A 46059-nucleotide genomic window follows, 5' to 3' on the forward strand; every position below is an offset into this window, starting at 1 on the left:
CGCCGATGCCCCGCTCGTCGTCTTTCCGCGGCGTCTCGCGCCCGGTTTCTATGACATCATCATGGGTTGCTACGGCGCGGCTGGCCTGATGCCGCGGGTCGGGCAAGAGGCCATTCAGATGCAAACCATTGTCAGCCTGGTATCGGCTGGAATGGGTGTCGCGCTCGTGCCGCAGTCGCTGCGTCATCTGCGCAGGACCGGAGTGGTGTATCGTCCGTTGCTCGAATCCGGACCGGTGGTTGAGACCGGGCTCGTGTGGCGCGCGGCGGAGGTCAGCCCGGTGCTCGCCGGTTTTATCGATATAGTGCGCACTCATGCGGCTACCGTGCCAGCGTTGCCGTGACCCCAACACGTAAATAGAAACATGCTCATTCACCCCAATTTCGATCCCATCGCGCTTCATCTCGGTCCGCTCGCTGTGCGCTGGTATGGCCTCATGTACCTGCTGGCGTTTATCCAGTGCATCGTCATCGGCCGTTTGCGGCTGCGCTTACCGTACGTCGCAGCGCAAGGGTGGACCACGAAGGATATCGACGACATCCTGTTCTACGGTGTGCTCGGCACCATCCTGGGCGGCCGGCTTGGCTATGTGGTGTTCTACAAGTCGAGTTTCTACTTCGCGAATCCGCTCGATATCTTCAAGGTCTGGGAAGGTGGCATGTCCTTCCATGGCGGCATGATCGGCGTGACGATCGCGATGGTGGTGTTCGCGTGGCAAAGAAAGCGGACCTGGCTGCAAGTCACCGATTTCGTCGCGCCGCTGGTCCCGCTCGGGCTTGCGGCCGGCCGATTCGGCAACTTCATCAATGGCGAGTTGTGGGGCCGCGTGACCAATCCGAACGCGCCATGGGCCATGCTGTTCCAGAACGCATCACCCGATGACGCCATCTGGCTGCGCGCCCATCCGCAGCAAGCCGCACGGTGGCATTTGAACGAGATCTTCGAGCAATACCAGATGCTGCCGCGTCATCCGTCGCAGTTGTACGAGATCGCTCTTGAAGGGTTCGCGCTGTTTATCGTGATGTGGCTGATGTCGCGCAAGCAGAGGCCGGTGGGCGCCATTTCGGCAGTGTTTCTGATTGGTTATGGCCTTGCGCGCTTCACGGTCGAGTTCGCGCGTGAACCCGATGATTATCTGGGTCTGCTGGCGATGAACCTGTCGATGGGTCAGTGGCTTTCGCTGCCCATGATCATTGGCGGAATTGGCCTGCTGATCTGGACGTATCGACGTGGGCGCGCAGTGCCTTCAGAGTCCGCGAAGCTCTCCTGAACGAGAGATCAGTCTTTGCAAATGTCATGAAAAAGCCTCGCACGCAGCGAGGCTTTTTTGTATCGCGGGACTTGAACCGAATGAAGGCCTAGCGGTTCATCTGTACCGAACCCGACACATTCACGGTCACCGTCGAGGTGCCCCCTTCCAGCGCCATGGGTGCCGACATCTTTGCATCCGCGCTCATGTTGCGCGCGGCCATCATCATGACCGGGCGCGGCGACGACCCGTTATGGCCGATGTTCACCTCGCGGATCGCATAACCGCTATAGCCGAATGCCTGGGCCGAACTCTGTGCCTGCTGCTTGAACGAAGCAATAGCCTGCGTCGACAGTTTCTGTTCGGCCGCGCGCTGCGCTTCCGGCGAGAGCGAGAACGTCACGCTGCCCACTTGCATTGAATCGCTCATCTTGCCTGCCAGCTTGGACGCAGCGGCGAAGTCCTTGGACTCCAGCACGACTTCCGTGCGGCCGCGCCATGCGGAGATGCGGCCATCACGATCCGTGGACGGATAGACGGTGAACGAACCACTGTGCGCGGTGACGTTATCGACACCCTTCGCCTGGCGCAGCGCGGCATCCGCGCGTTGATTGAGCACCGACGTCAACGAGGCTGGGTCTTGCGCTTCCTGCTCATAGAACAGCGTGATGTCGACCACGTCCTGCGGCACGTCCGCGCTGGCCTGTGCCGCGAGCGACAACACGCCGGACGGCTGGGCCTGAACGACGCTTTGCGCAAAAGCGCCTTGTGCCATGGCAGCGCCTGCAAGCAGCACAACGGCTACCAGTGCGGAAGTGGTGTTTTTCTTTGTCATCGTCTAACTCCGTAAGCATGAGTGCGCGTCATGTGACGCGAAGCTTAGGCGCTTCTCGGGCACGCGAAGTTCCCTTCAACGAGGTTACAAGAGGTGTTCGGTGATAAAGCGCCATTGCGCTTGCGTGACCGGCGTGATTGAAAGCCGATTGCCTCTTGCAAGCACTTGCATGTCGGCAAGCTCGGCATGATCGCGAAGCGTGGCGAGGGGAATGAGCGGGGTCTTCTTCACGAGTTGGACATCGACAAGCAACCAGCGCGGCTTTTCCGGCGATGACTTGGGATCGTAGTAGTGGCTCGTGGAATCGAATTGAGTGGGATCGGGATAAGCGGCCGACGACACCTTCGCAATACCTGCGATGCCTGGCTGCGGACAACTCGAGTGATAGAACAGCACGCCGTCGCCAACCTGCATGCCGTCGCGCATGAAGTTGCGTGCCTGGTAATTACGCACGCCGGTCCAGGGCAAGGTTTTTTTAGGAGCGTGAGCGAGATGGTCGATGCTTGCTTCGTTCGGTTCCGACTTCATCAGCCAGTAGTGCATGAATGTCTTCCATGGAGAAAGGTGCCGTGCAAAGAAGCATGCACGATGCAGGATTCACAATGCAAAAGAAAACGGCGCCGGAGAAGCTCCAGCGCCGTTAGTCCATTCAGTCAGCTCAACCGCTTGCCAACATGCGTAAAACAACAATACGCATGCTGTTGGAAAGGGTCCCCGCCCAAGCCGCTAGGCCGGCATCCTGAACCTGGGTTCAAGATTGGTCGCAGTAAGCAGCACCTTGGGCTCATCAGACAGAGTGACGCGCTCGCCAGTGCTACAAGGTCCCACAACCGTGCACAATGGCATTGGTTCAAGGAATATATGACCTTGGCAAACCAGGCAGGGAGCAATCACTTTACACCAATCGACGAGACGATGCAGCAATGATCCAGGAAAACTTTATGGCGACCGATGATTTTGTTAAATGCTGCAAAACATGACATGAAAACGCAGAATCGTGTCAACACTCCGGCAACAAAATAACATCTCGACATTAGCTTGCGCGTCAAGCATTTAAAGCAAATTCCAGCCACGGCACAGACTTACCAGCGCGGCAACTACTTTGGCAACTACTGTGGCAACTACAGTGCTTCATATTGTGAAATGACGACACCCAGTTGCTCGTTCATTTGATGCATGGTGCGACGAATTTCTTCGGCCGGAAACGCTTCGCCGTGACGCACGCTGTTTTGCAGCTTCAGCAATTCCGACGCGAGCGACAATGCCGCCATCACCGCGATCCGATCCGTGCCGCGCACGCTGCTTGCGCTTCGCACTTTCGACATTTCCGCATCTACGCGCGCTACCGCTTCGCGCAGAGCGCCTTCGGTTTCAGGCGAGCACGCGAGCCGGTACGGCGCACCGAGAATGGATACCTCGATCTGTTTCGTCGTCATGCCTTTTCTCCGTGATGGTGTGATTCTTCATGCAACGCACCGTGCGCCGAGTCGGCGGTATCCGGTTCGATGCCGCCATCAGGTGGCAAGAGGGCAAGCTGGTTATCCGGCTCCGGTGCAGCTTTCGCACGCGGCAATTTTTCGAGAATCGCGTTGAGGCGAATCTGCGCGTCGTCGATCTTGGCCGACAGCGAGTCGCGCTCCGCCACCAGTGCGTCGCGTTCTTCGCGCATGGCCGCAAGTTCGCCTTGCGTGTTGGCATAGTCGGCGCGCAACTGTTCGAGTTGCTGGGCCAACGCATTGTGAGCTTGATGATGGCGTTCGCTGATCTTGATCAGCCGGCCGATATTCTGTGACAGTGATTCGAGTTCGTTGAGCATGTGCTGCGTCCTCTTAAGACCTCGCATTTTAGCGCGCTTCTCCGGCGCTTCAGAAATTTGGTTCGTTTCCAGACGTAACAGCAGTCGGTCTTCAAAGCATGGGCGCGGCCCTTCATTTGTAGGGGGAAACGTTTTATAGGGATTCATTCACCCATTCATTCAGGCGTGCGAGCGTTTGTCCGAATATCGCGCGGGAGCCTTTAAAACAGGGGTAAAACGAATGACAGAACCACAGCAAAGGCAATCTGTACGCCTGCATTGTCCTGCTTTCTTGACGGGTCATTGCGCCGCTCTTAAACTGCCGCCACCTCGGCGCTCACGCGTGCCTGCCAGCGCGGAGTCTGATGGCAAGCCGCAAGCGAAGTCAGCCTGGATGGGCCAACCAGCGCTGCCCCGCAACGGTAAGCGACTACATCGCAAGTTGCAAGTCGGGCCTGGGGTGCATTGCCAGCGCAGTGTCCGGCAGATTTCACCACTCGAAAAACGCGTCCTGCAGCAAGTGTTGGCCGTTGCGCGTCCTCGCGCGGGAAGGCGGGCCGATGCGTCGCCAGCCCGGTGCTTGTGCGGATCGTCGAGGCAAGGGTGAAATCGGCGGGATGTGGTGCAGCGCAATGCTCGCACCGGTCGCTCGATCATATAGAAGCGGTTAACGGCAATGTGTCCGTGCTGTATGAATTGAATGCCGTTGGCGCTCTTGTGCAGGTCTTCACCAGGAACGGCGGCGATCATCCGCCGTGCTTCAACCTTCGACGATCTGTACTATCCGTTCAGCGGCGATTCGTCGATCGCCCCATGCGCTGCCATTCCCCGGAGCGGCACGCTTATCGGTAACCTCGCCCCCTCTTCAAAGGACTAGCAGCTTGTGCACCTGTACAACACGCCGCGTCGCGGTGCCTCTGACGCGCTCAACTGAGCGCAGCAGTGAACGTTAAGCGCATGAACGCCCAGCGCGCTTTCATGGTCTGGACCGTGCTTGGCCTGGCCGCGCTCGCGGTGTTCGTGGCGTCGCTGGCGCTCGGGAGTATCGCCGTCTCGCCGCTGCGGGTGATGCAAGCGCTCGCGTCCCGGTCAACTGATGTGATCGATGAAATCGTGCTCAGCCTGCGCTTGCCGCGCGCGCTCGGCGGCTTTGCGGCGGGTGCCTTGCTTGGCATGGCCGGCGCGCTGCTGCAGGTTTTGCTGCGCAATCCGCTGGCCGAACCGTATGTGCTTGGCGTATCCGGCGGCGCGGCCGCGTTCGCGCTCGCCGCGATGTTGTTCTCCCTGTCGTGGTGGAGCGTCGACGTTGCCGCGTTCGCGGGCGCATTCTTATCGATACTCCTTGTGCTCGGCTTGGCCCGGCGCGAGTTGTGGCGTGGGGAACCGCAGGACACATCGCCGAGATTGCTGCTCACCGGCGCGGTGATCGCGGCGGGGTGGGGCGCGTTGATCACGCTCATGCTCGCTGTCGCGCCTGAGAGTCGCCTGCGCGGCATGGTGTTCTGGCTGACCGGCGACCTGAACGGCGTCTCGATGCCATGGACCGCCTTGATCGCGCTGGTGATCGCGTTGATCGCTATCGTACCGGCCGCGCCCCAGCTCAACATACTGCTGCGTGGCGACGTAGCGGCCGAGGCGCTCGGCGTGCGCGTCGTGCAGTTGAGAGTGCGCGTGTATCTCGTCGCGTCGCTGGCGGCCGCCGCTGCCGTGACGACGGCCGGGACCATTGGTTTTATCGGGCTCGTGGTGCCGCATGTATTGCGGCTCGCGTTCGGCAACGATCAGCGCATGCTGCTGCCTGCATCGGCGCTGGCTGGCGGGCTGGCTGTGATGGGAGCGGACCTGATCGCGCGTACGGTGATCGCGCCGGCGCAGTTGCCGGTGGGCGTGATCACCGCGCTGATCGGCGTGCCGGTGTTCTTGTGGATGCTCCTCAGGCGCGCACCATGATCGGACTTCAGATCACTCAACTCACGTTGCGCGCGGGAACTCGTGCAGCAACGCGCGTGTTGGTCGCGGATCTCACGCAGAGCTTCGCGCCCGGCGAAATGTGGTGCGTCGCCGGGCCGAACGGTGCAGGCAAGACGACGCTGATTGCGGCGATGGCGGGGGTATCGAAGACGGCATCGAATGCGATTTCACTCGATGGAAGAGCGTTGAGCGCCTGGGGCGCCAGCGAACTTGCCCGCCGCCGCGCGTTGATGCCGCAAGCTACGCACGATGCATTCAGCGCCACCGTACTGGACACCGTCATGCTCAATCGCTTTCCGCATCTCACCGGCTGGGGCTGGGAAAGCAACGCGGACCGCGCGGCTGCACACGCGGCGCTGGATATGCTCGGTCTCGCTGAATTCGCTTCACGCGATGTCCTGTCGTTATCAGGTGGCGAACGTCAACGCGTGGCGCTGGCCGCGACCTTGTGCCAGAACGCACCGCTATTGCTGCTTGATGAACCGCTCGCGCATCTCGACGTGCATCATCAGATCGATTGCCTTGAAGCGTTGCGCGGATGGGTTGGATCGAAACAACGCAGCGTGATTTTCTCGTGTCACGATCTGAACCTTGCCCGGCGTTTCGCCACACACGCTTTACTGCTCGATGGCGCGGGCCACACGCATGCAGGCCCCGTCCGCGATGTCCTCACGCCCGAGCGTGCCGGCGCCGCGTTCGGATATCCGCTTACCTTGATCCAGCAGGATGGTCACGAGGCGCTCGTGCCCGTGATGCGTTCAACCTCACCGTGAACAACACTATGAACGACATACTTCCCCGTCCTGAACCGCTCGATCGATCGATGGCGGCCGAGCTGCAACAGGTGATCGATACGAAGACAAAACCGCCCGGCAGTCTCGGGCGGCTCGAATCGCTGGGGCTTCAAATCGGGCTGATTCAACGGACTTTGCGGCCACGTATCGAGCGGCCGGCGATCCTTGTTTTTGCCGGCGATCACGGCATCGCGGCCGAAGGCGTGAGTCCGTTCCCGCAGGAAGTCACCGTGCAGATGGTCGCGAATTTCATCGCGGGCGGGGCAGCGATCAATGCGTTGTCGAAGGCGGCGGGCATGACGCTCGAAGTGGTGGACGCGGGTGTGGCGAGTGCGTCGCCGGGAGCGGCTGGGTTCGTCGATGCAGCGATCCGGCGCGGCGGTACGCGCAACTTTGCGCACGAACCGGCGATGACGCGCGACGAAGTATTGCAAGCGATCGAGCGTGGGGCTGCACGCGTGCGTTTTCACGCGGCGCTCGGGACCAACGTGATCGGCTTCGGCGAGATGGGGATCGCGAACACATCGGCGGCGGCGTGCCTGATGAGCCGGATTTGCTGCGTTGAAATTGATGCGTGCGTCGGACGTGGCACGGGTCTCGACGACGCCGGCTTGAACCACAAGCGCGGTGTGCTTGCCGCGGCGTTGGCGAAACACGCGGCATCCACCGATCCAATCGAGACGCTGGCCACTTTCGGCGGCTTTGAGATCGCGATGATCGTAGGCGCTTTCCTTGCGGCGGCGGAAGCCCGGATGACGATTCTCGTCGACGGTTTTATCGTTACGTCGGCATTGCTTGTGGCTCACGCGCTTAACCCGGCGGTCCTTGACTACTGCGTGTTCGCTCATGCATCGGATGAAACGGGGCATCGGCGCATGCTGGAGCATCTCAACGCGGCGCCGTTGCTGCAACTTGGATTGCGTCTCGGCGAAGGCACTGGTGCCGCGCTCGCTTTGCCGTTGTTGCGCGCGGCCGTGGCGTTCATCAATGAAATGGCGAGCTTCGAATCCGCCGGTGTGTCCGACAAGGCGGTGTGATCCTGTCATGAACCGGCCCTCGCAGGAACTGCGTTACTTCTTCACCGCGCTCGGGTACTTCACCCGCGTGCCGGTGCCGCGTTGGGTCGGTTTCGAAGCGCATTATCTGAATGCGGCAGCGCGCTATTTTCCGTTGATCGGCGCGCTGGTCGGCGGGCTCGGCGCGGTTGTCTATCTCGCCGCGCTGCAGGTGTTTCCGTCGGGGGTGGCCGTGTTGTTGTCGATGGCGGCAACCTTGCTTGTCACCGGTGCGTTCCACGAAGATGGCCTCGCCGATTGCGCCGATGCCTTCGGCGGCGCATACAACCGCGAGGACGTGTTGCGCATCATGCACGACTCGCGGATCGGCGCATTCGGGGCTATTGCGCTGATCGTCGTGCTTGCGCTGAAGTGGCAGACTCTTGCCACGATGCTGCCGTTGCGCACCGCATGGATGATCGTCGCGGCGCATGCGGCAAGCCGCACGTTCGCTATCAGCTACCTCTGCACGCTCGACTATGTACGGGCTGTTGGCAAGGCAAAACCGGTCGCGCAGAAGATGAGCGCGGGTGCGTTCGGTTTAGCCGCGCTGTTCGGATTGCCCTGGCTTTTCTGGCCCGACTGGCGGCTGGGATGCGTGATGGTCGTGGCCCTCGGCGTATTGCGTTTTGCGATGGGGCGCTACTTCGTCAAGCGTATCGGCGGTTATACCGGCGATTGCCTTGGCTTCGCGCAGCAAATTTTTGAACTTGCTATCTACCTGATTGGACTCGGATGGATCTCGTCCTGATTCGCCATCCGGCTGTTGGTATCGACACCGGGATTTGCTATGGCCGCACTGATGTCCCGCTTCTAGGCGATGCGGCCGATTCGGCGCGTGTGCTGGAGGAGCGTTTGCGGCTGCTGAAGGTGCCGGCGTTTGACGGTGTCTGGCACACGAGTCCGTTAAGCCGATGCCGTTTGCTAGCCGAAGCACTGGGCACCGTTCAGGCCGATCCACGATTGCAGGAACTCGATTTCGGCGCGTGGGAAGGGCAGCGATGGGATGGCCTTGATCGCGTGATGCTCGATGCCTGGGCAAAGAATCTTGAACACGCACGCGAGCACGGCGGCGAGAGTGTCGCGCAGTTCGCCGAGCGAGTGGTGGGTTGGACCGATTCCATGCGTATCGCCACTGCCACCGGCCCGATTCATGCCGTGACGCACGCCGGCGTCATACGTGTATTGACGGCTCATTTACTTGGCGTTTCGCGCGCGAACGCGATTCAATGGCCGCTGGATTTCGGCGCGATCGTCTGGTTGAAACGTGTGCGCGATGAGTGGCTTCTGGTGCGCTGGAACGCCTGAAGCTTTACTTCGGACGTCGTGTTCTCGCTACTTCAAGGTTTTCACACAACGTAGCCGCCCCGAGTGCAAGACGCGGTGTTGGCCGGTTGATCAGATCACCGTCGATACCGAACAGATTGCCGCGCGCGACGGCTTTGATCGTTGGCCATTTGCGCCACGCATCCAGCGAGGGCAACGCATGCTCCGAACTCGTCGCGCCGGGCGTGGCCGTCACGATCGCTTCGGGATCGGCGGCGAGTACCGCTTCAGTCGAGATGGTGGGCACCAGCGGTTTCAGGTCGGTGAAGACGTTGTGGCCGCCGCATAGATCGATCACTTCGCTGATGATGTGCGTCCCGTTGAGCGTCATCAGCGGGTCGTCCCAGACTTGATAAAACACGCTCACCGGCGGCTGGCTCGAATAACGCGTCCGCAAGCCGGCGATGTCATGACGGAATGCGTCCGACGCCTTATTCGCCTGAGCTGATGTCCCGAGCAGAACGCCGAGTTTATCGATGGTGACAGGGATATCGTCCAACCTGTGCGGCTCGCTGAAAAACAGCGGCACATGCAGTTCGCGCAGCCTGTCGATCTGACGCATCGCGTTGCCATGCCGCCAGACGACGATCAGGTCGGGTTTCATCGCGACGATGCGTTCAAGGTCCAGCGATTTGTTATCGCCAACACGCGGGATGGCTTTGGCTTGCGGCGGGTAGTCGCTATAGCTGACCGCACCGACAACGCGCGCACCGCCGCCCGCCGCGAACAGCAGTTCGGTGACGTGCGGCGCAAGGCTGACGATGCGCTGTGCGGGGGCGGCGAGGGTGACGGTGGCGCCGGTGTCGTCGGTGACGGTGAGGGCATCGGCCCGGGCTTTGACCGATGCAAAAATCGCAGCAGCGATAAACGTCAGCGTGAGGAAGCGGCGCAAAATCATGAGGTGTGTTGGTTCGGGTGCGTCATGCATGGCGAGCGCTGTATAGGAAGCGCGTTTTGTGATCGAAGTTGTTTGGAAACGCGGTGGATAAACCGCCTTGAGAGAAGCGAGTAATCGTTCAGCGGACCGCATTCACGGCGGCGTTAAACGCTTCGTCAAAGCGCGCCCATTCCTCTTCCGATCCCGTTAAACCAATCCGCAAACTTGGCAACTCGCCGTGTTCGAAGAGCCGTGTCCAGATTCCGCGCGTGGCCAAGGCATGCTGCAGCGCCACCGCTTTGTCCGTCTCGAACCATACAAAAAGCGGCGTTGCATGGGGATCGAAACCTTGACTGCGGATCAACGCTGCCAGCCTTGCGCTGTCACGAGCCAGCGTGGCGCGAGTGTCGGCTTGCCACGAAAGATCATTGAACGCGGCCTGCACCGCGTGTCGCGCTGGACCGCTTACGGTCCATGCTCCGAGCGTTTGCGAAAGCTCATCGAGCAGGGGCTCCGACGCGAGCACAAACCCCGCGCGAATCCCAGCCAGCCCATAAAACTTGCCGACCGAGCGCAGCACGACCAACCCTTTCCGTCCACTTTCCGATGCCAACGAGATGGCCGAATCACCGTAGGCATCGGCGAAGGCTTCATCGACGATCAACGTGCCGCCGCGAGCGGCCAATTGCTCATGCCACCGCAGCAGGACATCACGCGTGATACGTTCGGTCGTCGGATTATTAGGATTCGCAACGATCACATGATCGATGTCATCCTTCAAATCGGCCGATGCAACATCGAGGCCGACTATCCGATGCCCCGCCCGTTCAAACGCCGGTCCGTACTCACCGTAGGTCAACGGCGCAATAGCCGCAACGCCGCGCTTCAACAAGCCCGGTAACGCGCGAATCGCCGCTTGGCTGCCCGCGACAGGCAGCGCCCCCGGCGCGTCATAGTGACGCGCTGCAAGCTCAGCCAGGCCATCGGCGTCTTCGGGCAAGCGGCGCCAGGCGTCCACTGGCACGGGCGGGACCGGATACGCTCGCGGACTGATCCCCGTCGATAAATCCAGCCATTCGCCCAGCGCAATTCCGTATTGACGCGCGGCTTCCCGCAGATTCCCGCCATGCCGGATGGGATCAGCCATGGAACCCCACGCCCGTGAACGCCAGAACAAGCAGCACCGCGAGCCAGAGCATCGTCGTGCGTTCGACCAGCCGGAGCGCTGCCACCACGTGCCGAGGCGAGGCGGTCATTCCAAATCCGAGCACGGGCCGCGTTTCCAGCGCGCCGTTATAGATCGCCGGGCCGCCGAGCAAGACGTTCAGGCTTCCGGCGCCCGACGCCATCACCGGCCCCGCATTCGGACTGTCCCACAGCGGTGCCTGCGTGCGCCAGCAGCGCCACGCCGTCCGGGTGTCGCCCATCAGGGCGTAGCTTGCGGCCGTGAGCCGGGCGGGCACGAAGTTCAGGACATCGTCTAAACGGGCGGCGGCCCAGCCGAAACGAAGGTAACGCGGCGTCCGGTAACCCCACATCGCATCGAGCGTGTTGGCAAGGCGGAACATCAGCGCACCCGGGCCGCCCGCGATGACGAACCAGAACAAAGCACCGAAAATAGCGTCGTTGCCGTTCTCCAGCGCGGATTCCACTGCCGCGCGGGACAGCGCGGCTTCATCGGCGTGGGTGGTGTCGCGCGATACGATCCGCGCCGTCAGTTTTCGTGCCGCGGGCAGATCGCCGAGCCCGAGCGCGCGGGCGATCGGCGCGATGTGATCGCGCAGGCTTTTGGCGCCGAGCGAGAACCACAGCAACGCGACATGCACGGCGCACGCGGCGGCGAACGGCAGCACGCTCACGAGAATCCAGCTCACTGCCACCGGCGGCACAACGGCCAGCAGCCACGCGAGAATGCCCGCCGGCCGCGCCCGGAAACCCGTATTCATTTTTGCTTCGATACGTGTGGCGAGGCGCCCGAACGCGACCAGCGGATGCCGCGTGGCCGGTTCGCCGAAGATCCGGTCGATCACGACGCCGGCAATGGCGAGCATCGCCGTGACGTAGAAGGAGAGCAGCAGCATGTCAGCCTTTGAGTGCGAGCGGCAGGCCGGCGACCATCATGGTCACATGCGTGCTCGCGGCGGCGACGCGCTGGTTGAGCCGGCCGAGTTCATCGACGTAAAGGCGCGTCACCGATCCCATTGGCACCACGCCCAGGCCGATCTCGTTGCTCACCACGATCACCTTGCCGCGCACGGTTGAAAGCGCGGCGTCGAAGTCGCCGAAGGCTTGCAGCGGCGGGCCGTCGGGTGGGCCGTTAGACCCGTAGCCATCGGCGGGGAACAGCAGGTTGGCGAGCCATAAGGTCAGGCAGTCGATCAGCACCACATGACCCTCGCGATCCAGTTCACGCAGCACGCCGCCAAGGTCCAGCGGCGCTTCGACCAGCGCCCAGTGCGCCGGCCGGCGTTCACGATGCTGCTCCACGCGCGCGGCAAATTCGGCATCGCCAATACGCGCCGTCGCCACGTAAGTGACGGGCAAGCCGCTGTCGGCAGCCAGCCGTTCGGCATACGCGCTCTTGCCCGAGCGCGCGCCGCCGAGAATGAAGGTGAGGTCGGGTGAAGTCATCGCAATATTGTACCGGCGGGCGCTACCATAGCGGCTTCCCAGAGAACGATGGCAACGCAAACCCTCATGCAATTTGCACCGCGCGGCACGCTGATGATCCAGGGCACGACCTCCGATGCCGGCAAGAGCACGCTGGTCGCAGGCTTGTGCCGGCTCGCGCGGCGCGGTGGCGTGCGGGTCGCGCCGTTCAAGCCGCAGAACATGGCGCTGAACAGCGCGGTGACCGTGGACGGCGGGGAGATCGGCCGCGCTCAGGCGCTGCAGGCAATTGCGGCGGGCGTGGACGCGGAAATCGACTTCAATCCCGTGCTGCTCAAGCCGACGAGCGATCGCGGCGCGCAGGTGATCATCCATGGTCACGCGCATGCCAATCTCGATGCCCGCGCGTATCACGCGTACAAAACCGTCGCCTTCGAAGCCGTTCTCGCCTCGTACGCCCGCCTTCAGCAGCGTTTTGACGCGATTATCGTGGAAGGGGCGGGAAGCCCGGCCGAGGTGAACCTGCGGGACCGTGATATCGCCAACATGGGGTTCGCCGAGCGGGTGGATTGTCCGGTGGTGCTGGTGGCGGATATCGACCGCGGCGGGGTGTTTGCGCATTTGCTGGGGACGCTCGCGTGTTTATCGGAGACCGAAAGGGCGCGGATTCGCGGTTTCGTCATCAACCGTTTTCGTGGCGATATCAGCCTGTTGCAGCCCGGTCTCGACTGGCTCGAAGCGCAGACCGGCAAGCCGGTGCTTGGCGTGGTGCCTTATCTGCACGGCCTGACGCTGGATGCCGAGGACATGCTGCCGAGCCAGTTGCACACGCGTGGCGAGGCCGGCGGCGAGCTGCTGAAGGTGATCGTGCCGGCGTTGCCGCGCATCAGCAATCACACGGATTTCGATGCGCTGCGTGCGCACCCGCAGGTCGATTTCTCCTACGTGCGTGCGGGGACCGCGCCGCCACCGGCCGACCTGATCGTGCTGCCGGGGTCGAAAAGCGTGCAGCGAGACCTGGCGTGGCTGCGTGAAAACGGCTGGGATCGCGCGATCGAGCGGCATCTCCGGTATGGCGGCAAGGTGCTGGGCATTTGCGGCGGCATGCAGATGCTGGGCCGCACGGTGGATGACCCGCAGGGGTTCGAAGGGCCAGCGGGCTGTGTGAACGGCCTGGGCCTGCTGGATCTCGACACCACGCTGACGGCGGACAAGCTGCTCGACAACGTGACTGGGCGGTTGACCTTAAGCGCTGGCCCGAACCCAGCGCCCGTGCGGGGCTACGAGATCCACATGGGCCGCACGACGGGCGCGGCGCTGGGCCGCCCGGCCGTGATGCTTGACGGCGAGCGTCCTGACGGCGCGATTTCCGCCGATAACCAGATCGCCGCGACCTATCTGCACGGCATTTTCGACACGCCGCAAGCCTGTGCGGCGCTGCTCGAATGGGCGGGACTTCGCGGTGCCGCAGCGCTCGATTACCCGGCGCTGCGGGAGGCCTCGCTGGACCGTCTCGCCGATACGCTGGGTCAAGCGCTGGATCTGGATGCCCTCGGCGCGATGTTCGCCTGAAGACGGCCGGGTCCAGGTGACATCAACAATAGGGACACGACACGTACTCCTAGGAGCGCCGGGCGCACGCTTGTCCGACGCTAAAGCGCCTGATTGGCCGGCACAGCTTCAATACAAGATCATCTGGGTGCATCGAAACAAGGCGATTGTTTTACCCTCGCTGTTCGTCACGATCGCGTCCCATACATGTGTGCTGCGGCCAAGATGAACGGCGGTCGCCCTGGCCGTGATGACCCCCTCGCGCGCCGTGCCCACGTGGTTGCTCTTCAGTTCGACGGTCGTAAAATTCTTCGCGCCTTCGGGCAGATGGGCGATGCAAGCGTAGCCGCAGCAGGTATCGGCGAGACCGACCACCGTCGCCGCGTGCAGGAAGCCGTTCGGTGCGAGCACCTCTGGCCGAACGGTCAGTTGGCCGGTCAGCGTGCCGCTTTCAAGCGATACGAGTTCCACGCCAAGCAGCTCCGGCAGACGGCCGCGCTGGCGTTCGCGCAGGTGGTCGAGGGTGATTTCGGGGCGGAGTGTGGCCATGTTGCGGAGTCCTTGAAGTTGGGCGGCGTTGTCGACGCGCATGGATTGAAATAGGCAAATCCGATAGTATCAACGGCTCGAACTTTTCACTTAATGCAGCGCTTACAGCACGCCGGGTTGTCGGGCGTCGAAGCGCGGCCGACAACGCGTGGATTGAACCTATGACGGTGATCGTGGTGGCGAATCCGAAGGGCGGCGTGGGCAAGAGCACGCTGTCCACGAATCTGGCCGGTTATTTTGCGGCGAACGGCGAATGGGTCGCGCTCGCGGACCTGGACAAGCAGCAGTCTGCTCACGGCTGGCTGGGCTTGCGCCCGGACACGCTGCCGAAGATAGAAGAGTGGAATACCGATGTCGACGCGCCGTCGAAGCCGCCGAAAGGCCTGGAGAAGGCGGTTATCGATACGCCTGCCGGGATTCACGGCACCCGTCTCGCGCTGGCGCTGGAGCTGGCAGACAAGGTGATCGTGCCGTTGCAGCCGTCCATGTTCGATATTCTCGCCACGCAGGAATTCCTCGTTCGGCTGCAGAAAGAGAAGGCAATACGCAAGGGCACCATCGAGGTCGGCGTGGTGGGTATGCGGGTGGATGCCCGGACGAAATCAGCGGATCAGCTGCATCGGTTCGTGGAAGGGCTTGATTTGCCGGTGCTGGGTTTTATCCGCGATACGCAGAACTACGTGCAGGTCGCGGCGCACGGGCTCACCATTTGGGACGTTGCCAAAAGCCGGGTGGAGAAGGATATCGAGCAGTGGCAGCCGATTATTGAGTGGGTGTCGAAGAAGTAGACGCAAGTAGACGCGCGCGATCCTCCGGTTTTTACGTCTTGGCACGAGACCAGACCAGACTCAGGTCCAGTTTTGCGTCGGCACGTGGTCGCGGTTTCCCTTGATGCGGTTCTTTTCATCGACGAACACGAGATCCGGCTTCCAGCCCGCCTTCAGTTCCGCTTCATCGACCAGCGCGAACGCCGCGATGATCACCAGATCGCCCAGTTGCGCCCGGCGCGCCGCTGATCCGTTCAGCGAAATCATGCCGCTGCCGCGCTCGCCCTTGATGGCATAGGTCGTCAAGCGCTCGCCGTTGTTCACGTTCCAAATGTCGATCTGCTCGTTTTCAACCAGATTCGCGGCTTCCAGTAAGTCCTCGTCGATGGCGCACGAGCCTTCGTAATGCAATTCGCAATGCGTCACCGTGGCGCGGTGAATCTTCGATTTCAAAAGCGTTCGCTGCATGCGTTTCTCGTTCAAATTTCCAGGTTATCAATCAAGCGCGTGTTGCCCAGCTTGGCGGCGGCCAGCACGACGAGCGGGGTCGCCGTATCGGCCGGGCCGGGTGGCAGCAGGTCCACGCGCCTTCTCACCGCGATGTAATCGGGCTGCCAGCCGCGCTGCGCAAGCGATTCCACGGCTTCTTTTTCTATCGATCCAAAGTCGCGATTGCCCGCCAGCACCGCATCTCGTACGCGATTCAGCGTTTTTGCCAGGATCGGCGCCTCGGCGCGCTCGGCCGCCTGCAGGAAGCGATTGCGCGAGCTGAGCGCCAGGCCGTCGGCATCGCGCACGGTTTCAGCAGCGATTATTTCCGTGGGCAGCGCAAACTGGTGGCACATCTGCCGCACGATCATCAACTGTTGATAATCCTTCTTGCCGAAGACGGCCACGCGCGGCTGCACGCACGACATCAGCTTCATCACGACCGTACACACGCCCTGGAAAAAACCCGGCCGGAATTCGCCTTCCAGGATGTCGCCCAGGTTAGTTGGCGGATGAACCCGGTATTGCTGCGGCTCCGGGTAAAGATCGGCTTCGGTCGGCGCGAACAGCACGTACACGTTCTCGGACTGCAGCTTTTCGATATCGTCTTGCAGCGTGCGCGGGTATTTATCGAAATCTTCGTTCGGTCCGAACTGCAGCCGGTTCACGAAAATGCTGGCAACCACCGGGTCCCCATGTTGGCGCGCCAGCCGCATGAGCGACAGGTGGCCTTCGTGCAGGTTACCCATGGTCGGCACAAAGGCGGTTCGGTTCTGGCCGCGCAACTGGTCGCGCAGTTCATGGATCGAGCTGATGACTTTCATCTAGCGGGTGTCTCCTGGCGGGCAGCTTTGAAAACACTGCTCCAAGGGGAAAGAAAGGGGAAGGGCGCTGCGCTGCTTATGCGCCACCAACGGGCCACAAAAGGCTCAAGCCGGCGAATACGCGAGTCTCACGTAGATAGGGGCATACGGCTCGGCCTGAGTAATTTCAATCAGCGCTTCACGTGACAGTTCCAGCATCGCGATGAAATTCACCACCACGACGGGCACGCCGCGTGAGGGCTCGAAGAGATCGCCGAATTCCATGAAACGGGCATTCTGCAGGCGCCGCAGGATGGTACTCATATGTTCCCGCACTGATAATTCCTCGCGCGAGATCTTGTGATGTTCGACCAGCCGGGCACGCTTGATGACGTCGGCCCAAGCGGCGCGCAGGTCGTTTGCATCGACGTCGGGAAAGCGTTGCGCGGAACTCTGCTCGACGTACACCTCTGCCCGGAGGAAGTCGCGACCCAGTTGCGGCAGGTGGTCCAGGCGCTGCGCCGCGAGCTTCATCTGCTCATATTCCAGCAAGCGCCGCACGAGTTCGGCGCGCGGATCTTCCGCTTCCTCGCCGGTATCCGCCTTTTTCACCGGCAGCAGCATGCGCGACTTGATCTCGATCAGCATGGCTGCCATCAGCAGATATTCCGCCGCGAGTTCCAGGTTGGATTCGCGAATCTGATCGACGTAGCCCAGGTACTGGCGCGTGACGTCGGCCATCGGGATGTCGAGGACGTTGAAATTCTGCTTGCGGATCAGGTACAGCAGCAAGTCGAGCGGACCTTCGAACGCTTCGAGAAAAATCTCGAGGGCGTCCGGCGGAATATACAGGTCCGTTGGCAGCTTCCAGAGCGGCTCGCCGTACAGATGCGCAAACGCCACGCCGTCAATAGTGTTCGGCGTGGAGTCGGTCGCGGGCGCGGCAAGCGCCGCGGCGCGATCATCCTTGCCCGGGTGTCCTGGGTGTCCCGAAGGGTGTCCCGAACGGTGTTCCAAGCGCTCCGGAGCTTGCGGCGCCTCGCGGGCGGCACTCACGTTCAGAAATTCTGGTAATAGACGTAGGGCGTTTGTTCGACCCGCGATGTCTTGATTTCCGAGCGCTCGTCCATGTCGATAGGCTGCTTGTCCCACAGCAGCGCACGGCCTTGGCGCTGCTCGGCTTCGAGCGACGGTTTCTGCTCTTTCATCTGGTTGATGAACTGGGTGATGTCCGACAGGTACATGATTCGACTTCCGTTGGCTCAGAGCGATTCGAAAACGGGCGCGGCGGAGGCTCAAGCGCGTTGCTGCCATGACTTGCCGCCGTGATTCATCGCAATTTTACCGCAAGCGTCAGGCAGCGGAGCGGTTAACCCGCTGGAAGGTCGCGGATAACCGGAGACATCAGCCATTCGGACTACCGGGACGGTCGCAAGCGTTCACGAAACGCGATCGTAAAACGATGTCAATTATTGATGCAAGCGTGGAACAAGCACGGTAGAGAGCCGTCCAAGGCGCACCTCCAGCATTTTTAGGAGCGGGTGAAGAGAAGCGGGCGACGGTTGGATTGAACGTTGTCCGATCGGCCAACCCGGTGGTTTTTGGGACAGCCGGCCGCGCCAGTGTGGTGAAATAGCGCCTGCTGGACCGGCGCTCGGCGTCTAACAAGCAATCGCAGGCAATGCGCCGGCACCGAGCGCCTGCCGTCCCGTGTCACGCACGCAATCCCATTAATTCAACCCCGGAGGTCACGTTTGGCGGGGCGCCTGTTTGATCCGCTGCGCTTCAAGCGCGGGCAAGCCGATAACCGGCGGCTGACGCCGCCGGTTATCGCGTCGTCGAAGGCGCCTTCCCGCGCGTGGTGGTGGACATCCGTGCGCCGCGTCGTCTGGTCGCTCCACGCGCTGGCGTTGTTTGTCGTGGCCCAGCCGGCGCATGCGAAATACGACGTGGATATCGACGCGCCGCGCAGCGTCCGGTCGCTGCTGAAAGACCATCTCGATCTGTCGCGTTTCAAGAAGCGCGACGACATCAGCGACGAACAGTTCGACTTTCTGGTCACGGCCACGCCGCAGGAAGTCCGCGATCTCGTTGCGACTGACGGTTATTTCACGCCAATCGTGCGCACCGACGTGAAACATGACGGCGATAAAAAATCGGTCACCATCAGCGTTGATCCCGGTCCGCAGACCAAGGTCGCCTCGGTTTCGCTGACGTTCAAGGGTGCAATCACGACCGAAGACCCCGCGCAGGAAAACACCGCGCGTCTCGCGTTTTCAGTCAAGGAAGGCGATCCGTTCTCGCAAAGTGCCTGGGATGACGCGAAGAACGCCGCGCTTAAAGCCTTGCAGGCTCGCCGGTATCTCGGCGCGAAAATCTCGCAGTCGAAGGCGCGCGTGAATCCGCGCACGCATATCGCCGATTTGTCGGTGACTTTCGATAGCGGCCCGACCTTCACGTTCGGCGAGCTCGACATCAGCGGCGTGCGGCGTTATCCGGAAAAGATCATTCACAATGTGAACCGGATCAACCCCGGCGACACCTACGATGTCGCGCGCGTGAACGAGTTGCAGCGCCAGTTGCAGAACACGCCGTATTACGCGTCGGTTGCTATCGACGCGGACAACGACGTCAACAAGCCGAATGAAACGCCGATGCACCTGAAGGTCAGTGAGTATCCGTACAACAGCGTGCGTTACGGCGTGGGTTACGCAACAGATACCGGTCCTCACATCCAGGGCGCTTACAGTTACCTCGATACCTTCGGCAAGGCTTATCCGTTCACCATATCCGGTCGCCTGGACCAGACCCAGCAATACGGCCAGGTGCAGCTCGCGATGCCACCGGACGGCCGCACGTGGGTGAACAGCGTGCTGGCTTCGTACACGAACACGAACGTATCCGACACGCGCATCTACAGCGCGCGCGTGGGCGTGCAGCGCACGCGTTCGCTGCAGAACATCGACACCACGTTTTCGCTGCTGCTCTATGCCGACCGGTTGACACAGAATCTCGGCCCGCCGACCTCCAGCCGAGCGCTCGTGCCGTCGTGGCAATGGGTGCGCCGTAATGTGGACGACCCGCTGTTTCCTCGTTCGGGCAACCTGATTCGGGCGGAAGCGGACGTCGCGGTGAAGGGCATCCTTACCGATCAGACCTTTGGCCGCGTGTACACGAACCTGCTGCAATACCTGCCGCTGGGCAAGAGCGACTTGTTCGTGTTCCGCGCGGAGTTCGGCGGGGTCTTCACGGCGGGCAGTTCGAACGGCATTCCCGCGTCGCTGCTGTTCCGGGCGGGCGGTGCGAATTCGGTGCGCGGTTACGGTTATCAGGCTATTGGTAACGACGTCGATGGTTCCGTATTGCCGACCAAGTACCTGATGACCGGCAGCTCGGAGTACCAGCACTGGTTTTCGCACGATTGGGGCGGCGCGGTGTTCTTCGACATTGGCACCGCCACTGATACCTGGAAAGAGCGCGTATTCGAGCCGGGAACGGGCGTGGGCGTGCGTTGGCGCAGTCCGGTCGGACCGGTGAACGTGGATATTGCGTATGGCTTCAAGAACCGGGACATCCGCCCGTACCTGACGCTCGGGATCGCCTTTTGATGAATATGCCTAGAGTATTTCGATTGTTCCTTCAAGCATGACGGACCAGAACGCCCCATCTCCCGCAGACCAGCCGGACTCTTCCGAGGACCGGGGGAACGGTGCGTCTGAAAACGGAACGCGTGATCCAAAGCCACGGAAGGGTGGCTGGAAGCGCCTGGCCAAATGGCTGGGCGGTTTCGTGCTGGTGCTTGTCTTGTGCTTCGCGCTCGGCGTCGCAATGATCCTGTACGGGCTCAACAGTGAGCGCGGAACGCGCTACGTGTGGCAGGCGGCGACGTCGCTGCTCGGCGGCCGGCTGAGCGGTACGCTCGACGGCGGCGCGATCGCGACCGGCCTGCGGCTGCGCCACGTGCACTGGAAAAGTCTCGACGGCAACGGAACGGATATTGCCGTGGATAGCGTTTCCGGCCGATGGGAACTGACGCGTGCGCCGTTGCGTTTCACCATCGATTATTTGCATGTCGGCACGGTCGATGCGCGCATTGCGCCGTCGCCGAAAGACACCAGCAAAACCGAGTTGCCGCAGGATCTGCGCTTGCCAATCCAGCTTGCCGTCAGCGACGTCACGCTCGACAAGCTGCGCCTCCATGAAGGCGCGACAACCACCGAATTTTCGCGGCTCGCGCTGGACGGACATAGCGATGGCCGTCATCACGAGGCGCGCATCCAGCGTCTCGATACGCCCTTCGGCGCGATCACGGCCGCATTGAAACTCGATGGCGCCGCGCGCCCGTTCCCGTTGACTGGCGATGCCGGTTATTCGGGCGAGGTCAGCGGCGAGGCCGTGCAGGTGGCTGCCCATCTGACGGGAACGCTTGAGAATCTGGCCGCCGATATCAACGCCAGCGGTTTGAAGCTCAAAGGCCAGGCGCATGTTGAGGCAGCGCCCTTCGGCGATGTGCCGCTCAAGCGCGCGCGGGTGACCATCGATCACGTCAATCCGCAGGCGTTCAACCCGAGCGCGCCGTTCGCGGATCTCGCGGTGCGGGCCGAACTTACGCCCGATCCGGCTACGCCGAACGCGCTTGTGGTGACCGGGCCCGTATCCATCGTGAACGCGAAGCCCGGTTCAGTCGACAAGCAACTGCTTCCCTTGATCGATGCCGAGGCGAACGTAAAGCTCGATGCATCGGCGCAAATTATCTCCGACCTGAACGTGCGGCTGTTGAAGGATGCCACCGTCACCGGCGGTGGATCGCTCAAGGGCGGGACAGGCCAGTTCGACCTGAAGGTCGCGAAACTTGATTTAAACGCGATCCAATCGACCATCCGGCCTACGCAGTTTGCTGGTCCGATCGGCATCCATCTCGCCGGTGATAAGCAGACCATCACGCTCGATCTCAACGACCCCAAAGCGGCGTTGCACGCACAGGGCAAGGTCACGCTCGACGCCAAGCAAACCGCGTTCGACGGCGTGAAACTGAGCGTAGGGAAAGGCCGTGTCGAGCTGAGCGGCGCGCTTCAAAAGGACGTGCATTCGAGCTACGGCCTGAAGGCGAAGCTCATCGATTTCAATCCGTTGCTGCTGACTGACGAACTGGTTGCGAAGCCTCCACCGAAGGGAGCCAAAGCAAAGCCGGTGGCGAAATCCCGGACCATCGAAGCGCGCGTGAACGGCACGCTTTCCGCCGCGGGCGTGCTCGCGCCTGCTTTGACGACCAAGGCGCAGTTCAAGCTCGGCGATAGCGTCTACGACAATCTCCCGCTCACCGGTGCAGGCACGATTCAGGTCGTGGGAACGCGCATCCTGCCGAGCACCGCGACACTTTCCATTGCGGGCAACAATGTGGATCTCAACGGCAGTTTCGGCGCCCCGGGCGATCGCTTGCGTTTTCGTATCGATGCACCGCAACTCGAGCGGCTGGGTTTCGGACTGGCAGGGCTCATCAAGGCCGACGGCGACGTCACCGGTTCGTTCGCGCATCCGAATCTGGCGGCTAACTATCAGGCCGACAGCGTGGTGTTCGGTGCAAACCGCGTTGGCCATGCAGAAGGGCGGGCGGAAGCCCGCGACGGTGCGAACGGCGCGCTGGTGTTCACGCTTCAGGCCCGCGATGTCAGCGCCGACGGCGTCGATCTCGCGAGCCTCGACGCGAATCTCAACGGTACGCGCGCCAACCATACGCTCAACGCGACCGCGCTCGGCAAGGTGCGCGGTAACGCGGTCAACCTGACGCTGGCCGCAAACGGCCGCCTGACCGATGCGCGCGACGGCGCGCATTGGGACGGTACCGTCACGCGCTTGTCGAACAAGGGCACGCCGAGCGTCAATCTCGACTCGCCGGTAACGGTGAGCTACGCGCCGAATCACGTGGTACTGGGCGCGACGCGCTTATCGGCGGAAGGCGCCGTGCTCGACTTGAAATCGTTCGCACTCGATGGCGGGCGCATCAGTTCAGCCGGCCAGTTGACGAACCTCTCGGTGGCGCGGCTGCTCGAAATCCGGCAGGAACTGGAGGGGGGGCCGCCGCCCGCCAAGACCGATCTGGTTTTCGATGGCGACTGGAATTTCGCGCTCGGCGCCACCGCGACGGGCTACGTGCAACTGAAGCGGCGCTCGGGCGATGTCTCCATCGACGCCGCCCGCGGCGTCGCGGCGCTCGGCATCACGGACATCACCGCCCGCGCGGACTTTACCGGCGGCAATCGGCTCAACGCGACGGTGCACGCGCAGGCAACCCGGATTGGCGTGATCGATGCCAATGTCCACACGAACCTGGTGGCGCGCGACGGCGTGCTCACGGTTGCCGACGAAGCGCCGCTGAGCGGAGCGATCGACGCGAACGTTCCGACGCTGCGCACGACCGGCGGGCTGTTCGGCCCGGCTTATCTGCTCGATGGCCGTCTTGGGTTGAAGCTGACCATCGCGGGGATCGTTGCGAAACCGACGTTGTCCGGCATGCTCACTGGTGATGCGCTGTCGGTCACGGTCATCGATCAAGGCGTGCAGCTGAAGGACGGCGTGATCCGGATTGCGTTGTCGGAGAATCTGGTCGATCTGCAGCAGGTCGAGTTTCACGGCGCAAGCGGCACGTTGCGCGCGACCGGCAAGGTGCGCCTGGATCAGCAGCAGCCGGACCTGACGGCCAGCATCATTGCTGACAAGCTCGAGCTGTTTGCGTCGCCTGACCGGCAGTTGCAGTTGTCGGGCAGTGCATCGGTGGCGAACGCGGGTCTGAAGGGCGGCATGGCAATCGATGGCAAGTTCACCGTCGATAAAGCGCTCTTCGATTTACCAGAGAAATCGGCGCCGTCGCTTGGCGACGACGTCGTGATCGAGCGTCCCGACGGTACGGTGAAGGGCGAGGACCAACACGTCGTGGAGACCGGCGAGAAACCCGCGGGCGCGTTTGCGCCGCGTGCGAATATCGATATCGATCTCGGACAGAAATTCCGCTTCCGTGGCGCGGGTGCGGACCTTGGTCTGGCCGGGACCATCACGGCAATGAGCGCGCCGAGCATGCCGCTGCGGGCAGTCGGCAACGTGCGCGTGACACCGGGTTCCACCTATACGGCGTTCGGGCGGAAGCTGGGTATCGAGAACGGCTTTTTCACGTTCAACGGACCGGTCACGAATCCCGGCATCAATATTCTGGCGATGCGGCGCAATCAGGAGATCGAGGCCGGCGTGCAGGTGACGGGAACCGTGCAGTCGCCTGTCGCCAAGCTGGTTTCCGAGCCGAACGTGCCGGATAACGAGAAGTTGTCGTGGCTGCTGTTCGGGCATGGCACGGATCAGGGCAACAACATCGGTCAGCAGAGCGCGATGACGAATGCGCTCGCCTTGCTGGGGAGTTCGCAGGGCAAGCGGATTGCTCAGACGTTCGGGCTCGATGAGTTTTCTATCGGGACGAGTGAGGTTGGGCTGACCGATCCGCAAGTCGTGATGTTGTCGAAGGCGATTAATGAACGGCTCGTGCTTGGCTATGAGCAGGGTCTGCAGTCGGCAAGCAACGCGATCAAGGCGACGCTGAGCCTGTCGCGGTTCTGGTCGATATCGGCGTACGGGGGCACGTTCCAGGGCATGGATCTGCTTTACACGCGGCGATTCGATTCGTGGTCGCGAAGGAACGGGCCGACGGACTCGAAGTAGGTTGCGGACCGCATGAACGTTAAAAGGCCGTTCCCAAGGTGAGTTGGGAACGGCCTTTTGTCTTCAGTCCGGGCGCGGCGATCAATCAGCAACCGCTCGCCCAATACTTTTACGCTACGTCTTACTTCACGCGCATGCCCGGCTTCGCGCCGCTGTGCGGTTCGAGAATGTACAAGCCCGGTTCGGCTTTCTCGTCGTCGGCGGAGGCGGCCAGCACCATGCCTTCCGACAGCCCGAACTTCATCTTGCGCGGCGCCAGGTTTGCGACCATCACAGTGAACTTTCCGATCAGGTCCTGCGGCTGATACGCCGACTTGATACCGGAGAACACGTTGCGGGTTTTTTCCTCGCCAACATCCAGTGTCAGTTGCAGCAGCTTGTCCGAGCCTTCGACCGCCGTGCAATTCACGATCTTTGCAATTCGCAGGTCGACCTTGGCGAAGTCATCGATGGAAATCACGCCTTCCGCTTCCGGCTCTTTCACCTTCGCGGCCTTCTTCGACGAGGACGTGGAAGCAGCCGCGGGCGCGGCAGCAACCGCTTGCCCCGGCGCGACCGATTCCCGGTTTGCGGCGATCAGCGCTTCAATCTGTTTCGGATCGACGCGCGTCATCAGGTGCTTGTAGGCGTTGATCGGCTGCGAAGAACGGAGCGGCGCCGAAACGTCCGCCCACACGAGCGGGGCGATGCCCAGGAACCCTTCCACCGATTCCGCCAGCACCGGCAGCACCGGCTTCAACGCCAGCGACAGCAAGCGGAATGCTTCCAGGCTCACGCTGCACGTCTCATGCAGCGCAGCGGAACTCGCTTCGTCCTTGGCCTGATCCCACGGCTTCGCGGTATCGACAAACGCGTTGACGGCATCGGCGAGATCCATGGTCGTGCGCAATGCCCGCCCGTATTCCCGTGCTTCGTACAGCGCCGAGATTTGCGGCACGGCGGCGCGCAATTGCAGCAGCAGCGGATGATCCATTGCGCTGTCCAGCACACGGCCTTCGAAACGCTTGATCAGGAAGCCTGCCGCCCGGCTCGCGATATTCACGTACTTGCCGACCAGATCGCTGTTCACGCGTGCCTGGAAATCTTCGAGATTCAGGTCGATGTCTTCCATCGTGTGGTTCAGCTTCGCGGCGAAGTAGTAGCGCAGCCACTCGGGGTTGATCCCGGTATCGATCACGCTTTTCGCCGTGATGAACGTGCCGCGCGACTTGGACATCTTTGTGCCGTCGACGGTGAGAAAACCGTGCGCGAACACGTTCGTCGGCGTGCGATGGCCGGAAAATTCCAGCATCGCAGGCCAGAACAACGTATGGAAGTACAGGATGTCCTTGCCGATAAAGTGGTACTGCTCCGTCTTCGATCCCGGCCGGATCCATTCCTCGAAATCAAGGCCGCGCGCATCCGCCAGATTTTTGAAGCTGGCGTAATAACCCACGGGCGCGTCAACCCAGACGTAGAAATACTTGCCTGGCGCACCGGGGATTTCGAAACCGAAATACGGCGAGTCGCGCGAGATGTCCCAGTCGGCGAGTTTGGCGTCGCCCTTGTCGCCGAGCCATTCGCGCATCTTGTTAGTGGCTTCGGGCTGGGCGAGTCCACTGACCCAGCCGCGCAGGAAATCTTCGCAACGCGGGTCCGAGAGGCGGAAGAAATAGTGCGTCGACGTTTTGCGCACAGGCGTCGCGCCCGATACCACCGAATACGGGTTGATCAGATCGAGCGGTTGATAAGTGGACCCGCAGACTTCGCAGTTATCGCCGTACTGGTCCTTCGCGCCGCATTTCGGGCACTCGCCCTTGATGAACCGGTCGGGCAGGAACATTTCCTTGACCGGATCGTAGGCTTGCTCAATATCGCGCGCTTCGATCAGCCCGGCCGCCTTCAGCGAGCCGTAGATGGATTCGCACAGCACGCGATTTTCTTCGGCGTCGGTGGAGTAGTAGTTGTCGAACGAGATGCTGAAGCTGTCGAAATCGCGTTTGTGTTCTTTCCCCACGCGCTCGATCAACTGCTTCGGCGTGATGCCTTCCTGCTCGGCGCGCAGCATGATGGGGGTGCCGTGGGTGTCGTCGGCGCCGACGTAGTAGACCTCGTGACCGTGCATTCGCAGCGAGCGCACCCAGATATCGGTCTGGATGTATTCGACCATATGGCCAATATGAATCTGACCGTTCGCGTACGGGAGCGCAGACGTGACGAGAATTCGGCGGTGGCCAGGCGTGGCGTGCGCCGCTGCGGAGACGGGTGTGGACGGGGTGGGTGCTGACATAAGGCGCTGGCCTGCAGTTGAAGAATTCAGTGATTGCGTGAAAAAGCGAATCACGATTCTAACAGCCAAGGGTCTCTCGTTCGCACACGGACCGGGGTGGGGACAGAGCGGCGGGAAGGGCGGCCGGAAGGGCGGTCGGAAGGGCGGTCGGGGTTGGCCGGGACTTTCCCCACCAAAATTCAGACGAAAAAAAACCGGGGCGATTAGCGGCCCCGGAGCAACAACGACAAGAGGAGAATGGCACGTGGCGGCAAAGCCAGCCACCTACCGTTAAGACAGACACGGACTGCTGGGGCAAAGTTTCAACTATTTTTCGTATTCGCCTTTTTCTCGCGAAACGAACTGAATCTTTGACCTCACAACCGCGTCATTCCCCCTGGTCAATCAAACGTCTTACTGAACCTGACCCGGCTGCGCGGTCGCGCGCAGGTAGATTTCCACGCGGCGATTCTGCGCACGGCCCGCTTCAGTGCTGTTGTCAGCAATAGGCTGGGTCTGGCCCATGCCTTGTGCCGACAGACGCTGACTTGCTACGCCGTGGCCAGCCAGATACGAAGCCACGCTTTGTGCGCGATTTTGCGACAGCGTCTGGTTGTAAGCCGGCTGGCCGGTGCTGTCCGTATGTCCAATCACTTGCGCGATCAACTCAGGATGCTGCGTGAGCGTTTGCGTGACCTGGTCGAGCACCGGTGCGAAACCAGGCTTGATAGCGTAGCTGTTGGTATCGAACGAAATTGCGTTCGGAATATTGACCTTCAGCGATCCGTCCGGCTGTTCCGTCACCTGCGTGCCCGTGCCCTTCGTTGCGCCGGTCAGCTTGCCCTTGATGGCCTGCCAGTTGTAGCCGGTGATGCCGCCCGCCGCCGCGCCTACGCCCGCGCCAATGGCCGCACCCTTGCCACCGCCGAAGATTGCGCCAAGCGCCGCGCCCGACGCCGCGCCAATGCCCGTGCCGACGGCGGCGTTATTGCCTTGCTGGGTTGCGCAGCCGGCGACAAGCGCGCCCGCGACGGCGATTACGGTCAAGCGGGTCATCATTTTCGAGTTCATTTGTTCATTCTCCAGAATACCAATTCAGACAAAGCCGGCACTGACAACCGGAAAGGACTCCCGTAGGGTCTTCCGGCGCGTCGTAGCGGCTGCCACTACAATACGGCCAAGGATTCAAGCGATTATAACGATGCGTCCCCGAATCATGGCAGCGTCGGATAGTGCATCGCACAGTGCTGCGACGCAACGTAATGCAACAATTCCTTTCAATTTCATACTTTGCGTGCGGAACATTCGATCCGCTAGAGCAAAAAGCGTTCCCTGGAGTTTCGATGAGTCTTGATCGCGCCCAGATCGATACCGCGCTCAGCGGTTTGATCGATCCGAATACCAGCCGCACTTTCGCGGACACGAAAAGCATCCGCAGCGTGGCCGTGGATGGGGCAAACGTCAGCGTGAACATCGTGCTGGGTTATCCGGCGAAAAGCCAGTTCGACACCCTCCGCGCGCTCGTGGCGAACGCCGTCGCCAGCGTGCCGGGCGTGGCCGGCGTACAGGTCACTGTGACCTCGCAGGTGGTCGCGCACGCGGTCCAGCGCGGCGTAAAGCTGCTGCCGAACGTGAAGAACATCATTGCGGTTGCGTCAGGCAAGGGCGGGGTCGGCAAGAGCACGACCGCCGTGAACCTGGCGCTTGCGCTGGCCGCCGAAGGCGCGTCGGTCGGCATGCTGGACGCGGATATCTACGGCCCGTCGCTGCCCATGATGCTTGGCATCACCGGCCGGCCGGAATCGCCCGACAACACGTCGATGAACCCCATGATCGGCCACGGCATCCAGGCCAACTCGATCGGGTTCCTGATCGAACAGGACAACCCCATGGTTTGGCGTGGCCCGATGGTGACGTCCGCGCTCGAACAATTGCTGCGCCAGACCAATTGGAAGGACCTCGATTACCTGGTCGTCGACATGCCGCCCGGCACCGGCGACATCCAGCTTACGCTCTCGCAGAAAGTGCCTGTCACGGGCGCGGTGATCGTCACCACGCCGCAGGACATCGCGTTGCTGGATGCCAAGAAGGGCCTGAAGATGTTCGAGAAAGTGGGCATCCCGATCCTCGGCATCGTGGAGAACATGAGCACGCATATCTGCTCGAATTGCGGCCACGAAGAACATATTTTCGGGGCGGGCGGGGGCGAGCGGATGTCGAAGGAATACGGCGTACCGGTGCTCGGTCACTTACCGCTCGATATCGCGATCCGCGAGAAAACCGATGCGGGCCAGCCGACGGTGATCTCGGAACCGGACAGCAAGATTGCCGAGGCTTACCGGTCGATCGCGCGCAAGGTGGCCATTTCGATTGCTGAACGCCAGCGCGACATGACGTCGATGTTCCCCAGCATCGTAGTGCAAAACACTTAGAGAGCGGCGGGGCACGGGCGATTTTAGCTGCGCGTGTCGCGGTATCATGTCGCCTTGATTGGCGCGGCCAGGCGAACACACGGGGTGGTCGCGGGTCGCCATGAGGATCGCATGAAACAAAGATTCGACGGGCCTGAATCGCGCAGGCTGCCTGCCGCGAGACACCCGGTCCCGGGCCTGATACTGAGTTTGAGCGCGGCTGCAAGCACGACTGTCACCGTGTTGGCCAGTGTCATGCTGCTCGGCGGCTGCGGCCTTCTGTTCCAGAACCACGAAAAACGTGCCGACGCCACGTTGCAGCCCACCGGCGGCAATACGGTGACCGGCACGGTCACGTTCATCGAACGCGCAGACGGCGTCCAGGTGTCTTACAACCTGTCGGGCATGCCGCCCAACAGCGAGCACGCGCTGCAGATCCATGAACGCGGCGACTGCATCATCCCGGCGTCGTCCGACGTCGGCCCCATATTCGCGCCCGCGTCCGAGCGCAGCGACTCCGGTTCCAAGGTGGAAGGCGACCTGGCCAGCATTCGCGCCGACGCGAACGGCACGGCGACGGGTTTCATTGTCGCGCCGGACGTGTCGCTCGACGGCGTGCGTTCGGTGTTGTCGCGGGCCATCGTGCTTCATCGCGACGCCGCCGACAGCTACGCCATCGTGCCGCACGGCGCGGGTCCCGCTCTCGCGTGCGGTGTGATCCGGCAGTGATCTTTCAATGAAATCAGGCTGTTGGGGCGCGCGACCCGGCCGGTTGGCATAGCCGCCTCGTGCAGCCGGCCGTGCAGCCGGCGCATCAAGTAAAATACCCGCTTCTCGTCCGGTCTGGCTGGCTTCGGCGTGCTTCTGCATTCATCCCGAGTCTCCGGCCACGCCCTGTTTCAAGCCCGGCGGCCCTCTCCAAGCCGCCTCTTTCGTTGGGTAGCGTTCCCTATGAGCATCAAGTCCGACAAGTGGATCCGGCGCATGGCCGAAGCGCACAACATGATCGAGCCGTTCGTGCGCGACCAGGTGCGAGTGTCTGAAGATGGCCGCAAGATCGTGAGCTATGGCACGTCCAGCTACGGTTATGACATCCGTGTGGCAGACGAATTCAAGATCTTCACCAACATCAATTCGACGATTGTCGACCCGAAGAATTTCGACGAGAAATCGTTCGTCGACTTCAAGGGCGACGTCTGCATCATCCCGCCGAACTCCTTCGCGCTTGCGCGCACGGTCGAATATTTCCGGATTCCGCGCTCGTGCCTGACGGTTTGTCTAGGCAAATCCACGTACGCGCGCTGCGGCATCATTGTGAACGTGACGCCGTTCGAGCCCGAATGGGAAGGGTATGTGACGCTCGAATTCTCGAATACGACACCTTTGCCTGCCAAAATCTACGCGAACGAAGGCGTGGCGCAGGTTCTCTTCTTTGAGAGCGATGAGATCTGCGAGACCTCTTACGCTGATCGTGGGGGCAAGTATCAAGGGCAAATCGGCGTAACGCTGCCGAAAACCTGACGTTTCTTGATTATTAGAAACGTCATTGCAACGCTTTTTGAAAGACCGCTGGAGTCGAGCACGCGCAACTCGGCCAGCGGTCGTTCCATTTGGAGATTCACCGCATGAAGTTCCGTTTTCCCGTCGTCATCATCGACGAAGATTTTCGCTCCGAGAACATTTCGGGTTCCGGCATCCGCGCGCTCGCCGAGGCGATCCAGGGTGAAGGCGTCGAGGTGCTCGGGCTGACGAGTTACGGCGATTTGACGTCGTTCGCGCAGCAATCGAGCCGCGCATCGTGTTTCATCCTGTCGATCGATGACGACGAATTGCTGCCGTATGTGGATAACGTCGTGGTGGCCGAAGGCGATACGCCTGAGTTGGCCTCCGCGATCGTCGCGTTGCGCGCGTTCGTTCAGGCAGTGCGACGACGCAATGCGGATATCCCGATTTTTCTGTACGGCGAAACGCGCACGTCGCGGCACCTGCCCAACGACATCCTGCGCGAGCTGCACGGTTTCATTCACATGTTCGAGGACACGCCGGAGTTCGTCGCGCGCCACATTATCCGCGAGGCGAAGGTCTACCTGGACGCGCTGGCGCCGCCGTTCTTCAAGGAACTCGTGCAATACGCGGAGGAGGGTTCGTACTCGTGGCATTGCCCGGGGCATTCGGGTGGCGTCGCGTTCCTCAAGAACCCGCTCGGGCAGATGTTCCACCAGTTCTTCGGCGAGAACATGTTGCGGGCGGACGTCTGCAATGCCGTCGATGAACTCGGCCAGTTGCTCGACCACACCGGGCCGATCGCGGCGTCCGAGCGTAATGCGGCGCGCATTTTCAGCGCGGACCATTTGTTCTTCGTGACCAACGGCACGTCGACGTCGAACAAGATCGTCTGGCACGCGACCGTTGCACCTGGCGATATCGTCCTGGTCGACCGTAATTGCCACAAGTCGATCCTGCACGCGATCACGATGACCGGGTCCATTCCCGTGTTCCTGACGCCGACGCGCAATCATTTCGGCCTGATCGGACCCATTCCGCGCGACGAGTTCAAGCCGGAAAATATCCGCAGGAAGATTGAAGCAAATCCGTTTGCGCGTGAGGCGCTCGCTAAGAATCCCCACGTGAAGCCGCGTATTCTGACGATCACGCAAAGCACGTATGACGGCATCATCTACAACGTCGAGATGATCAAGGACCTCCTTGGCGACATGCTCGACACGCTTCACTTCGACGAAGCCTGGTTGCCGCACGCCGAGTTCCACGAGTTTTACCAGGACATGCATGCCATTGGCGCGGGCCGTCCGCGTACGGGCGCGCTGGTGTTCGCCACGCACTCCACGCACAAGCTGCTGGCGGGGATTTCGCAAGCATCGCAGATCGTGGTTCAGGACTCCGAGAACAGCACGTTCGACAAGCATCGCTTCAACGAGGCGTACCTGATGCATACGTCGACCAGCCCGCAATACGCAATCATCGCGTCCTGCGATGTGGCCGCGGCCATGATGGAGCCGCCGGGTGGCGCGGCGCTTGTGGAGGAGTCGATCGCGGAAGCGCTCGATTTCCGCCGCGCGATGCGCAAGGTCGATGACGAATACGGCGACGAATGGTTCTTCAAGGTGTGGGGACCGGAAGCGCTGGTCGACGAGGGTATTGGCGATCGTGAAGAATGGGTGTTGAAGCCGAACGATCGCTGGCATGGTTTCGGGCCGCTCGCCGAGGGCTTCAACATGCTCGATCCGATCAAGGCGACCATCATCACGCCCGGACTGAATGTGGACGGCGAGTTCGGCGAGAGCGGAATTCCGGCTGCTATCGTGACGAAGTATCTGGCGGAGCACGGGATCATTGTGGAGAAGACCGGGCTGTATTCGTTCTTCATCATGTTCACCATCGGCATTACCAAAGGCCGCTGGAATTCGATGGTCACCGAGTTGCAGCAGTTCAAGGACGACTACGATAACAACCAGCCTTTGTGGCGTGTGCTGCCTGATTTCATCGCCCAGCATCCGTCGTACGAGCGCATGGGATTACGGGATCTTTGCGCGCAGATTCATAGCGTTTACCGGGCCAACAATATCGCCCGGCTGACTACCGAGATGTATCTCTCCAGCATGGAACCGGCCATGAAGCCGTCCGAAGCGTATGCGAAGCTGGTGCACCGCGAGATCGATCGCGTGCCTATCGATGAACTCGAAGGGCGCGTGACCAGCATTCTGTTGACGCCGTATCCGCCGGGTATTCCGTTGCTGATTCCGGGCGAGCGGTTCAACAAGACGATCGTCGATTATTTGCGTTTTGCACGTGAGTTCAACGAACGCTTCCCGGGTTTCCATACGGATATCCACGGGTTGGTCGGGGAGATGATCAATGGGCGTATCGAGTATTTCGTCGATTGCGTGCAGCTTGAGCGCTGATGTGACAGTGTGAGAATGGTGGAATCACAAAGGCCCGCGAATGCGGGCCTTTGTGGTTGATTGGTGCCCGGTTTGCGCTGGCTCTTAGCCTCTTAGCCTCCTCTTAGCCCCTTAGGCAACGATAAACCGGCGCTCTGTCACGCCCGGTTCCGGCAATGCCTTGGGTGGTCGCGTGAAGGCCGGGTCGGCGGCCATATCGTGGAGTGCGTTTTCCAGCGACTCGCATAGTGCCGTCAACGCCAGGTCGTTTTCTTCCAGGCCGAACGGATCTTCGATCTGCGCCGCGATCGCTTCCAGCGACATGAAGGCGTACGCAACCAGCAGCGCAAACAAAGGTGTGAGCAGACCCGCTCCGTCGACAAGACCGAACGGCAGCATCACGCAGAACAGATAGATGGTCCGGTGGATCATCACCGAATACGAGAACGGCAGTGGCGTCGATGCCAGCCGTTCACATCCACCGATCACCCCTGACAACTCGTTCAGATTTTGCTCGAATGCGAGCACGCCGTAACCATCGATTGCGCCGTCGCGAGCGCGCGTGCCCACCCATTCGCCGAGCCATCGCAGGATCAGGGACGAACGATATTGCGCTTGAACGACGCGCTGATAAAGCGTGGACGGAAGGCGCGTGGCGAGATCGGGAAGGGGATCGGTGCGGCGCATTTCGTGGCGCAGCGCGTGACCCAGTGCGCCGATTCCCGCGATGAATTCACGCGTGTCTTCGATTTTTACGTCGTGCGGCAGTGTCAGCGCCTGCCGCACGATCGAGCGGCCGTGGATCAACAACGAGCCCCACAGCTTCCGGCCTTCCCACCAGCGCTCATAACTCGCGCTATTGCGAAAGCCGAGGAACACGGCGAGCGCGATGCCGACCAGTGCGAACGGAGGCGTGCCAAGGCCAACCGGGTAATTTCGCACGTGGTCGTGCATCACGATCGCCGCGACTGACAGCACGAAGATCAGTGTGAGGCGCGGCAACAGCTGCGGCAGTACGGACCCGCGCCAGACGAACAGCATGCGGAACCAGTTGAGTTTGGGACGGATGATCATGGGCGTACCGGAAACAACGGAGTTAAATGCATGCCTCTGTGCAACTGCCGCACGAGACCGTAGCCAGATCGGCTACGATCGGTCTCGCGTGTGGCTTAGCCGGCCGCCTATTTACCCCAACGCTGCCCGAGCGGCCTTCGCCGCTGCCCGAACCTGCTCCGGTGCGGTTCCACCTGCGTGATTCCGGCTGGCAACCGAGCCTTCCAGCGTGAGATATTCGAACACATCCTCGCCGATCAAACGCGCCACGTTCGGCAATTCCGCGCGCATTTCATCAAGTGTCAGATCGGCCAGATCGCAGCCACGGTCCACGCAGATCCGCACGGCCAGCGCCACCGCTTCGTGTGCATCTCGGAACGGCAGGCCACGTTTCACCAGATAGTCGGCGAGATCGGTTGCAGTCGAGAAACCCTGCAGCGCGGCGGCGCGCATAGCTTCCGGCTTGACCGTGATGCCCGCTGCCATTTCGGCGAAGATACGCAAGGTATCGGAGACGGTATCGACCGTATCGAACAGCGGCTCCTTGTCTTCCTGATTGTCCTTGTTGTATGCGAGCGGCTGGCCCTTCATCAGCGTCAGCAAAGCAATCAGATGCCCGTTCACGCGCCCTGTCTTGCCACGCGCCAGCTCGGGCACGTCCGGGTTTTTCTTCTGCGGCATGATCGACGAGCCAGTGCAGAAACGGTCAGCCAGGTCGATAAACCCAACGCGCGGACTCATCCACAGCACGAGTTCTTCAGAGAAGCGCGACACGTGCGTCATGATCAGCGCAGCGGCCGCCGTGAATTCGATGGCGAAATCGCGATCCGACACAGCGTCGAGCGAGTTCGCGCAGATGTCGTCGAAGCCGAGCGTCTTCGCAACAGCGTGACGATCGATCGGATAACTCGTGCCGGCGAGCGCGGCAGCGCCGAGCGGCAGGCGGTTCACGCGCTTGCGGCAATCGAGCAAACGCTCGCTGTCGCGGCTGAACATTTCGACGTAAGCCAGCAAGTGATGGCCGAACGTCACCGGTTGCGCGACTTGCAGATGCGTGAAGCCGGGCATGATCGTTTCGGCGTTTTGCTCGGCAATATCAATCAAAGCACGGCGCAGCTCGACCAGCAATTCACCAATCCGGTCGATTTCGCCACGCAGCCACAAGCGGATGTCGGTGGCGACCTGGTCGTTGCGCGAGCGGCCGGTGTGCAGGCGTTTGCCGGCATCGCCGATAAGCGCCGTCAGACGCGCTTCAATATTCAGGTGGACGTCTTCCAGATCGAGTTTCCACTCGAACTCACCGCGTTCGATTTCGCCGCGGATCTGCGTCATGCCTTGCTGGATGGCCTGGAAATCCGCATCGGCGATGATCTTCTGCGCGGCCAGCATGGCGGCGTGCGCCAGCGATCCCTCAATATCGACGAACGCGAGGCGCTTGTCGAAGAACACCGATGACGTGTAGCGCTTGACCAGATCGGACATTGGTTCGTTGAAGCGAGCCGACCAGGCTTCGCCTTTTTTGTGCAGTTGGGACGTCATAGTGATGTTCGTAAGAGGGCGGAAAGTCGATGGCAGGCGGCCGGGCGTAGCGCGATCCGGATAGAAACCCGCGGAACTGGCGATTTTACAGGCAATGAGAACGAGCAACCATCGAACGAGGGAAGCGGGCGTTCTCCGGCACAATCCTGCCGACCGGCGTCACACGCAATGGCAAGGCACAAAAGAAAAGGGCGCCTCGCGACGCCCTTTCTACCCGGGACCAAACTGCGGTCGTCAAGCCGCTGGAATCACCTTACCCGTATAGACGACCGGGCCGGTCGGCCCATTCGGATTCGGCGAGCCGCCGACAGGCTCCACGGACACAGCCAATATCGGATACGCATTTACGGAAGCCGCCTTGAACCGCGCGGTTCCCCCGACTGGCAGCACGCCGAGCGAAACCGGGTGCCCCTGCTTGGGCAGACCCCACAACTGCATGGATTTGTCGGAGGGATCCGACGAGCCGCTCAAACGTCGCACGGTAACTTCGGAAGTCCGGTCGTCCCACGTCACCAGCATTCTCGCGTTCGATTTGTCATCAGCAAGTGTTGCCACATACCCAATCCGCGGTTCCTGCGCGACTTGCGGCGCGGGCACGGGGGCAGGCACGGGCGCGACGGTAGACAACTCGCGAATGGAAACAACGAGCGCGATAGCCGCAATGGCGGTGGCGGCGATCGACCAGCCGCGCCAGAACGACAGGTTCTCGAACCAGTTGGGCTTTGGCCGGGCAACAGGACGAGCCGGAGCAGCAACCGGCGCAACCGGCCGGGCGGCTGCCGCATCGCGCCGGGCGTTGACCAGATTCAAACGCCGCTCGATAGACGGCCAGATCTCCGGCGGCGGCGTGACCGGGGCCCCAAGCTCGGTCATTGCCGTCAACCGCAAACGCCAGGTTTCGACGGCCAGGCGAATCGCCGGATCGTGCTGCGAAATAGTTTCAAACCGCCTGCGTGAACCCCCGCGCAGCACGCCGAGTGTGTACTCGGCAGCCAGCTGGTCCACCAGGCCCGCGTATCGATGCAGATCCATCACAGACCTCCCAGGCACGTTTTAAGTTTTTCGAGGCCGCGCCGAATCCACGACTTCACTGTGCCAAGTGGGACTTTCAAGACATCGGCCACTTCGCTGTGGCTCTGATCGCGCAGATAGGCCAGCGCCACGGCCTGTCGCTGGTTGGCTTCGAGCCGACCCATGCAGATGGCGAGTTGCCGTGCTTCCTGGCTCATCAACATCTGCTCGGAGGGATCTGCCTCATTTGCCGGCAAGGTATCGTCCAAAGCATCGCTCCATTCTGTTTCGGCGCTTGCCCCGTTGGCCTTTTGCCGCCGCAAATAATCGAGGGCCCGGTTGCGGACAATAGCCGCCATCCAGGTCATCGGCGCGGACAGGCCGGCTTTGTAGTCACCCGCGTATCGCCAGATATTGACGAACGCGTCCTGCAAAACTTCTTCGGCCCACTCACGCTTCACCAATATACGAAGCGCGAGGCCAAACAGTTTCGAGGAAGTTAAATCGTAGAGCGCGCGCAACGCGGCGGCGTCTTCGCTGGCAACACGATCGAGCAATTGCACGAGGGTGTCGGGGGTCGGGTCGTGGGGGAGTGTTGTTGTCATAGGACCGGTCGGGTGGGCGGCGCGATTGATCTTACCGAAATAATCAGATTAAACCGCACTGGTTTTTTTGCATCCGGATGCATCCGTTTCGCTTTCGCCTACGTAAAAACTGAAACGAGCCTCGCGGCGCGCGAAATAATCAGCGCTGCGCGCACAGCTCACCATGTGTCCCCGTTCTCCTCCGGCCCTGCCGGGGAGATGCGGCTTTGCCCGACCGCATAGGCCGGGCATTTTTTTCGGCTATCGGTTCTGGAACTTGCCGACAGCTTGGATTCGTACGCCTTACGCCGTATGACGGGACGGCGCACGGCGGGATTTTCCGCCCTTTGCATCTTATAAAGGAGCGCCCGGATCGGCTCTCTGCCTTGGTCCCGGGCGCTTCACGCCACATCGGCGCCCACCAGCATCACCAGTTTCAAATCCTCCCGATGCGCCGGCTTGAACGTAATCTGGTCGAAGACCAGGCGCCCGCGGGTCGGATGATTGAACTCCCGGGTACCGCCTTCCCGCTCGCCCACGTCCTGCGATGCCCAAAAGCGCGCGAAAGCATCGCTGGCGGCACTGAGCGAATCGATCAGCGCTCGCGTGGGGGCATCGTTCAGATGGCGGATCGAATCCGCCCGGAACTCTGCTACCAGCCTTCGCGCGCGCGTTTCCCAATCCACGATCAAGCTCTGAGCTCCGGGCGCTGTAAATGTGAATCTGAGCAGATTACGGTCCTGAACGCCGTCCAGCCAGCCGACGAACAACTCCGCCGCTCGTGCGTTCCAGCGCAACGCGTTCCACTGGCGGTCGAGGACGTAGGCGGGGGCATCGATCAGTTCCACCGATTTCAGCAGCGCTGCCGGCGCGTCCTGCGCCGCCGGATCGGGTTCGGCGGGGTCCCGCTGGGCGGCCAGTTCAAACAGATAAGCGCGTTCGGCCCGTGATAACTGCAACGCCACGGCGATGCGCGCAAGCGCGTCGGCGGACGCGGACACGGGCCGTCCTTGTTCGATCCACGTGTACCAGGTCGGACTGACGCCACACAGCTGGGCGACTTCTTCCCGTCGCAAGCCGGGTGTACGGCGGCGCGGGCCGGGCGGCATGCCGACGGCCATGGGCGACAGCCGCTCCCGATGCGCGCGGATGAAGTCGCCAAGCGCTCGCGCCGGCGTGGCATCGAGCGGGGGCGCGGCGTCGGTTTTGCCGGCGGCGGGGGCGGTTGGAGCGGCGGGTGCTAAGGGCATGAGGCTCAATATGCGCTTTGGAAAATCCGACAGCGGTTCAGGTAGTTTAGATACCAGAATAACCGCGCAACTTGTACCGGTACAAGAGGGCGCCATTGTAGCGTTGCGGCTGGCAAGAAAATACTGACGAAAACCTTTAGCGATTGATGAGATAACACGATCAGGCCGTCGATGCATTCGGTCAGCGGCTGCCGTGTATCTCGCTAGCGCCGTGTACGCGACGGGCACGGACGACTGAACTCTATGCGTTGAGCGTCGGCGCGAGATAACGGGAAAGCCGACTTTATGTTGACAGGCGTGCCGAAAATCACCTCTTATTCACGCGGTCTGCGGACACGGAAAGCGAGCCCCGCAGGTTGCTTAGTTTCGCGCAGGCTCAACGTCATATGAAGCGTCCCGAAAATGAGGTGGACGAGGAATGTCTGATTACCCTGGCTTGCGCCGGAAATGCGAGGTGCCGCCACCAGGTTTATGCAGTCTGCCAATCGCAAGCCGTAACCCCGCCTCGTAGGGCGTAAATGAGTGACTTAATGGCTACGAAAATCATCCGACTGCCGGTAATACTCGGTAAAACATTCACAATTCAGACTGCAATAAGACTTTTCTCATTTCAACCTGCCATTCTTTACTATATTCTTTCTGAAATATTTAAATGACTTTCGCCGTTATGCAATCGCATTGAGTAGTGCTAACAAGAGATGAAAAATAATGATGATCGATCGAGTGAGGGAAGGCGAAAGACACGAAACAGGCCTGAAGAATCTGACCAAATGCTCGTTACATTTTGTGTCGACGCAGAGTGCGGTGCAAATGAAGGCAATAGTCGGCATCCTTTTAGTTTCATTCATGAGTACTGCTTATGCTTCTAGCTTGTCTAACCTTGCAAGTGAGGCACTCCTGTCTGATGCCATTTTTCAGAGTGCAGAAGCCTCTTGGCGAGCGGGTATCGAAAAAGCGCCTCAGGGACGAGCTGGACTCCTGCCGCAAATTGGCGTTCAGCAAGTGATATATCGCAATGGCATGCGCATCCCGGGACAAACCGCACCAGGCTATTCAACTGTCGGTTTCACCCTCACGCTGAACCAGTCTCTCTTCAATTGGGCCGCTTGGGAGGCCTATCAGCAGGGCCAGCTCCTCGCAATAGATGCCGATCTGGCGTTGGCGCAAGCCAAGCAGGACGTACTTCTACGCGTGTCGCAGGCCTATTTCGCCGCATTGAACGCGCAGGACGATCTCGCGCTCGCGATTAATCACCGCAAAGCCGTCGCGGAACAATTGGTGCTCGCACAGCGCCGCTTCGCGTTAGGTGATGCGACGATCGTGGACACGAACGAAGCGCAGGCTGGTTTCGATACTGCTGAGGCAGATGAGATCGCTGCGCAAACTCGGCGGGACATGAGCTACACAACCCTTCAGAAGATTGTCGGTCACCGAGTCAGAAGCGTTAATGGGTGGCGCAATGAAATCAGCCTGCCTCCTGTCGAACCGTCAGACGTAGAGCAGTGGGCAAGCGCGGCGGCCACTTCAAATTACGACGTGCGCAGAAAGATGATCGCAACGCAACTCGCGGGTCGCGAGCGCAACAAGGCGCGCGCAGGCGATTACCCAACGGTCGCGCTCGTCGGCAACGTCAACAACGGTAACGCAGCGTTCATCAATGGTCAGACGAACTTCTACACCGGTGCGAACCGCGGTACCGCCGGTGCAATCGGCATTCAGATTTCGATACCGCTGACTGACGGTTTCACGACCCGAAGCAAGATTCGCGAAGCGCTCGCGCTGGAAGACAAGGCTCGCGATGATCTGGACGAGGCGCAACGCAGCGCCGGACTCGCGGCGCACGACGCTTATCTCGGGGTAACGCGAGGATTGGTGCAGACAGGCGCGCTTGCTACGGCAGTGCGGTCCGCTAACGTCGCGCTGCGGTCCAATCAGACCGGCTACCGCGTCGGTATTCGAGTGAACGCGGATGTGCTTGATGCAGAAGACAAGCTGTACAGAGCGCAGCGCGAGTTGGCGCGCGCCCGTGCGGAAACACTTGTGCAGGGCCTGAAGCTGAAAGCGAGCACCGCTGATCTCAGTGAGAACGATCTGCTCGCACTTGATGCGTTGCTGAGCGAGAGCGCTGTCTCGGCGCTTCCACGTTCCAATACACAGGCGGGACGCTAATGTACCGGCTCATCAAACGTCACCTGCTTATCGCGGCCGTGTTCGGCATTGCCTCGAATTTGCTTGTGCTCGCACCTACCATCTATTTGCTTCAGGTCTATGACCGCGTGCTGCCAAGCCAAAGCATCGAAACCTTGCTAATGCTGATGGCCTTCATGGTGATCGCACTCGGCATGAATTTCGGAGTTGACATTGCACGCAGCCGGATTTTGTCCGATCTGGGCTTGCAGATTGGCAATCGTCTCGACCGTTTGACGCTGGAGGCGCAGATTTCAGCGCATGCACGTCGCCTGCCGCAAAGGCAAATCGCAGGCCCGGGCGACGTCAATACATTGCGAGCATTTTTGGCCGGCACAGGTGTCATCGCCTTCTTCGACACACCTTGGTTGCTGGTTTATCTCATCGTTATCGGCCTCTTTCACTGGACATTGGCCCTGATTGCAGCGGTTAGTGCGCTTGTGTTGGTTTGCGTAGCATTGGCTAACGACCGGCTCACGCGGAAAGCCATCCAGTCATACCTAACGCGGCAACGCGAAGGGGATGTGTTCTATCAACAGATCATGCGGAACGCTGAAGTCATGACTGTGCTTGGGATGGTAGGAAACCTTGTCAGCGCTTGGGATTTGCGCAAGCGCGAGTACATCGCCGCGCAGCGCGACGTTTCCGACAGCAGCGCGTTCTATCGCGATATGACCAAGACGCTGCGACAGGCGATCCAGGTCATCATAATGGCCGCCGGAGCGGGCCTCGTGATAGCTGGTCATGCCACACCCGGGGTAATGTTGGCTACGACCATCCTGTTAGGCAAAGCCCTCGCACCCATTGAACAGTTGATCGGTAACTGGAAGCAAGCGGGCGAACTTCGCGAGGCTTGGCCACGACTGAATGCGTTGCTAGCCGTTCAGGCCGACGCTGATCCGGTGGAACTGCCGCAGCCAACAGGAGAAATTCGCGTCGAACACATCGCTTTTAGTGTGCCTGCGCGTACGCCAGGAATGGGACGGCTGTTGCTGCGCGGCATTGACTTCAAGCTCGCCGCTGGGCAGACGCTGATCATCACTGGTCCTAGCGCGTCAGGAAAGTCCACGCTACTACGTGTCATCTCCGGGCTTTGGAGTCCGCAAGGCGGCACCGTGCGGCTCGACGGCGCCGACATAGCGCAGTGGCCCAGGCCGTCGCTCGGGCGGTATCTCGGCTATGTGCCGCAGGACGTTGAACTATTCGCGGGCAGCGTCGCGGAAAACATTGCGCGTACCGCGAAGCCGTTGCCGCTCGACTCCGCAGCTATCGTTCGCGCCGCACAGCGTGCGGGCGTTCACGAGATGGTCCTGGGTTTGCCCCAGGGTTACGAAACGTTGATTGGAGATTCTGGCGAACTCTTGTCCGGTGGGCAACGCCAGCGCATTGCCCTTGCACGCGCTTTATATGGTGAGCCCGCTCTGCTGTTGTTGGACGAGCCGAACGCCAGTCTCGATACCGAAGGGGAAGCTGCGCTTGACCGGGTGATGCGGCAGTTGAAAGCCGATGGCGTGACCATAATTGCGGTCACTCACCGGCCATCACTGATAGCGCTTGCCGATCGAATCCTGCGCTTGAGGGACGGGCAAGTGGAGCAGTTTGGGCCGCCCCCGGATTTGCCTCAGACGGGAGGCGACCGGCTTGCTGGGGACATGCGTCCCGCTGAAGTAAACGAAATCGCTGACGTCGATATAACGATGCTTCACGCCACTCGTTCTTCGCTGAAGCCGATTCTGCAGCATGTGATTGAACCGCTGATCGGAGGCAACCGATGAGATGGTTTAATTTACGACGTTTAGCTGAAACCGCGCGTGGTTTATTGGAAGTCTCGCAGGTATCGGATGCAAACACGTTGCCGCTTCCCCGTCGGCTGATTGCGGTGAGTGCTGTGGGCGTTGCGATAGGGTTGGCCCTGATGTGGGGCTGGGCGTCGCTTGCTCCGCTGTCCGGTGCGGTCGTTGCCGAAGGCGTTGTGCGAACGGAAGGCGAGCGTAAGACGGTGCAGCATCAGGAGGGCGGCATTGTAAAAAGTATTTTGGTCCGCGATGGCGATCACGTGAAAGCTGGCCAAGTGCTGATCGTGATGGATAACGTTAGCCCAGCAGCCGAACTGTCCGCATTGCAGGCGCAGTATGACGCGGAGCAGGCGAAGATCGCGCGGTTGTTGGCCGAGCGTGAACTAAAGGACACAGTAACGTTTCCCGTCGCCCTTGCTAGTCAGCGTAATGATCCTCGCGTGGTCGAAACCCTAGCGCGCGAATCGGCTCTCTTTACGGCACGTCGTCGCTCGTTCGTTGAGCAGAGCTCAATGTTACGCACCGAAATCGCCCAGACGCGTCAGGAAATAGCGATTAACGCGCAGATGGTTCAGACAATGAGCCATAGCCACGAGATGGCAGGTCAGCAGAGGCGGACCAATGAAGCGTTGCAACTAGAAGGGTTCGTGGCTGAAACGAAAGTACTCGATCTGCGGCGTACCGAGGCCGATGCACTGTCACGCGTTCAGTCCGGCAATGCCGATCTCAGTCGCGCGAAACAGCGGCAGACCGATCTTGAGCTGAGAATCAACGGCCTGCGTAACGATTATGTGAAGACTGCTGACGACGAACTCAAAGACGCCACCACTCGTGCGGTCCAGATGAGCGAGAGGCTTCGCCCGGCTCACGATCTCTCGGCTCGTACCCGAGTAATGGCGCCGGTTGCCGGGGTGATTGTCGGGCTGAAGGTCCATACGATTGGGGCTGTGGTCGGTCCGCGAGAACCGATTGTTGATGTTGTGCCTGAAGGCGCGCCACTTAATGTGGAGGCGAATATCAGGCCGGACGACGTTCGGCAAATTGGGCCAGGAAGCCACGCCGATGTCCGCTTGACTGCCTATAACTCACGTACCACGCCCATGCTTGACGGCACGGTGACCTATATCTCGGCGGACGTTCTAAGCGACAGAGACAGGCAAACCCGTTTCTATGTTGTGCGCGTGGAGGTGCCGGCGCAGGCGGTGGAGAAAGCCAACCGCCTCGCTAAAGAACCAATCGCGCTCGGGCCGGGGCTACGCACAGAGGTGTATATCCGCAAGCGCGCGCGCTCGGCTTTTGACTATTTACTTGAGCCAGTCAAAGACGGGATTCGCAAGTCGATGCGGGATTGAGGCGGTTGTTCGATTTAAATACGAGCGGTTTTTTCCTAGTACTTCCGTCGAGTTGGAGCTGTGATGAACAAAAGAATATCGAGAGACTTGCTTCTTACCTATGTGGCATTAACAGGGCTCGTATCAGCCCAAATGTGTTTGGCTGATGACATACCGCGCCCTGAATTGGGATGTCGTTTGCTAGATGCTGACGGAACTCCGATAGATAGGGCTGATTTTTCCTTTCAGCAGCGAATCGCGGTCGGCCGGTGCATGAATACGGCAGAGCGGGATAAGGAGGTGGAAACGAAGCAGATGAAAAGCCAGCGGCAAAACATTGAAAACGCCAAGATCATGCGCAGATCGGAGAACCAACTTGCGATATCGGGTTTCCGGTCGCCTTGGCGGCCGTCTGGGTCGCCGCACACCGTGCCGGGAATTCCATGAGGCTATTTGGTAAGTAAGACACGAAGTACCGTGAAATTTTCTTAAGGAGAGGCACTGATGAAACCTGTTGAAAAAACTGTCGTCCCTAACGTTGCATTGGTTAGTAATTTGGATTATGCGAAGCCGCTGGATCGGTTGGAAGATCCTGTCGCAATTACAAGTCAGTTGAATTATCTGAAACCCGAAAATCCGCCGGAAGAGTCGGGTGTTTTTCGGTCGGATGGAGTAGTCTTCCAAAACATAGGGGGACCGAAAGACTTTACAGGAGTCGCTCTGTCGGGTGGCGCGCCGCTTATGAAATGAAAAAGATTAGCCTTTTATTAGCCGTCTCAGGCATGGCAATGCTCTCAGCGTGCGCACCTTTAAAACTAGATCAATTGCCGCCGCGAACGCCCACTGATTTCCTGCTGGATATCAAGGCGGTTGCTGACGAAAATGATTTTATTAACCTTGACGTCGTCGGTAAGAGATTGAGGATTGATCTTGTCTCCGGACCGGAAGAGTCAGTTTACGCCAGCGACGGCACAACCCTTCTCGGCTATGGAATAGACGTCGAACAGAAAGGAATGGCATCAGAGTATACGTCTGCCGACTTTCATTATCGAATATTTCGCCCGAAGGATCGTAGCTTCGACAGGGCTTTAGTTTCTCTATCGGTAAATACGGATGTGGTTTGTATGACCGAAGGTGATCTAAGGGATGTGTTTAAAAAACTAAATAAAAATATCAGTCCGCACGTATTGTTACCCTCATATTCTTACGATGGGCAAGGAAAAAGCGATTGGACGTATTTTAAATTTGACAGTAATGGATGTCTTTCACGGCTTGGTTTTTTTAAAAATAACGGAAGGAAGTAAGAGTCAATGGCTATTATCACCGGTAAAGAAAGAATGTTCGTCAACGTCAAGTTGACCGTGCTCGAATTGGAAGCGATTAATCGGAGTCCGACGCTTGTCGAGCAGTTATTAAAATATGACGCAGATGTGAACTATGGGAGCGTCAAGGAAATGAGAGTTAGTTCCAACGGGACAGGAATAAGCTGGGACACAAAAGAGGGCATCATAGAGTTGGGACGGTACGGCAATACAACGTACGACCAACTCGACCCACGCATTTTCGTGGGCGTGTTAGCTCACGAAATCGGGCATTACATCAACGATGCGCTTGACAAGGCGATGGACGCAAAATTTGCCGCCAAGATGCGAGACGATTTCGATGTGGCGGCAATGATCGGTGTGACCAAGGAGGCTGAGGCCGCCTACAACAACTGGCTGGTAGCGCGGGAAATTGTCCAGAGCGGCGGACAGCAAATTACTGTGTTGGGCGATCGTCCAGACTATGTCAGCACGCCGGGATATGACATCAATGGCATGCTGACTAAAATGTACGACGCAAATACCGGTAAGGTATCTGCGGCTGTTCTGAAGCAAGCGATGATTGAGGCCGCTGGCAGCTATGTGGCGCAGGCGAATCCGGGAGGCACCCCCGGAATGACCTATTACCAGTATTACGGTTCGGCATACGGCGCGACGCAAAAACATCTCGCTCAAGCACCTATCACCGACTTGAAGTATTCGTTTGACTTGGCTTCGGGGCTTTTAAAGACCATCACTTTCACGTTTTCGACTGGCCAGCAGCAGACTAGTCAATATGACGGGAACGTGCTGAGTACTGCCGCCCTTTACGGTACGAACGGCCAGATGACCGAATACGTGAAGTTCAATGCCAGCGGTTTCAAGACGCTGGATAGCTTCTATGTGAATGGCAGGGAGACGCAGCAATACAACTTCAACCTCGACAAGAGCTACACGAAATACGACTTCAACATCGACGGATCACAATCCGCGTCCCTGTATGGAGCGAACGGTCAAATGACCGAATACGTGAAGTTCAATGCCAGCGGTTTCAAGACGCTGGATAGCTTCTAT

The 46059-nt window shown here is 60.5% G+C and carries 41 protein-coding genes, 1 other RNA gene and 1 pseudogene (1 of these 43 cut by a window edge); 22 read left to right on the forward strand and 21 right to left on the reverse strand.

The features are described from left to right. Both BSU04_RS27350 and lgt read left to right on the forward strand, forming a co-directional pair. Positions 1–343: the 3' portion of a LysR family transcriptional regulator gene (locus tag BSU04_RS27350; RefSeq protein WP_256983320.1), read on the forward strand. The gene continues 605 nt to the left of window position 1, outside the view; 343 of the gene's 948 nt are visible here — the last part of the coding sequence; the start codon falls outside the window, past its left edge; it ends in the stop codon at positions 341–343. A 21-nt stretch (positions 344–364) separates the two neighbouring features. Continuing rightward, the gene (gene lgt, locus BSU04_RS27355) at positions 365–1270 is read left to right on the forward strand and encodes a prolipoprotein diacylglyceryl transferase (RefSeq protein ID WP_089163498.1); all 906 of its coding nucleotides are present in this window, start codon (positions 365–367) and stop codon (positions 1268–1270) included. 88 nt (positions 1271–1358) lie between these two features. Here lgt and BSU04_RS27360 read toward each other — a convergent pair whose 3' ends face one another. The 5 genes from BSU04_RS27360 to BSU04_RS27380 all read right to left on the reverse strand — a co-directional run bounded on the left by BSU04_RS27360 (position 1359) and on the right by BSU04_RS27380 (position 3900). Beyond that, positions 1359–2084 (reverse strand): SIMPL domain-containing protein, encoded by a 726-nt coding sequence (locus BSU04_RS27360; RefSeq protein WP_089163499.1) that lies wholly within the window; start codon positions 2082–2084, stop codon positions 1359–1361. 84 nt (positions 2085–2168) lie between these two features. Next, positions 2169–2627, reverse strand: a complete 459-nt coding sequence (locus tag BSU04_RS27365) for an EVE domain-containing protein (protein ID WP_089163500.1) — start codon at positions 2625–2627, stop codon at positions 2169–2171. Positions 2628–2791: 164 nt separating this feature from the next. After that, a non-coding RNA gene (gene ssrS, locus BSU04_RS27370) (6S RNA) lies at positions 2792–2973 on the reverse strand. 232 nt (positions 2974–3205) lie between these two features. Next, on the reverse strand, positions 3206–3520 hold the full coding sequence (locus tag BSU04_RS27375; protein WP_089163501.1) for a cell division protein ZapA: 315 nt from the start codon (positions 3518–3520) through the stop codon (positions 3206–3208). Next, a complete protein-coding gene (locus BSU04_RS27380; protein ID WP_089163502.1) occupies positions 3517–3900 on the reverse strand; it encodes an ATPase in 384 nt (127 codons plus the stop codon). The genes BSU04_RS27375 and BSU04_RS27380 overlap by 4 nt, the downstream gene beginning before the upstream one ends. Before the next feature lie 936 nt (positions 3901–4836). Here BSU04_RS27380 and BSU04_RS27385 point away from each other — a divergent pair. From BSU04_RS27385 to cobC, 5 genes are read left to right on the forward strand one after another with little or no spacing between them, the layout of a single operon-like run. Then, positions 4837–5829, forward strand: coding sequence for a FecCD family ABC transporter permease (locus tag BSU04_RS27385; RefSeq protein ID WP_089163503.1), 993 nt, complete (start codon positions 4837–4839; stop codon positions 5827–5829). After that, positions 5826–6623 carry an ABC transporter ATP-binding protein gene (locus BSU04_RS27390; protein ID WP_089163504.1) on the forward strand — a complete coding sequence of 266 codons (798 nt, stop codon included), beginning with the start codon at positions 5826–5828 and terminating at the stop codon, positions 6621–6623. Before BSU04_RS27385 ends, BSU04_RS27390 begins: the two co-directional genes overlap by 4 nt. An 8-nt stretch (positions 6624–6631) precedes the next feature. Next, positions 6632–7681, forward strand: coding sequence for a nicotinate-nucleotide--dimethylbenzimidazole phosphoribosyltransferase (gene cobT, locus BSU04_RS27395; protein WP_089163540.1), 1050 nt, complete (start codon positions 6632–6634; stop codon positions 7679–7681). A 7-nt stretch (positions 7682–7688) separates the two neighbouring features. Further along, positions 7689–8450 carry an adenosylcobinamide-GDP ribazoletransferase gene (locus BSU04_RS27400; protein WP_089163505.1) on the forward strand — a complete coding sequence of 254 codons (762 nt, stop codon included), beginning with the start codon at positions 7689–7691 and terminating at the stop codon, positions 8448–8450. Continuing rightward, entirely contained in the window at positions 8435–9007 is a 573-nt protein-coding gene (gene cobC / locus BSU04_RS27405; protein WP_089163506.1) for an alpha-ribazole phosphatase family protein, read from the forward strand. The genes BSU04_RS27400 and cobC overlap by 16 nt, the downstream gene beginning before the upstream one ends. 4 nt (positions 9008–9011) lie before the next feature. Here cobC and BSU04_RS27410 read toward each other — a convergent pair whose 3' ends face one another. The 4 genes from BSU04_RS27410 to cobU form a co-directional block, all read right to left on the reverse strand. After that, on the reverse strand, positions 9012–9953 hold the full coding sequence (locus BSU04_RS27410) for a cobalamin-binding protein (protein ID WP_256983321.1): 942 nt from the start codon (positions 9951–9953) through the stop codon (positions 9012–9014). An 88-nt stretch (positions 9954–10041) separates the two neighbouring features. After that, positions 10042–11049: a threonine-phosphate decarboxylase CobD gene (cobD, locus tag BSU04_RS27415; protein WP_089163507.1), complete on the reverse strand. Its 1008-nt coding sequence runs from the start codon at positions 11047–11049 to the stop codon at positions 10042–10044. Beyond that, positions 11042–11983: an adenosylcobinamide-phosphate synthase CbiB gene (gene cbiB / locus BSU04_RS27420; protein ID WP_089163508.1), complete on the reverse strand. Its 942-nt coding sequence runs from the start codon at positions 11981–11983 to the stop codon at positions 11042–11044. Before cbiB ends, cobD begins: the two co-directional genes overlap by 8 nt. Before the next feature lies 1 nt (position 11984). After that, positions 11985–12533, reverse strand: a complete 549-nt coding sequence (gene cobU / locus BSU04_RS27425; RefSeq protein WP_089163509.1) for a bifunctional adenosylcobinamide kinase/adenosylcobinamide-phosphate guanylyltransferase — start codon at positions 12531–12533, stop codon at positions 11985–11987. Between the two features lie 48 nt (positions 12534–12581). Here cobU and BSU04_RS27430 point away from each other — a divergent pair, with 48 nt between their 5' ends. Then, positions 12582–14084: a cobyric acid synthase gene (locus BSU04_RS27430; protein WP_256983325.1), complete on the forward strand. Its 1503-nt coding sequence runs from the start codon at positions 12582–12584 to the stop codon at positions 14082–14084. Positions 14085–14192: 108 nt separating this feature from the next. Here the strand turns inward: BSU04_RS27430 and BSU04_RS27435 are convergent, their stop codons facing one another. Continuing rightward, positions 14193–14612, reverse strand: a complete 420-nt coding sequence (locus BSU04_RS27435) for a PaaI family thioesterase (protein WP_089163542.1) — start codon at positions 14610–14612, stop codon at positions 14193–14195. Between the two features lie 161 nt (positions 14613–14773). Between BSU04_RS27435 and BSU04_RS27440 the strand changes: the two genes are divergently transcribed. Then, on the forward strand, positions 14774–15400 hold the full coding sequence (locus tag BSU04_RS27440; RefSeq protein ID WP_089163511.1) for a ParA family protein: 627 nt from the start codon (positions 14774–14776) through the stop codon (positions 15398–15400). Between the two features lie 60 nt (positions 15401–15460). Here the strand turns inward: BSU04_RS27440 and panD are convergent, their stop codons facing one another. The 4 genes from panD to BSU04_RS27460 form a co-directional block, all read right to left on the reverse strand. Beyond that, a complete protein-coding gene (gene panD, locus BSU04_RS27445) occupies positions 15461–15847 on the reverse strand; it encodes an aspartate 1-decarboxylase (RefSeq protein WP_047896052.1) in 387 nt (128 codons plus the stop codon). 11 nt (positions 15848–15858) lie between these two features. Then, a complete protein-coding gene (panC, locus tag BSU04_RS27450) occupies positions 15859–16692 on the reverse strand; it encodes a pantoate--beta-alanine ligase (protein ID WP_089163512.1) in 834 nt (277 codons plus the stop codon). A 105-nt stretch (positions 16693–16797) separates the two neighbouring features. After that, positions 16798–17583, reverse strand: a complete 786-nt coding sequence (locus BSU04_RS27455) for a segregation and condensation protein A (RefSeq protein ID WP_089163543.1) — start codon at positions 17581–17583, stop codon at positions 16798–16800. Between the two features lie 146 nt (positions 17584–17729). Then, entirely contained in the window at positions 17730–17918 is a 189-nt protein-coding gene (locus BSU04_RS27460) for a DUF3460 family protein (protein WP_179258461.1), read from the reverse strand. A gap of 627 nt (positions 17919–18545) precedes the next feature. Between BSU04_RS27460 and BSU04_RS27465 the strand changes: the two genes are divergently transcribed. Together BSU04_RS27465 and BSU04_RS27470 are read left to right on the forward strand one after the other, a co-directional pair. Then, positions 18546–20279, forward strand: coding sequence for an autotransporter assembly complex protein TamA (locus BSU04_RS27465; protein WP_373452878.1), 1734 nt, complete (start codon positions 18546–18548; stop codon positions 20277–20279). A gap of 37 nt (positions 20280–20316) precedes the next feature. After that, a complete protein-coding gene (locus BSU04_RS27470; protein WP_089163514.1) occupies positions 20317–24375 on the forward strand; it encodes a translocation/assembly module TamB domain-containing protein in 4059 nt (1352 codons plus the stop codon). 121 nt (positions 24376–24496) lie between these two features. Here BSU04_RS27470 and metG read toward each other — a convergent pair whose 3' ends face one another. Together metG and BSU04_RS27480 are read right to left on the reverse strand one after the other, a co-directional pair. Further along, positions 24497–26644, reverse strand: coding sequence for a methionine--tRNA ligase (metG, locus tag BSU04_RS27475; protein WP_089163515.1), 2148 nt, complete (start codon positions 26642–26644; stop codon positions 24497–24499). A 393-nt stretch (positions 26645–27037) separates the two neighbouring features. After that, on the reverse strand, positions 27038–27694 hold the full coding sequence (locus BSU04_RS27480) for an OmpA family protein (RefSeq protein ID WP_089163516.1): 657 nt from the start codon (positions 27692–27694) through the stop codon (positions 27038–27040). Positions 27695–27966: 272 nt separating this feature from the next. Here BSU04_RS27480 and apbC point away from each other — a divergent pair, with 272 nt between their 5' ends. The 4 genes from apbC (at position 27967) to BSU04_RS27500 (ending at position 32954) form a co-directional block, all read left to right on the forward strand. Further along, positions 27967–29055: an iron-sulfur cluster carrier protein ApbC gene (gene apbC, locus BSU04_RS27485; protein WP_089163517.1), complete on the forward strand. Its 1089-nt coding sequence runs from the start codon at positions 27967–27969 to the stop codon at positions 29053–29055. A gap of 111 nt (positions 29056–29166) precedes the next feature. Further along, the gene (locus BSU04_RS27490) at positions 29167–29763 is read left to right on the forward strand and encodes a superoxide dismutase family protein (RefSeq protein WP_089163518.1); all 597 of its coding nucleotides are present in this window, start codon (positions 29167–29169) and stop codon (positions 29761–29763) included. A 222-nt stretch (positions 29764–29985) separates the two neighbouring features. Beyond that, positions 29986–30555, forward strand: a complete 570-nt coding sequence (dcd, locus tag BSU04_RS27495) for a dCTP deaminase (protein WP_089163519.1) — start codon at positions 29986–29988, stop codon at positions 30553–30555. A gap of 104 nt (positions 30556–30659) precedes the next feature. Continuing rightward, positions 30660–32954, forward strand: a complete 2295-nt coding sequence (locus tag BSU04_RS27500) for an arginine/lysine/ornithine decarboxylase (protein ID WP_089163520.1) — start codon at positions 30660–30662, stop codon at positions 32952–32954. 111 nt (positions 32955–33065) lie between these two features. On the opposite strand, the gene BSU04_RS27505 is transcribed toward BSU04_RS27500, so the two are convergent. From BSU04_RS27505 to BSU04_RS27525, 5 genes are all read right to left on the reverse strand, one after another. After that, positions 33066–34007 carry a bestrophin family protein gene (locus BSU04_RS27505; protein ID WP_089163521.1) on the reverse strand — a complete coding sequence of 314 codons (942 nt, stop codon included), beginning with the start codon at positions 34005–34007 and terminating at the stop codon, positions 33066–33068. A gap of 111 nt (positions 34008–34118) precedes the next feature. Next, complete coding sequence (gene argH / locus BSU04_RS27510) at positions 34119–35525, reverse strand: argininosuccinate lyase (protein ID WP_089163522.1); 1407 nt, start codon at positions 35523–35525, stop codon at positions 34119–34121. Between the two features lie 234 nt (positions 35526–35759). Next, a complete protein-coding gene (locus tag BSU04_RS27515; RefSeq protein WP_089163523.1) occupies positions 35760–36557 on the reverse strand; it encodes an anti-sigma factor in 798 nt (265 codons plus the stop codon). After that, on the reverse strand, positions 36557–37141 hold the full coding sequence (locus BSU04_RS27520) for a sigma-70 family RNA polymerase sigma factor (RefSeq protein WP_089163524.1): 585 nt from the start codon (positions 37139–37141) through the stop codon (positions 36557–36559). The genes BSU04_RS27515 and BSU04_RS27520 overlap by 1 nt, the downstream gene beginning before the upstream one ends. Positions 37142–37521: 380 nt before the next feature. Further along, on the reverse strand, positions 37522–38370 hold the full coding sequence (locus BSU04_RS27525; protein WP_089163525.1) for a helix-turn-helix transcriptional regulator: 849 nt from the start codon (positions 38368–38370) through the stop codon (positions 37522–37524). A gap of 846 nt (positions 38371–39216) precedes the next feature. Between BSU04_RS27525 and BSU04_RS27530 the strand changes: the two genes are divergently transcribed. The 7 genes and pseudogenes from BSU04_RS27530 to BSU04_RS27560 form a co-directional block, all read left to right on the forward strand. Beyond that, positions 39217–40539, forward strand: coding sequence for a TolC family outer membrane protein (locus tag BSU04_RS27530; protein WP_256983330.1), 1323 nt, complete (start codon positions 39217–39219; stop codon positions 40537–40539). Beyond that, on the forward strand, positions 40539–42332 hold the full coding sequence (locus BSU04_RS27535; RefSeq protein ID WP_089163526.1) for a type I secretion system permease/ATPase: 1794 nt from the start codon (positions 40539–40541) through the stop codon (positions 42330–42332). Before BSU04_RS27530 ends, BSU04_RS27535 begins: the two co-directional genes overlap by 1 nt. Next, positions 42329–43705, forward strand: a complete 1377-nt coding sequence (locus BSU04_RS27540; protein WP_089163527.1) for an HlyD family type I secretion periplasmic adaptor subunit — start codon at positions 42329–42331, stop codon at positions 43703–43705. Before BSU04_RS27535 ends, BSU04_RS27540 begins: the two co-directional genes overlap by 4 nt. A gap of 63 nt (positions 43706–43768) precedes the next feature. Further along, positions 43769–44131, forward strand: coding sequence for a hypothetical protein (locus BSU04_RS27545; protein ID WP_089163528.1), 363 nt, complete (start codon positions 43769–43771; stop codon positions 44129–44131). 57 nt (positions 44132–44188) lie between these two features. Next, complete coding sequence (locus BSU04_RS27550; RefSeq protein ID WP_089163529.1) at positions 44189–44434, forward strand: hypothetical protein; 246 nt, start codon at positions 44189–44191, stop codon at positions 44432–44434. Next, the gene (locus BSU04_RS27555) at positions 44431–44988 is read left to right on the forward strand and encodes a hypothetical protein (RefSeq protein WP_089163530.1); all 558 of its coding nucleotides are present in this window, start codon (positions 44431–44433) and stop codon (positions 44986–44988) included. The genes BSU04_RS27550 and BSU04_RS27555 overlap by 4 nt, the downstream gene beginning before the upstream one ends. A gap of 6 nt (positions 44989–44994) precedes the next feature. Then, positions 44995–46059, forward strand: a pseudogene (locus BSU04_RS27560) (hypothetical protein); the annotation flags it as partial.

The organism is Caballeronia sordidicola (assembly GCF_002220365.1).
Lineage (GTDB): Bacteria > Pseudomonadota > Gammaproteobacteria > Burkholderiales > Burkholderiaceae > Caballeronia > Caballeronia sordidicola_C.

Coding starts and splice junctions, on each gene's coding strand:
- lgt (WP_089163498.1), top strand. CDS start 365: ATGCTCATTCACCCCAATTTCGATCCCATCGCGCTTCATCTCGGTCCG.
- BSU04_RS27360 (WP_089163499.1), bottom strand. CDS start 2,084: ATGACAAAGAAAAACACCACTTCCGCACTGGTAGCCGTTGTGCTGCTT.
- BSU04_RS27365 (WP_089163500.1), bottom strand. CDS start 2,627: ATGCACTACTGGCTGATGAAGTCGGAACCGAACGAAGCAAGCATCGAC.
- BSU04_RS27375 (WP_089163501.1), bottom strand. CDS start 3,520: ATGACGACGAAACAGATCGAGGTATCCATTCTCGGTGCGCCGTACCGG.
- BSU04_RS27380 (WP_089163502.1), bottom strand. CDS start 3,900: ATGCTCAACGAACTCGAATCACTGTCACAGAATATCGGCCGGCTGATC.
- BSU04_RS27385 (WP_089163503.1), top strand. CDS start 4,837: ATGAACGCCCAGCGCGCTTTCATGGTCTGGACCGTGCTTGGCCTGGCC.
- BSU04_RS27390 (WP_089163504.1), top strand. CDS start 5,826: ATGATCGGACTTCAGATCACTCAACTCACGTTGCGCGCGGGAACTCGT.
- cobT (WP_089163540.1), top strand. CDS start 6,632: ATGAACGACATACTTCCCCGTCCTGAACCGCTCGATCGATCGATGGCG.
- BSU04_RS27400 (WP_089163505.1), top strand. CDS start 7,689: ATGAACCGGCCCTCGCAGGAACTGCGTTACTTCTTCACCGCGCTCGGG.
- cobC (WP_089163506.1), top strand. CDS start 8,435: ATGGATCTCGTCCTGATTCGCCATCCGGCTGTTGGTATCGACACCGGG.
- BSU04_RS27410 (WP_256983321.1), bottom strand. CDS start 9,953: ATGCATGACGCACCCGAACCAACACACCTCATGATTTTGCGCCGCTTC.
- cobD (WP_089163507.1), bottom strand. CDS start 11,049: ATGGCTGATCCCATCCGGCATGGCGGGAATCTGCGGGAAGCCGCGCGT.
- cbiB (WP_089163508.1), bottom strand. CDS start 11,983: ATGCTGCTGCTCTCCTTCTACGTCACGGCGATGCTCGCCATTGCCGGC.
- cobU (WP_089163509.1), bottom strand. CDS start 12,533: ATGACTTCACCCGACCTCACCTTCATTCTCGGCGGCGCGCGCTCGGGC.
- BSU04_RS27430 (WP_256983325.1), top strand. CDS start 12,582: ATGGCAACGCAAACCCTCATGCAATTTGCACCGCGCGGCACGCTGATG.
- BSU04_RS27435 (WP_089163542.1), bottom strand. CDS start 14,612: ATGGCCACACTCCGCCCCGAAATCACCCTCGACCACCTGCGCGAACGC.
- BSU04_RS27440 (WP_089163511.1), top strand. CDS start 14,774: ATGACGGTGATCGTGGTGGCGAATCCGAAGGGCGGCGTGGGCAAGAGC.
- panD (WP_047896052.1), bottom strand. CDS start 15,847: ATGCAGCGAACGCTTTTGAAATCGAAGATTCACCGCGCCACGGTGACG.
- panC (WP_089163512.1), bottom strand. CDS start 16,692: ATGAAAGTCATCAGCTCGATCCATGAACTGCGCGACCAGTTGCGCGGC.
- BSU04_RS27470 (WP_089163514.1), top strand. CDS start 20,317: ATGACGGACCAGAACGCCCCATCTCCCGCAGACCAGCCGGACTCTTCC.
- metG (WP_089163515.1), bottom strand. CDS start 26,644: ATGTCAGCACCCACCCCGTCCACACCCGTCTCCGCAGCGGCGCACGCC.
- BSU04_RS27480 (WP_089163516.1), bottom strand. CDS start 27,694: ATGAACTCGAAAATGATGACCCGCTTGACCGTAATCGCCGTCGCGGGC.
- apbC (WP_089163517.1), top strand. CDS start 27,967: ATGAGTCTTGATCGCGCCCAGATCGATACCGCGCTCAGCGGTTTGATC.
- BSU04_RS27490 (WP_089163518.1), top strand. CDS start 29,167: ATGAAACAAAGATTCGACGGGCCTGAATCGCGCAGGCTGCCTGCCGCG.
- dcd (WP_089163519.1), top strand. CDS start 29,986: ATGAGCATCAAGTCCGACAAGTGGATCCGGCGCATGGCCGAAGCGCAC.
- BSU04_RS27500 (WP_089163520.1), top strand. CDS start 30,660: ATGAAGTTCCGTTTTCCCGTCGTCATCATCGACGAAGATTTTCGCTCC.
- BSU04_RS27505 (WP_089163521.1), bottom strand. CDS start 34,007: ATGATCATCCGTCCCAAACTCAACTGGTTCCGCATGCTGTTCGTCTGG.
- argH (WP_089163522.1), bottom strand. CDS start 35,525: ATGACGTCCCAACTGCACAAAAAAGGCGAAGCCTGGTCGGCTCGCTTC.
- BSU04_RS27515 (WP_089163523.1), bottom strand. CDS start 36,557: ATGGATCTGCATCGATACGCGGGCCTGGTGGACCAGCTGGCTGCCGAG.
- BSU04_RS27520 (WP_089163524.1), bottom strand. CDS start 37,141: ATGACAACAACACTCCCCCACGACCCGACCCCCGACACCCTCGTGCAA.
- BSU04_RS27525 (WP_089163525.1), bottom strand. CDS start 38,370: ATGCCCTTAGCACCCGCCGCTCCAACCGCCCCCGCCGCCGGCAAAACC.
- BSU04_RS27530 (WP_256983330.1), top strand. CDS start 39,217: ATGAGTACTGCTTATGCTTCTAGCTTGTCTAACCTTGCAAGTGAGGCA.
- BSU04_RS27535 (WP_089163526.1), top strand. CDS start 40,539: ATGTACCGGCTCATCAAACGTCACCTGCTTATCGCGGCCGTGTTCGGC.
- BSU04_RS27540 (WP_089163527.1), top strand. CDS start 42,329: ATGAGATGGTTTAATTTACGACGTTTAGCTGAAACCGCGCGTGGTTTA.
- BSU04_RS27545 (WP_089163528.1), top strand. CDS start 43,769: ATGAACAAAAGAATATCGAGAGACTTGCTTCTTACCTATGTGGCATTA.
- BSU04_RS27550 (WP_089163529.1), top strand. CDS start 44,189: ATGAAACCTGTTGAAAAAACTGTCGTCCCTAACGTTGCATTGGTTAGT.
- BSU04_RS27555 (WP_089163530.1), top strand. CDS start 44,431: ATGAAAAAGATTAGCCTTTTATTAGCCGTCTCAGGCATGGCAATGCTC.